We start from the raw sequence: 55460 nt of genomic DNA on the forward strand, positions 1-55460 counted from the left end.
GGCGAGCAGCGCGCCGACCAGCGTGGCGCCGAGGGAGGCCAGCGCGGTGCCGGGGGCGCCGGCGAGCAGCGCCTGGTGCGCGTCGACCGCGTAGGTGGAGAAGGTCGTGTACCCGCCGAGCACGCCCACGCCGAGGAACGGGCGGGCCAGCGGCCGGCCGCCGCCGGCGTGGCCGAGCACCGCCATCAGGATCCCGATCAGCAGGCACCCGCTCACGTTGACGCCGAAGGTGGCCCAGCCGAACGTGGCGGGGGAGTGCGGGACGGCGGCCTGCAGGCCGGCTCGGGACAGCGCGCCGAGCGCACCCCCGGCGGAGACGGCGGCGAGCACCGCCGCCGGGTGCGCGGTGAGTTCGTCGCGGTCGGCCGGGACCCGCAGGTCGACGTCCGGGTCGACGCGCGACGGCTCGGACGGGCCGGTCACGTCTCCTCCCACGGTGCCGTCGGCCGCCATCCGGCCGTCGCCGCAGCATAGCGCCGGGTCGGCCGCGGACGACCGACCCGTGCCGTGGTGCGCCGGGGTCAGCGGACCGCCGCGACGGCGGCGTCGGCACCGCCGCGCCAGACCACGCCGGCCTCGGTGAAGCCGGCGTCGGTCAGCGCCGCCAGGTGCCAGGAGGCCGGCGGGTTCCACTCCGGGCTGTGCCCGGTCGGGTAGATCTCGCGCCGCCGTTCCACCAGTGGGGCGAGCGTCGGGTCGGCAGCCGCCCGCTCCCACCAGTCCGACCAGGACAGCACGGCGCCGCTGGCGTACCGGGCCTCGCGCCGGGTCCGCGCGCTGTCCAGCAGGCGCTTGGTCAGCTCCGGCAGCGCGTCGTCGGGCATGTGGTCGGCGTTGAGCAGGATCCCGCCCGGGCGCAGCACGCCGCGCAGCTCGGCGTAGAGGCGGGCCAGCCGCTCGCCCGGCAGCCAGTGCAGCGCGGTGGCGGTGAGCACCGCGTCGTACTCCCGCACCGGCAGCGCGGCCGTCCACTCCGGCTGCCCGAGGTCGGCCTCGACCACGGTGACCCGGTCGCCGAACGTCGCCCTGGCGATGGCCAGCAGCGCGGGATCGAGGTCGACCAGGGTGATCTCGGCGTCGGGGAAGCGGCGCAGCGCCCGGGCCGAGATGGTGCCGGTGCCGCCGGCCAGGTCGAGCAGGCGGGGCCGCCCGCCGTCGAGGACCGCCTCGACCGCGTCGAGCATCGCGGTGAACCGGTGCTCCCGGTCCGGCAGGTACGCCTCCTGCTGCCGGTCCCAGCTCTCCTGCCAGGCGGCGACGTTGCTGATGTAAGGACTCATGGCGATGAGGCTAGTTACCGCCCCGGAGTGCTGTCCAGACCTTGTTGCCAATAATTTGCAACAGCGAGAAGGTCGCAGCGAGATGGTCCGGGTGGGCCGGCGGGGCCCGGTCCGGCCGGCCCCGCTGCCGCCGGTCGGTCAGGCCGAGGCGACCAGTCCCCGCTCCGCCGGTCGCGCCGTGGCCTGCCGGCGGGCCAGTCGCAGGGCGGCCAGCAGCACGCCCAGGCCGGCCAGGGTGACCGCCGCGCCCGCCCAGATCGGGGCGGTGTAGCCGAGCCCGGCCGCGATCGTCGCCCCGCCCACCCACGCACCGAGGGCGTTGCCGACGTTGAAGGCCGCGATGTTCGCCCCGGAGGCCAGCGTCGGCGCCTGGTGGGCGTACCGCATGATCCGCATCTGCAACGGGGGAACGGTGGCGAAGCCGAACCCGCCCATCAGTAGCAGCGAGGCCACGGTGAGCGGCCGGCTGCCGGCGGTCAGGGCGAAGAACGCGAGCACCACGGTCAGCGCCGCGAGCACGACGACCAGGGTGCGCGACAACGACACGTCGGCGGCGCGACCGCCGAGCAGGTTCCCCGCGAACAGGCCCACCCCGAAGAGCACCAGCAGCCACGGCACTGTCCCGGTGGCGAAGCCGCTGACCTCGGTCAGGGTGTACGCGATGTAGGTGAACGCGCCGAACATGCCGCCGAAGCCGAGAACGGTCACCGCGAGCGACAGCCACACCTGCGGGTGGGTGAAGGCGCGCAGCTCGCCGCGGAGCCCGTCGGCGGGTCGGTCGGCGTCGCCGGTCGGGCGGGCCGGGACGAGCAGGGCCAGGCCGGCGAGCGCGACCACGCCGATGCCCGTGATCGCCCAGAACGTCGACCGCCAGCCGAGATGCTGGCCGAGGAAGGTGCCGAACGGTACGCCGAGCACGTTGGCCGTGGTCAGCCCGGCGAACATCAGCGCGATGGCGCCCGCGCGCCGGGCCGGCGCGACCAGTCTGGCGGCGACCACGGCGCCGATGCCGAAGAACGCCCCGTGGCAGAGCGCGGCCACGATCCGGCCGGCCATCATCACGCCGTAGCCGTCGGCCAGGGCGGAGAGCAGGTTGCCGATGACGAAGAGCACCATCAGGCCCAGCAGCACCGGCTTGCGCGGCAGCCGGGTGACCGCCGCGGTCAGCGCCACGCCGCCGATCGCGACGCTGAGCGCGTAGCCGGAGATCAGCCACCCGGCGACCGATTCGGTCACCGCGAAGTCGGCGGCCACCTGGGGCAGCAGCCCCATGATCACGAACTCGGTGAGGCCGATGCCGAAGGCGCCGACGGCCAGCGCGAGCAGTCCACCGGGCAGGGACCGGTTCCGTCCAGACATGGTCTTCCGTTCCAGGAGAGAGGCAGATAGCTGGCGCATGCAACTACACGCGGAAGCAACGAAATAGTTGCACGCGCGGGATATCGGCGCAAGCCTGCTAGGCTGGGGGTCGACCGGGTCACACCGCGAGGAGGTCGGATGGGCATCGGTGACGACGCCGTGGAGGTCCGCGCACAGGGCTGGCGCACCCTCGCCGCGCTGCACGGCCTCATCGAGGCGTCCCTGGAACGCGCGCTCCAGGCCGGGCACCAGCTCTCCGTGGTCGAGTACACGGTGCTCGACGCGCTCTCCCGGCAGGACGGCTGGCACATGCGGATGCGGCAGCTGGCCCGGGCCGCCGCGCTCTCCGACAGCGCCACCACCCGGCTGGTCACCCGCCTGGAGGGCCGCGGCCTGCTCACCCGGGTCCTCTGCGCCGACGACCGACGCGGCATCTACACCGAGCTCACCCCCGCCGGGTGCGAGCTGCTCGCCCGGGCCCGGCCCACCCACGACCGGGTGCTGGCCGAGGCGCTGACCGAGGCCGAGGCCGCACCGGAGCTCGCCCCGCTGGTCGACGCGCTGCACCGGCTCCCGGCGTCCCGCTGACCCACCGCACGCCACGCCGCCACGCCGACCGACGCACGCCACGCCGTCCCGCCGCGCCAACCCGCCGTTTCGGCAGCGCCGAGCCGGGGCACATGCCCGACAGGGGATTGTCGAGAGGGGGTCGTGATGGCGGATACGACGACGCCGGCCCACGTGCGTCCGGCCGGTCCAGAGTCGGACGGGGGAAGTCCGCGCCGCAACGCCAGGCGGGCCGGGGGATCGCCGTTCCGGAAGCCGCGCTGGCCCCGGGCGTACGCGTTCGCGCTGGTGACCGGGGCGCTGTTCCTGTTCTCCTGGATCGGCCAGTTCGTCTTCCAGGCGGCGGTGGAGAGCAACGAGGCGAGCCAGCACGGCCAGTCCTTCGCCTGGGCGGACTTCCTGCCGCAGTTCCTCGCCTCCACCTTCGAGAACTGGCAGTCCGAGTTCCTCCAGCTCATCTGGCAGGCGGCCGGCCTGGCCCTGTTCTACTACTGGGGCTCCTCCCAGTCCCGAGAGTCCGACGAGCGGATCGAAGCCAAGCTGGACGCGCTGCTGCGCGAGCGCGACCTGGACCCGGAGAACCCCTGACGTGTGGGCGGCGCCACGGCGCCGCCCGTTGACCTCAATCCCGCTTCACCTCCGAGGCTTGACCACGTCGGCGAGCGATGTGGAGGGTGACATGCGGGTGATCGAGGTGGCGACGTTCGGCGGGCCGGAGGTGCTGGCCCTGACCGAGGCCCCGGAGCCGGTGCCCGGCCCGGACGAGGTCGTGGTCGAGGTGTCCGTCGCGGACGTGCTCTGGGTGGAGACGATGATCCGGCGCGGGCAGGGCGGCAAGTACTTCCCCATCCGGCCGCCGTACCGGCCGGGGGTCGGGGTCGCCGGCACCGTCGGTGCGGTCGGTGCGGGGATCGACCCGGGCTGGACCGGCCGGCGGGTGGTCACCAGGACCGACGAGCGGGGCGGCTACCTGGAACGCGCCGTGGTGCCCGCCGAGGGTCTGGTGCCGGTGCCCGACGGGGTCTCCCTGCCGGACGCGGCGGCGCTGCTGCACGACGGGACGACCGCGTTCGGCCTGCTCGACCTGGTGCCGGTCCGCCCCGGGGACCACGTGCTGGTCACCGCCGCCGCCGGCGGCCTCGGCGTGGTGCTCGTGCAGGAGGTCCGCGCCCGAGGCGGGTTCGTCGTCGCGGCGGCCCGGGGCGCGGCCAAGCTCGACGCGCTGCGTCGGCTGGGCGCCGACGTCCTGGTGGACTACGCCGAGCCGGACTGGACGCTGCGGGTCCGGGCCGCGACGGACGGCCCGCATGTCGTCTTCGACGGCGCCGGCGGCGACTACGGCCGGGCGGCGTTCGACCTGGTGCGCGACGGCGGGAGGTTCTCCGCGCACGGCACCCCGGCCGGGGAGTTCGCGGTGCCCGCCGCCGAGGCCGCGCGCGCCCGGGGCATCACCGTCACCGGCATCGGCGACGTCCAGTTCACTCCCGAGCAGGCGCGCCGGCACCTGCGGGCCGCGCTCGACGCGACGGCGGCGGGGCGGATCGCGCCCCTGGTCGGCCAGACCTTCCCGTTGCACCGGGCCGCCGACGCCCACCGGGCGATCGAGGAGCGTGCCGCGATCGGCAAGACGCTGCTCACCGTCTGACCGCCGGGCCCGCCGGCCGTCCCGGCCGCCGGTGGTGCCGCGCCGCCGGCCGGCGTACGGTACCAAGATCGGCGGGCGGGGCGGCCCGGTTCCGGGGCGATCCGGAGGTGTCGGTACGCGACCCCCGCCGCCGCGCCAGCGTGACGTGCAGGAGGCACCGATGCAGGACCGCACCCCGCGCCCGGAGGACCTGGAGCCGATCGAGCGGGCGAGCGTCGACGAGCTGCGGGCGGTGCAGCGGGAGCGGCTGCGCTGGTCGCTGCGGCACGCGTACGACAACGTGCCGCACTACCGCCGTGCCTTCGACGCCGCCGGGGTGCACCCCGACGACTGCCGGGACCTGGCCGACCTGGCCCGCTTCCCGTTCACCGGCAAGGCGGAGCTGCGGGAGAACTACCCGTTCGGCATGTTCGCCGTGCCGCGCGAACGCATCGCCCGGGTGCACGCCTCCTCCGGCACCACCGGCCGGCCGACGGTGGTCGGTTACACCGCCGACGACCTGCGGACCTGGGCCCGGCTGATGGCCCGGTCGATCCGGGCCGCCGGCGGCCGCCCCGGCGACCGCGTGCACGTCGCGTACGGCTACGGGCTGTTCACCGGCGGGCTCGGCGCGCACTACGGCGCGGAGGAACTGGGCTGCATCGTCATCCCCGTCTCCGGCGGGATGACCGAACGCCAGGTGACGCTGATCCGGGACTTCGAGCCGGAGGTGATCATGGTGACCCCCAGCTACATGCTCGCGATCGTGGACGAGATGGAGCGGCAGGGGATCGACCCACGCGCCACCTCGCTCCAGGTCGGGGTCTTCGGCGCGGAGCCGTGGACCGAGGACATGCGCCGGGAGATGGAACAGCGCCTCGACATGCACGCCGTGGACGTCTACGGCCTGTCCGAGGTGATGGGCCCGGGCGTGGCCAACGAGTGCGTGGAGACCAAGGACGGGCCGCACCTGTGGGAGGACCACTTCTATCCGGAGATCGTCGACCCGGTCACCGGGGAGGTGCTCCCCGACGGTGAGCGCGGCGAGTTGGTGCTCACCTCGCTCACGAAGGAGGCCATGCCGGTCGTCCGCTACCGGACCCGCGACCTGACCCGGCTGCTGCCCGGCACCGCCCGCCCGATGCGCCGGATCGAGAAGATCACCGGGCGCAGCGACGACATGATGATCGTGCGCGGGGTGAACGTCTTCCCCACCCAGATCGAGGAGCTGATCCTGCGTACGCCGCAGCTCTCGCCGCACTTCCAGTGCGTCCTCGGGCGGGAGGGGCGGATGGACACGCTGACCGTCCGGGTGGAGCGGCGGGCGGGGGTGGCCGTCGAGGCCGCCGAGCGGGCCGGCGGGGCGCTGGTCGGGCTGGTCAAGAACACGATCGGAGTGAGCGTGGCGGTCGAGGTGGTCGCCCCGGACGGGGTGGAGCGGTCGATGGGCAAGATGCGGCGGATCGTCGACCAGCGGCGGGGTGGCTGACATGGCGGGGCGCAACGCCGCGTACGACATGTTCGACGCCGACGCGGCGTCGAAGGGGCTCGGCATCGAGCTGGTGGACGCCGCCGACGGGGCGGCGGTGGCCCGGATGCGGGTGACCGGTGCGATGGTCAACGGTCACGCGATCGCCCACGGCGGCTTCGTCTTCCTGCTCGCCGACACCGCCTTCGCGCTGGCCTGCAACAGCCACGGTCCGGTCACCGTCGCCGCCGGCGGCGAGATCACCTTCGTCCGTCCCGCCCGCGAGGGCGACCTGCTGACCGCCCGCGCCACCGAGCGCACCCGGTACGGCCGCAGCGGCATCTACGACGTCACCGTCACCCGCGACGGCGGCGAGGTGGTCGCCGAGTTCCGGGGCCGCAGCCGCACCCTGCCGGCGCCCGCCGGCTGAGCCTCGCGCCGCCGCCGATGCGCCCGACCTCGCTGCCCCCACGGGCGTTACCGGCGCGGCTAACATCGGGGCGGTGCGAGTGCTGGTGGTCTCCGCGCCGTTGATCGGGCACGTCTTCCCCCTGCTGCCGCTGGCCGCCGCGCTGCGCGACGCCGGGCACGAGGTGCTCGTCGCCACCGCCGCCGACGGCCTGCGGGCGGAGCGGTCCGGGCTGCCGGTGCACGATGTCGCGCCGGCGTTCGACTTCGGCCGGATCGCCCGGCGCGTCATGCTGCGCCACCCGCTGATCGCCCGGGCCGAGCTGGCCGGCACGGCCGGCACCCGGGGCGCGGCGCTGCTCTTCGGCGCGGTCAACGACCAGATCGCCGACGGGGTGGTCGCCGTCGCCGCTCGGTGGAAGCCCGACCTGGTGGTCCACGAGCCGTTCGCGGTGGCCGGGGCGCTCGCCGCAGCGACGCGCGGCGTGCCCGCCGTACGCCAGGAGAACGCCCTCTTCGACGGCCGGGAGCTGGTCCGGGTCACCCTCGCGCGACTGGGCGGGGCCCTGCGCCGGCACGGCCTGACGGAGCTGCCGCCCCCGGCCGCCGCGATCGCCGTCGCCCCGCCCAGCGTGCGGCACCAGGACGGCTGGCCCATGCGCTACGCCGCCCACGCCGGCGGTGGCGAGTTGCCGGGCTGGCTGCGCGAGCCGGGGGAGCGCCCGCGGGTGCTGGTCAGCCGCAGCACCGTCGCCGGCCCCGGCAGCGCCGGGCCGATGCCGGCGGTCGTCGCCGCCGCCGACCGGGTCGACGCCGAGTTCGTCCTGGTCCGCCCGGACGCGCGGCTGGCCCGCCGGGCGCTGCCCGGCAACGTGCGCACCGTCGACTGGATTCCGCTCGCCGAGGCCCTGCCGGCGAGCGCGGCGCTGGTCCACCACGGCGGCGCGGGCAGCGTGTTCACCGCGCTGACCGCGGGGGTGCCGCAGCTGGCCACCGTCGGGCCCGGCGACCGGCGGCACAACGCCGAGCTGGTGGCGGCGCGCGGCGCGGGAATCGCGGTCCGGGCCCGCGACATCACCGCCGACACGCTGACCCGGCTGGTCGGCGATCCGGCGCTGCGCGACGCGGCGAGGCAGGTCAGCGCCGAGATCGCCGCGATGCCGGGGCCGGCGGAGCTGGTGCGGCGGCTGGAGTCGCTGCGCTGAGGCCGTCCCGCCCGCGCGGCGGCCCGTTCCGGTCGGGGGTGTGGGGCAGGATGCCTCCATGGGACATGTCGTGCTGTTTCACTCCGTCTACGGGTTGCGGCCGGCCGTGCTGACCGCCGCCGACCGGCTGCGCGCCGCCGGGCACACGGTCGTCACGCCCGACCTCTACGGCGCGCCGGCCGCCGCGACGGTGGAGGACGGCTTCGCCCTGCTCCGCAAGATCGGCCAGGAGGCCGTGCTGGACCGGGCACGGGAGGCCCTGCGCGAGGCGCCGGCCGACGCGGTGCTGGCCGGCTTCTCGATGGGCGCGGGGGTGGCCGGCGCGATGCTCGCCGAGCGCCCCGACGCGGCGGCGCTGTTGCTGCTCTCCGGCGTCGGCGGCGAGCCGGAGTCGGTCCGGCCGGGCCTGCCGGTGCAGCTGCACCTGGGCGACCCGGACGAGTACGACGCGGAGCCGGAGGTCGCGCAGTGGCGGCGGGCGATGACCGACGCCGGCGCGGAGCTGTCCGTCCACCGTTATCCCGGCGTCGGGCACCTCTACACCGACCCGCACCTGCCCGACCATGACGCGACGGCCGCCGCGCAGACCTGGGAGCGGGCCATCGCCTTCCTCGCCGACCGCTGACCGGACTCCCACGGGGCGGGCCGCCGGCCCGCCCACCCGAGGCGGGCCGGGCCCGACGGGGCCGCCCAGCCGAGACGAGCGGGGCCGGCCGGGCCCTCAGCCGAGGCGGGCCAGGTCGCCGGCGGAGAGCCGGATCGCGCCGGCCGCCACGTTCTGCGCCAGGTGCTCCGGGTCGCCGGTGCCGGGGATGGCCAGCACGTGCCGCCCCCGGTGCAGCGTCCACGCCAGGCGGACCTGGTGTGGGGTCACCCCGTGGGCGCGGGCCACCGCGCGCACCGCGTCGTCGTGCTCGCCGGTCGCGCCCGCCTCCCGCCCGGCGCCGGCGATCGCGAAGAACGGCACGAAGGCCACCCCGCGCTCGCCGCAGACCCGCAGCAGGTCGTCGGCCCACCGGTTCGCGTCGAGGGCGTACGCGTTCTGCACGCAGACCACCGGCGCGACGGCCTGCGCCTCGTCCAGGTGGCCACCCGCACGTTGGACAGGCCGAGGTGCCGGATCAGCCCGGCGTCGCGCAGCTCGGCGAGGGCGGCGAAACGCTCCGCCACCGAGTCCCGCCCCTCGCGCCGGACGATCCGCAGGTTGACCACGTCCAGGTGGTCCCGGCCGAGGCGGCGCAGGTTCTCCTCCACCTCCCGGCGCAGCTCGGCCGGGGTCAGCTCCCGGTGCCGGTTCGCCGCGTCGAACGACGGCCCGACCTTCGTGGTGATGACCAGGTCGTCCGGGTACGGCGCGAGCGCCTCCCGGATGAGTTCGGTGGCGTACCGGCGCGGGCCGGTGCCGACGCCGAGCGGCCCGCCCGGCGAGACGTAGAAGGCGGCGGTGTCGATGTGGTTGACGCCGAGCTCGACCGCCCGGCGCAGGACGCGGACGGCGCGCGCCCGGTCCGGGTCGACGGTCAGCCGCATCGACCCGAAACCCATCCGGTGCACGGTGCGGTCGCCGAGGGTCCAGGTGCCGGCGGCGGAGGCGGTGGTCTCTTCGACAGGCATCGGGCGAAGCTAGCCAAGCGGACCCGGCCCGCGCACTCGGTCAGCCGCCCGATACCGCCCGGGCCGGCACGGGCTTAATGTGGATCGTGGGGGAGATGAGGCCCCTCCGTCACGCCGCCGCCGGCGTCCCGCGCGGCAGCCCCCACGCCGACCTCCCTTCGCGGCGCCTCCGCCGGTCCGACCGTGCCGCCCCGGCCGACGGGGCGCGGTCGTGTTCGACGGGCGCGTCCGGGTCGGCCGTCCACCCGGAAAGGTCCACGACGCGTCCGGCCCCGGAACGTCCCGCCCGGTCCGTCCGCGCGCCTGCGGGAGCCGGGCCCGACCCGGTCGGCCAGGGGGCGCCGGAGGTGGTGGCGGGGCTGGGTAGCGGCTGCCGGCCGACGGCGTGCGCACCGACCGGGCCGACGGGCACGGCGGAGGCCGGGGCGGCCTCCGACGCGGTTGCGGCCGCCGCGGCGGGCCGGCGGGCCGGCGCCACCGCATCCGCCGGCTGCCCGGCCCACCCGGCGATCGCGGCCCGCACCGCCCTCGGCAGCCGGGCGTACGCGACCTCGCGCAGCACCGGGTCGGCGACCGCGTACCCGCCGCCGGCGCGGCAGACCAGCAGGCCCGAGGCGGCGAGGGCGCGCAGCTCCGGCACCGCCCGGGCGGGCGACCAGCCGAGCAGGCGCCCCACCGCCGACGCGGTGACCCCCGCGCCGAGGGCCGCGACGCCGAGGGCCGCCACCGCCGTCAGCGCCGCCCGCCGGACGCCGTCGAGGCGGTCCAGCCGGGCGTCCACCTCCCGGCGCACCGACTCGGGCACGGGCAGCAGCGCGGTCGGCGCCACGTCGGTCGGCGCCACGTCGGTCGGCGCCACGTCGAGCGACGCCACGTACGCGGCGGCCCGGCCGGGGCTGCCCCCGGCCAGCGGCAGCAGGCGCGCGGCCTCCGCCGCCGGCCGGTCGGCCCGGCGCAGCAGGTGACGCAGCAGCCGGCCGGTCTCCACCGGGCGCAGCGGCGGCACGTCCAGCCGGTGCCGGCGGTCCCGGGCCCCGGGCAGCACGTCCGCCCACTCGGGACGGTGCAGCGCCACGACCGCCAGCGGAAGGGACCGGGCGGTGGCCGCCGCGAAGAGCCGGTGCAGGAAGCGGTTCAGCTCCCCGGTGGCCCGGTCGAGGTCGTCCACCGCCACCACCAGCGGCTCCCGGGCGGCGAGCGACAGCAGCACCTCCCGCGCCACCTCGGCGCCCCGCGCGGCCTCGCGGGCGGCGTCCGGGCGCGCCAGGAGTCCTTCCAGCGCGGACACCGCCTCGGTCAGGCCGGCGGGCGGCACCAGGCCCGCGAGGGCGGCGGCGAGCCGACGGCGTACGACCGGAGGTGGGTCGTCCGCGCGGAGGCCGGCGGCCCCGCGCACCAGGTCGGCGACGGGCGCCAGCGCCTCCGGGCACGGCGGGCAGTGCGCGACGCACCAGCGCACCGGCACGTCGTCCACGGTCGGGACGGCGCGCCGCAGCTCGTGCAGCAGCCGGCTGCGCCCGCTGCCGGCGGGACCGACCAGCGACAGCCAGCGCGGGCTGCGGTCCCGCACGGCGCGGACGATCAGGTCCCGGGCGGTGGCCAGTTCCCGCCGTCGCCCGACCAGCGGGCCCTCGTGCGGGGCCGGGGCCGGGCGGGTGGCGCCGGTGGCGTGCCACACGTCCACCGGCAGCGCCTTGCCGGCGAGGGCCACCGGCGGCACGCGGCGCTGGTCGATCAGCCCCACGGTGGCCCGGTGGGTGGCCGCGCAGAGCGCCACGCCGCCGGGCGGGGCGTACTCCTGCAACCGGGCGGCGGTGCTGGTCACCGCGCCGCTGGCCGCGCCGTGCCCGCCGTCGTGTGTCGCGGCGAGGTCCACCAGCGCCTCGCCGGTGGCCACCCCGACCCGGACCCGCAGCCGCGGCGCGCCGGGCACGGGGCGCCGGTCGAGGGCCCGCTGGATGTCCAGCGCCGCCCGCACCGCCCGGTACGCGTCGAACCCGTCGGACTCGCGCGCCCCGAACAGCGCCATGACCGCGTCGCCGACGTACTTCTCGACCACCCCGTGCCACCGGCGCAGCACCCCGGCGACGGTGGCGAAGTAGGCGCGCTGCAGGGCCCGTACGTCCTCGGGGTCGAGCCGGTCGACGAGCGCGGTCGACCCGACGATGTCGGCGAACAGCACGGTGACCATGCGTCTCTCCTCCGGCACCGGCCAGCCTGCCGACGCGACACGTTGCGGACCGGCGACGATGGTGAGCATGGGCATCGCACCCGCCTTTCCTCCCGTTGCCTGCCGACTCCTCGGACACTGTCACCTGCGGGCCGACGGGGGATCTGCAGAACGACGTATGTCGGCCAGCCGCAACCTCCGGTCGCAATGTCGACGCGACGAGTGCCACAGGGGCAGAAGACCCGTAGAACGGTGCGCGGACGTGTGACTAGGCTGCGTGCCATGGCCAGCGATGTGGACGCCGCACCGCTCGTCGGCCGGGCCGACCTGGTGACGACGGTACGGTCCGCGCTGCTCGACGAGGTCGCGCAGGGGCACACCGCCGCCGTCTTCCTCACCGGCGAGAGCGGCGTGGGCAAGACCCGGCTGCTGCGCGAGGTGGGCGCCCGGCTGCGCGACGCGGGCGCCCTGGTGCTCACCGGCTCCTGTCTGGACATCGGCGACGCGTCGCCGCTGCACCCGCTGCTGCAGGCGTTGCGCCGCTTCGACGCCGAGCTGACCGGCTCCCACGCCCGGACGTCCTCGGCCGTCCGCGGCCTCCTGCAGATGTTCGCCGACGAGACCGCCGGCCCGGACGGCGCCGGGGCGCTGCTGGAGCGGGTCTCCCGGGGGCTGCACCTGATCGCCGAGGGGCGTCCGCTGGTGCTCGTGCTGGACGACCTCCAGTGGGTCGACCGCAGCACCCGACAGTTGCTGCTCTATCTGCTCGCCGGCCTCGGCGACCTCCAGTTGTCCGTGCTCGCCGCGGTGCGGGCCGAGTCGTTGCAGGGCGCGCACCCGCTGCGCCGGGTGCTCACCGAGCTGCGTCGGCTGCGCTCGGTGCGGGTGCTCGACCTGGTCCCGTTGGACCGGGCCGGCACCGACCAGCTCGCCGCCGCCGTGGTCGGCCGACCGCTCGCGCCTGAGGCGGCGGAGCTGGTGTGGCGGCGCAGCGGCGGCAACCCGTTCGTGGTGGAGGAGTTGGCCCGCGACCTGCGCGACGGCCGGGACGGCCTCTCCGACACGCTGCGCGAGATCTTCCTGGCCCGGGTCGACGCGCTGCCCCAGCACGCGCACGCCGTGGTGCACGCGGTCGCGGCCGGCGTCGAGCCGGTGGAGCACTGGCTGCTGGCGCGGGTGACCCGGCTGCCCGAGGACGAGCTGATCGAGGCCGTCCGCGCGGCCGTCGCGCACCGGCTGCTGGTGGGCGCGGACGACGGCTACCGGCTGCGGCACCGGCTGGTCGCCGAGGTGCTGGAGCACGAGCTGCTGCCCGCCGAGCGGGCCGCCCTGCACCGCCGCTACGCCGAGGCGCTCACGTCGGCCCCGGCGGAGCTGCACCAGGCCCGCCTGGCGCACCACTGGCGGCTGGCCGGTGAGCCGGCGCGGGCGCTGCCGGCGGCGACGGCGGCGGCCCGGGAGGCCGAGCGGCTGCACGGCTGGGCCGAGGCGCACCGGCACTGGTCGGTCGCGTTGCAGCTGGCCGGCTCGCCCGGCGGGGGGCCGCTGGACGTGGACCGGGTGACCCTGCTGGAGCGCGCCGCCGAGGCCGCCCACCACTGCGGCGAGCACGCCCGCGCGCTGACCCTGCTCGAGGAGTTGGCCGGCTCCGGCGCCGATCGGTCGACCTGTGCGCTGCACATCCGGCGGGCCCGCTACCTGGCCGCCGCCGGCCGGTCGGCGCTCGCCGAGGCGGAATACCGGCGGGCCCTGGAGGCCGCCGACTGCACTCCCCGGGAACGCGCCACCGCCGCCGCCCACCTGGCCGAGCTGCTGCTGCACCTCGGCCGGTACGCCGACGCCGGCCGGCGGGCCCGGGAGGCGCTGAAGCTGTCCGCCGCGGTCGAGGGCTCCACGTCGGAGGTCGTGCTGGCCAGCGCGGCCCTCGGGTTCTCTGAGGCGTACCTGGAGGACCCGGACGCCGGGCTGGCGGTGATGCGCCGGGCGCTGGAGACCGCCGAGCGCTCCGGCCGCCCCGAGGACGTGGCCTGCGCGTACCTGCACCTGGCCGAGCTGTTGACCGGGCCGCTGAACGTGCTGGAGGAGGGCGTCGTCGTCGCCCGCCGGGGTGCCGAGCGGGTGGCCGAGCTGGGCCTCGGCCGCACCTGGGAGACCCGGCTGCTGGCCATCGCCACCAACGGGCTGTTCCGCGTGGGCCAGTGGGCGGAGGCGGAGAAGGTCGTCGCGGCGGCGCTGCGGCACCGCCCCTCCGGCGCGGACGCGGTCGAGCTGCTGCTGGCCCGCTGCCGGCTGTCGGTGGGCTACGGCGACATCGCGGCCGCCGACCGCGACCTGGACGCCGTGGCCACGGTGCTCGCCGGCGGCGGGGCGCGGCATGTGATTCCGCTGCTCACGCTGCGGGCGGGGCTGGCCATGTGGCAGGGCCGGCACGACCTCGCCCGGCAGGCGGTGCAGCGCGGCCTGACCGAGAGCCGCTCCGACGACGTGGGCATCCTCGCCGCGCTGGTGTGGCACGGCCTGCGGGCCGAGGCGGAGGCGCACGCCAGCCGGACGATCGCGGTGGACGACACCGCGGTGCGGCGGCTGCGGGAGGTGGCCGACCGGGTGGCCCGCAAGAGCGAGCACGCGGCCCGCCCGGTGCGCGACGTGGTCGACGGGTTCCTGGCGCTGTGCGCCGCCGAGGTGAGCCGCCTCGACGGCAGCGACCCGGAGCTGTGGGCCCGGTCCGTGGCGCAGTGGGATCGGCGCCACCACCCCTACCCGGCGGCCTACTCGCGGCTGCGTCAGGCCGAGGCGCTGCTGGCCCGGCGCAGCCGCAGCGCCACGGCGGGCAAGCTGCTGCGGCAGGCGTACCAGGTGGCGCAGGGGCTCGGCGCGGTGCCGCTGACCTCGGAGATCCGGACCCTCGCGGGCCGGGCCCGGGTGGCGCTGGAGGACCGGCCTGCCGCGGGCGAGCCGACCGCCGGCCCGGACGGCGACGAGTTGGCGGTGCTGACCGCGCGGGAGCGGGAGGTGCTCGCCGCCGTCGCCGAGGGGCTGACGAACCGGGAGATCGGCCAGCGGTTGTTCATCAGCGAGCGGACCATCGGCGTGCACGTCTCGCACATCTTCGACAAGCTCCAGGTCCGCACCCGGGTGCAGGCCAGCGCCATCTTCCTGCGTAGCCGGCCCGCCTGACGCGCGTACGGATACGTCGTTCTACTGATCCGCCCGACGGTCCTCGGCTGGCAGGCTGTGCAGCGTCGCCGACGGCACGGGGTGCCGGGAACCACTGTGGAGGAGAGATGACGGAACCGGCGTGGGGACCCGTGCATCGGGACGTCGTCGACCTGCTCGCCGACCACCCCGCCGACGTGCCGGCGGTGGTCGACCACCTCACCAAGCTCCAGGACCTGCTGGTCCGGCTGCCTCCGTTGGAGGCGAGCTGCCCGCTGGCCGACTTCAACAAGCTCTATCTGACGATCACCGAGAGCGTGCTGAACGGGCTCTACGACGACCGGTTCTCCGACCCCGTGTTCCTGTCGCGGCTCGACGTGGAGTTCGCCGCGCGCTACTTCGACGCGATGCGGCTGTGGACCGACTCCAGCCCGGGTACGCCGAAGGCCTGGACGTGTCTGTTCGAACGGATGCGCGGGCCGGACGCCCGCCCGCTGCCGTCGGCGGCCGCCGGGGTGAACGCGCACATCAACTTCGACCTGCCGTTCGCGCTGGTGACCACGTTCGACAGCCTGGAGTCGGAGCCGGTCGACGGCACCGAGCAGCATCGCGACTACCTCGAGATCAACAACATCTTCGCGGACAAGATCCCCGGCCTGCGGCGCGGCTACCTGGAGCGGTGGCAGCTGCTCATCGACATGCTCAACGGCGACATCGACGACTGGTACCAGGGGGAACTGGTCGAGTACACCCGCGACGTCGCCTGGCGCAACGCGCAGAAGATCTGGCGGTGCCGGCACGACCCGGCCGCCCACGAGTGTGAGCGCGCGCGGTTGGACGACACCGCCGCGGCGCTCGGCCGGCTGCTGCTCTCGCCCCTCGGGGCGTTCCTGCAGTAGCCGGGACGGGGGGTCCCCGCGCTCCGCACCGGCACACGGCGGAGCGCGGGGACGCGTCCGTGTCCGCGCCGCCGGTGGCCCCGCCCCGCGCGCACGGCCGGTCCGTCCCTGCCCGCCCGCCCTCCACCAATGCTGGTCGCGCCGGCGACCCGGGGCGGCGTGCCGAACCGGGACGTCGAGATCGCGGTGCCCAGGCAGTGGCCCGTCCGGGCGTACGTGATCCGGCCGGCCGGCGGGACCCGCCCGGGGTACGCCCGCTGGCCGGTGGCTGACGGCCGGGCTGGCGTCGCCGGTCGGTCTGTGCGGAACGCCCTCCCGCCTGCGACGGAAGGGCGTTCCGGGTTCGCCGTTCCGGCGGGCGGCCGGCGGGGGACCGCCTACGGTCGGGTCAGGACGACCGAGGGGCGGGGACGGGGGATGGCTGACGAGCACGGGGCGGGGTCGCGGCGTACGCGCGGCCGCCGTCCGCCGCGCGGCGGAATGGACGGGGAGCTGCGCGCCGCGCGCGATCCCACCCGCCCCGGCCGCCGCGCGGGTCGCCCGGTCGCCGTCCCGGAGGTCGTGGCCAGCCCCAGCCGGCCGGTGGCGCCGCCCAGCCCGCTGCGACGGTGGCTGTTGGTGCACCGGGTGCAGCCGGTGGGCCCCGAGTCGGCGGAGGGCCAGGCCCGCTCGCACGCCTGGTGGCAGGTCATGTGCCTGACCGGGGTGGACTACTTCTCCACCCTGTCGTACCTGCCGGGGATCGCGGCGATCGCGGCTGGGGCGCTCTCCCCGCTGGCCACCCTGCTGATCGTCGCGCTGACGCTGCTCGGCATGCTGCCGATGTACCGGCGGGTGGCCCGGGAGAGCCCGCACGGGCAGGGCTCGGTGGCGATGCTGGAACGGCTGCTGCCGTTCTGGCGGGGCAAGCTCTTCGTGCTGGTCCTGCTCGGCTTCGTGGCCACCTCCTGGATCATCACGATCACCCTCTCCTCGGCCGACGCCACGGTGCACCTGCTGGAGAATCCGCTGCTGCCCGAGGGCGTCGGCGGAACGGCGGTCGCCGTCGGCGTCACCGTCGTGCTGCTGCTGGTCCTCGGCGGCGTCTTCCTGCTCGGCTTCCGGGAGGCGGTGGCGGTGGCCATCCCGCTGGTCGCCGTCTTCCTGGCGCTGAACGCGGTGGTCGTCGCGGTCTCGGTGGCCGAGATCGCGGCGGACCGGGGAACGCTGGCGGGCTGGACCTCGGCGCTGAGCGCGGGCCGGGGCCCCGGCGAGGTGGCGGCGACAGCCGTGCTGGCCTTCCCGCTGCTGGTGCTCGGGCTCTCCGGTTTCGAGACCGGGGTCAGCATGATGCCGCTGGTGGCCGGGGACGGGCCGGACCGCGCGGCCCGGTTGGCCGCGCGGATCCGCAACACCCGCAGGATGCTCGCCACCGCCGCCCTCGTCATGTCGGTCTACCTGGTCTCGACCTCGCTCGTGACCACGGTCCTGATCCCTCCCGGTGAGTTCGGGCCGGGCGGGGCCGCCAACGGCCGGGCGCTGGCGTACCTCGCCCACGAGCACGTCGGCGAGGTCTTCGGCACCGTCTACGACGTCAGCAGCGCGCTCATCCTCTGGTTCGCCGGCGCCTCCGCGATGGCCGGCCTGATCAACATCGTGCCCCGCTACCTGCCCACCTACGGCATGGCGCCGGAGTGGGCCCGCGCGGTGCGGCCGGTCGTGATCGTCTACACGTTGGTCAGCATCGCGATCACCGTGGTGTTCCGGGCCGACGTCAACGACCAGGCCGGGGCGTACGCCACCGGGATCCTCGCCATGATGGTCTCCGCCGCCGTGGCGGTCACCATCTCCGCGGCCCGCCGCCGGGAGCGCGTCGCCGCCGTGGGCTTCGCCGTGCTCACCCTGGTCCTGCTGTACGCCCTGGCCGAGAACGCCATCGCCAAGCCGGACGGCATCACCATCTCGGTCCTGTTCATCCTCGGCATCGTCGCGGTCTCGCTGGTCTCGCGGGTGAGCCGGACCACCGAGCTGCGTACGGAGCGGATCGAGTTCGACGAGCCGGCCCGCCGGTTCGTCGCCGACTCGCTGGCGCACGACGGCCGGCTGCACCTCATCGCCCACAAGCGGGCCCGGGGCGCGGTGAAGGAGTACACGATCAAGGAGCGGGCGCAGCGGGCGATGAACCCGGTCCCCGGCGAGGGCGACATCCTGTTCCTGGAGATCGACGTGGTCGACCCGTCCGAGTTCAGCCAGGTGCTGCGGGTCCACGGCGTGGAGGTCGGGGGCTTCCGGGTGCTGCGGGCCAGCAGCCCGGCGGCGCCGAACGCCATCGCGGCGATCCTCCTGGCGTTGCGCGACGCCACCGGCGTCCGCCCGCACGCCCACTTCGAGTGGTCCGAGGGGAACCCCCTCGCGCACCTGCTGCGCTACCTCATCCTCGGTCGCGGCGACACCCCGCCGGTGGTCCGGGAGATCCTCCGCAAGTCCGAGCCGGACCCGACGCGCCGGCCGGGCATCCACGTCGGCGGCTGACCCGGCACCCGTGCCGGCCTCGGGGTCGCGCGAACGTTCTCCGCCCTCACGAGATGAATCATACGTTTATTCATCTTCGACTGACTTGCCTGAATTTCGCTCGTATCGTGGCGTTCGGTGGCTGTCGGGATGTCGGTCGCCCCGCGCCCGGTTCGGGCCGGTCGTGTCATGCACGTGAGAGGCAGGAAAGCCTGATGTCGACGTATCAAGGGAACCGGCGAGCGACACCAGCCAGGCGGCGGTCCCGATGGTTCTTAGCCGGTGGGCTCGTGGCGGGCACCCTGGCGGCCGGGGTGGCGGGCGGCGCCGCGGTGGCCGCGGAACGAGCGCTGCCCACCGCGTCGGACACGCCGTCCCTGGTGCTGCGCGGCGACGACTCCGGCGCGGGGCACCGCGACGACCGCCGCGAGCAGGGCCGCGCCGCCCTCGGCGGGCAACCCTCCGGCGACCCCTCCGGGGCTGCCGCCGGGGAGCCCTCCGGCGACTGGTCGGGCGACTCCGCCGGGGAGCACCGGGGCGGGGAGGAGGGCCGGGACCGGGGGCCCGGGGGCGGGCGCCGCGGGGAGGTCGCGGTGCCGTGCGACTCGTCGAAGCTCATCGCCGCGCTGGTCCGGGCCAACGCCGAGGGCGGCGCCCACCTGCGGCTCGCGCCGAAGTGCACGTACGAGCTGACGCACGCCTTCCAGCAGCCCGACGACTACGACGGCGGGATCCGGGACGCCCGGGAGGCGGCCGACAGCGCGGAGAACCCGGGCGACGCCGAGGCGCCGCCGCGCAACCCGCAGCACGACCGGGCGGGGCTGCCGGTCATCTACCACCCGATCACGATCCGGGGCGAGGGCGCCACCATCGAGCGGGACGTGCACGCCGAGGCGTTCCGGTTCTTCACCGTCCGCGACGGCGGGGAACTGACCCTCTCCGACGTCGTGCTGCGCAACGGCCTCTCCGCCGCCGAGGGCGGCAGCATCCACGTCGTGCACGGCGCGTCGGCCGTGGTCGAGCGCACCACCGTCGTCGGCAGCACCTCCCTCTCCGCGGAGGGCGGCGGTGGCGGGATCTTCAACGACGGCAACATGGTGGTCGTCGACAGCACGTTCGTCGGCAACCACGCCGCCGGCAAGGCGGGCAAGGGCGGGGGCCTGCTCAACGGCGGCGTGCTGAGCCTGCGCACGTCGGACTTCCGGAACAACACCGCCGTCGCGTACGGCGGCGGCCTCGGCAACTACCGCGGGGCCGCCGAGGTGCAGAAGAGCACCTTCGCGCACAACAACGCGGCGCAGGGCGGCGGCATCGCCAGCTTCTCGGCCCGCACCAGGGTGGCCGACAGCAAGGTGCTCGGCAACACCGCCCAGACCGGTGGGGGCATCGCCAACTCGGACGCCCTGATCTTCCTGCGCGGCCTGGAGGTGCGCGACAACACCGCCACCGGCAACGGCGGCGGCATCTCCACCTCCCAGGGCCTGCTCCCGCTCGACGACAGCGTCGTCGCCGGCAACACCGCCCGGGGCGCCGGCGGCGGGATCTACGCCGCGAAGTCCAACCTGCTGGTCCGCCACAGCGAGGTCGACCGGAACCACGCCGTCGGCGCGGCGTCGAAGGGCGGCGGGGTGTTCGTGACCCAGGGCCAGGTCTCCCTCTACCGCAGCCAGGTGGCCGACAACACTGCCACGGTGAAGCCGGGCGGCCTCTTCGCCGACAAGGCCCGGGTCAGGGTCGACGACGAGACCGACATCATCGACAACGAGTCCACCAACTGCGAGGGCAGCCGGGTGCCGGTGGCCAACTGCTTCCGCTGACCGGCCGCCCCGAGGGGCGCAGCCGGCCCCGCTCCCGACGATCGTGAGGATCCTCGGCGGCGCGGGCCGGGTGCGCCCCTCGTCGCGTGCCCGCCGTCCTGATGGCGCCCCTCCGTTCGCCGTCCGTCCGAGCTCGCCTGCGCGAGCTCGGCTGTCGGCCGCTCCGGCCGGGCCCAGCGACCCTACCGGGAGGCGGAGCCGCTGGCGGTGTAGCCGCTGCCCGGGAGAGGGCGCGGCTATACCGGTACGGTCCACGGGACCGGGTTCACGACGTGGGCGTCGTCACGGGCAGTTCGTCGGCCTGGTCGCGACCGCCGTGCTGTGCCGTCCGCCCCGGGACCGCCCTCGGTGAGGCGGGTCCGGGTCGGTTGCGTGCGGCGCGGAGCATGGTGGCGATCAGGATGGCCCCGCCCGCCGTCAGGACGACGCTGACCATCGCGGCGATCCGCATCTCTTGGGTGAAGGCGTCGAAGGCGACGCTCCGCAGCGCCTCCGCGGTCTGGTGCGGTAAGGCCGTGGCGGTGTCGACGGCACCGCCGAGGGTTTCCTCCGCCGCGGCCAGCTCTTTGGAGGTGAGGCCCGCGGGGGCCTGGGACTCCATCCGCGAGCGGTAGACGGCGGTGCCGATGCTGCCGAGGACCGCGATGCCCAGCGCTCCGCCGAACTCGGCGGAGGTCTCCGCCAGTGCGGAGGCCGCCCCGGCTCGCTCCGGCGGCGCGGCGGACAGGATCACCTCGGTGACGACGGCGGACACACCGCCGATGCCGACGGAGACCACGGCCAGTGCGCTGACCAGGTAGACGATGCCCGAGTCGGTCCGGATCAGGGACAGCGCGACGTATCCGGCGGTCGCCACCAGAAGCCCGGCGATCATCACGTTGGGCTTGCCGATACGCGGCGCCATCGCGGTGGCCAGGGCGACACCTACGGGCAGCACGAGGAACGTGGGCAGCGACCACAGGGCCGACTCGAACGGGCTCATGCCCAGGACGAGCTGCATGAACTGCCAGTTGAACAGCGAGAAGCCGATCATCGCGAAGGTCGCCAGAGCGTCGATGAACAGCGGCACGTTGAACCGGCGGGTGCGGAACAGCGCGAGGTCGATCATCGGGTTCACGGCCGTGCGCTGGCGGCGGATGAACAGTGTTCCCACGGCGAGTCCGGCGGCCATGCAGGCAGCCGGGGTCCATCCGAAGCCGTGCTTCGCCGTCAGCTTGATGCCGTAGATCACGGCGAGGACGGCCACCAGGGACAGCAGGGCGCCGAGCAAGTCGAAGCGGCCCGGCTTGGGATCGCGGTACTCGGGCAGCAGCAGCGGCCCGAGGAGCAGCAGCAGGATCATCACGGGGACGTTGATCAGGAAGACCGAGCCCCACCAGAAGTGCTCCAGCAGCAGGCCGCCGATGATGGGGCCGACGACGGCACCGCCCGCGAAGCCGGCCGTCCAGACGCCGACGGCGGTGGCCCGCTGCCGGTCGTCGTGGAACATGTTCCGGATCAGGGAGAGGGTGGAGGGGGCCAGCGAGGCTCCGGCGATGCCCATGAGCGCGCGGGTCGCGATCAGCGTCTCAGGGCTGGACGCGTAGGCCGCGAGGACTGAGGCGAGACCGAAGGCCGCAGCACCGGTCAGCAGCACCCGCCGCCGTCCGATCCGGTCACCGAGGGTGCCCATCGTGATCAGCAGGCCGGCCAGCAGGAAGCCGTAGGCGTCCATGATCCACAGCAGTTCGGAGCTGCTCGGCTGGAGGTCGGCCGTCAGAGACGGGAGCGTGACGAACATGACGGACATGTCCATGGACGCCAGTACGCACGGCACCACCAGGACGGCGAGCCCGACCCACTGTCTGGTTCCGGCTCTCTTACGTTCTTCGGTCATGTCCCTCGCTCCTGCTCTTCCGGTTGGGACGGATTTCGTCACGCTGTGCGTACTTAATACGCGCACAGCTGTGTACAGCATACGCACGCGCATGCGGGTGGCTGCAAATGCGTTTCTGACCTGTTGTTTTCCCTGCTTTATGCGTTCGCCTCGATGGCGGGATAGAATTTCGACACACCTTCGCCGGGTGTGACGAAAAGGAGTGTGGTGATGTCGGAGCAGTCGGCCTGCGCGTCCTGCGGAAAGACGCTGGAGCATGCGGAACGAGGGCGGCCGCGGCGCTACTGCTCCCGCGCCTGCCAGGCGCGGGCCTACCGGGGACGCAGGACGGAGGCGCCGGCCGACGTCCTGGGGGACAACGACAGCGCACCCCACCTCACCGTCGAGCGCATCGTGCGGGCCGGGATCGACGTCGCGGACGCGGAGGGGCTCGACGCGCTGTCGATGCGCCGGGTCGCCACGGTCCTCGGCGCGAGCACCATGGCCCTGTATCGGCACGTGGCGTCCAAGGACGATCTGGTGGCCCTGATGGTGGAGGCCGCGATGGCCGACGTCCCTCTGCCCGACGCGCCGCCGCGGAACTGGCGGCACGGCCTCGAACGAGCCGCCTACCGCGACTGGGAGCTGTACCACCGCCACCCGTGGATCCTGTCGAGGGTCCTGGTGACGACTCGCGCGCACTTCAGCCCGGCACTCGCGGCGGACAGCGAAAGCACCTTCTCTTCCTTCGACGGACTCGGCCTCGAACCTGCCGACGCCTTCCGGTACATGTTCATGTTCGCCTCCTACGTGCAGGGTGTGGCGCTGACCTACGTCAGCGACGTGGAGGCGGAACGGCAGGCGGGAAGCAATGCGCAGCGGACGGCGCACGCCCCGGACGACGAACGCGGCCCGCTCTTCGAGCCCGGCGCGTACCCGCGGCTCGGCTCCGCGATGCGCGCGGGTGCCGCCCCCTGGGACCTCGACGCCCTGTTCGCCTCGGGCCTCGCCGGTGTCCTGGACGGCATCGCGGCCGATCTCGCGCGGCGGGGCATCGAGGCCTGAGTCGCGGCGGGCGGGTTTGTCACGCGGCCCGGATCGCTCCCGAGCGGCTCGGAGTCCATCGCCCGGCGATCACCCGCAGTGTTGCCGAGGTGCGGCCGCTGCTGGCCGAGCGTGGCTGCTGGGTGCACGACGGAGTGCGGATACGGACCCTCGCCGACGTGGTGGCCTACCTGGGCCACCACTCGCGCGCCTTGGTGGACGCCACCGAGGTGCGGGTCCGCCGCCCGCTCCGGCAGCGTGCCCCGTCTCGGGCACGGGTTCGGTCCCGTCGACCTGACAGCCCATCCTCCTAGGACGCCTTAGGGGATGTGCGGTAGGCGGGCGGCGTGGGTGACTCTCCCTTCGGCACCGCACGAGGCCGTCCACTGCTCCGGCCCGCGCCACCCGCCAGGCGCGGGCCGGGGGTCCGTCCTACTCGGAGGGCTGGGGCAGCTCGCAGTCGACCTTCGGGTTGGCGCCGATGTAGTTCAGCGGCCCGGCCACGATGGTCACCAGGATGGTGCCCGCCTCGGCGCAGTTGGTGTCGTCGCCGTTGTAGTAGCCGCGCTGGCCGGCGGCGACCGCGCCGATGATCAGCCAGATGACGACGATGACTCCGAGTATCGACGTGCCGCGCATCGCTGCCTCCAGAAGGGGGTGTGGTGGTTCGGGGTGCCGAACGTTGTACCCAGTCGCGTGGAACGGCTAACGACGCCGCCGATCGACCGTCCGGCCGGCCGCCCGGACCGGGGCGCGCCGGTGCGCTATCGGATCGGCGACCGACGGCCGCGCGCGGCAGCCCGGCGGGCGTACAACTGCGTCAGAGCACCGCGCAGGAGGACACCATGGACGCCCCGACCCCGCACCTGTACGTCGACCGCCCCGAGGACGTCGCCGTCGCGGCCCGCGCACTGGCCGGGGGCGCGGTGGTGGCGGTGGCGTTCGGGAACTTCTACGCGCTGGTGAGCCGCCCGGACGCCGCCACGGTGCGCCGGGTCAACGTCGCCAAGGGTCGGCCGGCCGACCAGGTCGGCAGCATCACCACCGCCTTCGGGCGGATCCCCGCGATGTTCGACTGGGCGCGGCTGCCGCACCGGCTGCCCGCGCGCCGGGTGCGGCAGCTGATGGGCGTCCTCTACGGCGCGGGCCCGTTCGGCTTCCGCGGTCCGGCCGTCGACCGGCTGCCCGCCCACCTCACCCGGCACGACCGGGGCGTACGCACCACGCAGGTGATCGCGCCGGGGCTGGCCTGCCCGTCGAACGTGTTCTTCGCGCGCGCGGTCGCCGAGACCGGGGTGGACCACCTCCACATCACCTCGGCGAACCGCTCCCGGCACCTGACGGGGGTCGCGGAGGAGCCGGCGCACTGGAAGGCCGAGGGCATCGCCGAGGACTTCGCCCACCTCGACGACCTGGTGGTGCTCGCGCACCGGGACGAGGCGGCGGCCCGGGCGGCGCACCCCGGGCACCTGCCGGCCTCGGTGACGCTGCTGTCGTTCCACGCCCCGGCAGGGGAGCCGGAGGAACCGCCGGTGCTCACCGTCGACCGGCACGGCTCGCTGCACGTCGACGACGTGCGCCGGGCCGCGGCGCCGCTCGGCCTCCAGGTGCGGCTCGGCCCCACCGCCGGGCGGCGTCTGCAGGTCCGGGGGTACGCGGAGGCGCTGGTCTGACCGGGCACCGGATCGGCCGGTGGTGTCCGGCTCCCCACGAGTACCGCCCGGTGGCTGGTCGGCCTCCGTCCGGAATGCCCGACGTCGCGGCGTCCGGGTGAGCGGACGTCGCGACGTCGGTGGCATCAGGTGGATCGTGGCGCCGCCCCGGCTCGCGGGGGAGCGCCGTCCGGCGCCGCGGTCGGTGCGGCGGCCCGGGGGGTCAGGCGTCGCCGCCGGTCGGCAGCGCGGCGGCCGCCTCCTGCGAGGCGCCCGCGAGCACCTTCGCCTGCTGGGGCCAGGTCGCCAGGCTCGGCGCGGCCCGCAGCCCGGCTGCCCGGATCGTCTCCCGCAGCGCGGCCTCGTCCAACTCCGCGAGCTGCCCGTACGTGCGGATGCCGGCGGCCTGCAGCGCCGCCGCCATCTTCGGGCCGACGCCCTGGATGCGGCGGAAGTCGTCGGCGGCGTCCGCGTCGGCGGCGGACCGCACCGGCGGGGTCGCCATCGCGCCGCGCGCGGCGGGCACGTCCGCCGGCTCGTCCGCCGGCTCGTCCGCCGGCTTGTCCGCCGGCTTGTCCGCCGGCTTGTCCGCCGGCTTGTCCGCCGGCTCGTCCGCCGGCTTGTTCGGCTCGGCCGGCACGTCTGCCGGCGTGGTCGCCGCCGACGTCGCGTCCGGCCCGGACGGGGCGGCGGGGGTCGGCTCCGCCGGGCCGGCGGCTGCGGGGACCGGCTCGGCCTCGGGCTGCGCCTGGGCGGGGACGGCGACGGCCCGGACGGGTTCCGGCTCGGCGGCCGGGACGGGCTCCGCCCCGCCGGTGCGCGCGGGCGCCGGATCGGCGGCCGGGGCCTCGATCGGGGCGGCGGCCAGCACCGGCTCCGGTTCGTTCGCGGCGACGGGCTCCGGCTCGGCAGCGGTGGCCGGCTCCTCGGCCGGCTCGCGGTCGACGGGGCCGGTCACCCCGGCGGCGGCCGGCAACACGACCTCGGCGTCCGGCAGGTGACCCGGGGCGGTGTCGCGCGGCGCGGCCGCCGCCACGGGGTCGGTGTCGGGCGCCGGCACCGAGTCGCCGGTGAGCGCCATGTCGGCCGGGTCGACCTCGTCGGCCCGCCCGGCGTCGGTGGCGACGACGGTGACCGGGGCGGCGCCGGCGTCGGCCGGGGCGTCGGGGGTGGGCACGGGGTCGGCGACGGCGTCCGGGGCCCGGTCGAGGGTCACCTCGGGGCGTACCTCGTCGGTGGTGGCGGCGGGCGGCGGGTCGACCACCACGGCGGTCATGCCGGCGACCGGGTCACCCTCCACCGTGGGCGAGCCGTGCCCGGCTGCCGCGCCCTGCCGGCCGCGCCAGAACCAGCCGGCCGCCAGACCCACCAGCAGGGCCACGATCAGTATCAGCCAGTGCCCGAAAGACCATGCCACGGCGGACCTCCTATTCGTTCGCGTCGAAACTCCGAGAAAAACTCGCCGCAGCTTCGCACACGCGCCGTCTGGGCGGCAGGCAGGATCGGCCGGTCATGGCACATGTGGGACGGGTTGCACCGGCGGTGTCCGGCGGGCGACGGACTGTCGTCGTCCGGCGCCGTCCGCGTACGGTGCGGGGCGGGCACGCGGGGACCCCGGCGCCGGGCGGGCGCCGGGGTCCGGGTCGGACGGTCAGTCCTCCTCTCCGCGGTAGGTGTAGAAGTCGTTGACGAACTTGCGCGCCAGTCGGGGCACCCGGCTGGTGACGCCGAAGTAGCCGCGTGCGCCGAGCAGCGCGAGCCGGCCGACGACGGGCTTGTACATCCGGTCGTCGCCGTTGGTGCCGCTGCGGTTGAGCGAGTCGGCGACCCGGGCGAAGCCGTACGGCACCATGGCGGCCTCGTAGTCGGCCACCGCCTGGAGCAGCGTCTTGTCGCCGGCCGCGGCCAGCCGGAGCTGCCGGCAGAGCAGGGCGGCGTCGCGCAGCGCGGTGTTGGCGCCCACGCCGCGCCCCGGGGTCATGGTGTGGATGGCGTCGCCGAGCAGGGTGACGGTGCTGCTCTTCCACGGCGGCACCGGCTCGCTGGTGGACACCCGGATCGGCAGGGCGCTGCCCGGGTCGCTGCGGGCGAGCAGTTCGCGCAGGTGGGGGTGCCAGTTGCGGGTGAGTTGGAGGGCGAGCAGGACGAGTTCCTCGCCGCGGCGCTGCATGACGTCGGGCGGGAACCGGCGGGCGGTGCTCCAGATGACCAGGTTGATGTTGTCGCGGGTGGTGTCGTGGCGCAGCCCGGGCCAGTCGCGCAGCAGCGCGGCGTCGGCGGGGTCGACACCGGGTTTCAGTGAGCCGTCGCCGTTCCACTTGAACTCCATCACGTGCAGCACGCCCATCATCCCGCCGGTGCCGAAGATCAGCGAGATGCCCTGCTCGATCCGTTCGGGCAGCAGTTGGCGGGTGTGCGGGATCAGGGGGATGCGGGTGGCGATGTTGACGGTTCCCGCGTCGCGGGTGACCGCGTGCGGCAGGTACTGGCGGCGTACGGCGGAGTGCGTGCCGTCCGCGGCGACGAGCAGGTCGCCGGTGGCGGTGCTGCCGTCGGCGAAGTGGGCGGTGACGGTGCCGTCGTCGCGTTGCTCGTACCGGGTGAAGGTCTTGTCGAAGTGGACCGCGTCCTCCATGCCGGTGAGCAGGACCTGGCGCAGGGTCATCCGGGCCACGGACCGTTCGGTGTCCACCGGGTCGGTGTCGGGGCGCAGGGTGAACGAGGCCGTCTGGCGCATCCGCTGGGTGATGACGTTGAAGTAGCGGGGGGATCGGGCGCAGGTGGCCAGGTAGGTGTCGAACAGCCGTGGCGGCAGGCACTCCCGCAGGGCGCGGCTGCCGGTGGGGCCGATGCCGACGCGGTAGCCGAGCAGTCCCTCGCCGCGGGTGCGGTACTTCTCGTAGACGGCGACGCTGATCCCGGCGCGGCGCAGGCCGTGGGCCAGGCACAGCCCGCCGGTGCCGGCGCCGATGACCAGGACGTGGGGTGGTCTGGGTGACATGGGGCCGCCTCCGCTCAGCCGGCCGCGTGCGGGGACGGCGCGTCGGCGGCGTCCCAGCGGTAGAAGCAGCCGGCGATCGCGTCGCGTGGCGAGCGCCAGGTCGGCAGGTACGGCGAGGTGTGCGCGGACAGGCGCTCGTTGACCTGGCGGTACAGCGGGTGGTTGCGGGCGCCGGCCAGGGCGTCCGGGTCGACGTCCGCGGTCTCCATCAGGTGGACGCACAGGTCGTGCAGGCAGTACAGGGACCGGTGCCGGACCCCGGTCAGGGCGGGCAGTTCGGTCGCGTCGGACTCGGCGAAGATCTGCGCGACCCGACCCTCCGCGCCCGGGATGATCCTGCTGACGATCAGTAGACGGCTCATGGGACCCCTCTCGCCGGTGGCGCTCCGCGAGCACGTCGGAGACCACGGACTGTTGTGCGGCCCACCCTGCCCGGGCGGCTGTCACCTGCCCGTCACGCGCGCGGCTGTGCCGGTGACGCCGGTTCAGCGGGCGCGGGGCGTGACCCGGGCGGACGGCGTGCGGCGCGGCGGCGTCGGGGTGTCCCGGGTGGCCTCCCGGATGGGCGCGAGGGTGTCGTCGAGCAGCGCGGTCATGGCTGCGGAGGGTTCGAGGCGCAGTTCCCGCAGCAGCAGGTCGCGGTAGACGTAGAAGGCGTGCACGGCCTCGAAGGCGTTGCCCTCGGCGAGGTGGATGCGTACCACCAGCCGGTGTGGGGTCTCGCGCAGCGGCTCGGCGGCCATCGCCTCGAGCGCGGCCTCCAGGGCCTGCCCGTGCTGGCCCGCTGCCAGGTGTTGGCCGGCCAGTTCCTCCAGCATGTGCAGGCGCAGCTGGCGCAGCCGCTCCCGTTCGGCGAGGACCCAGTCGTCGTACCAGCCGGGGAGCAGGTCGTGCCGGCCGGCGGCGAGGGCGGCGGCGCACGGGTCGTCGCCGTCGCGCACCCGCGCGGCCGTGCCGATGAGGGCGTCGACGTCGACCCGGACGGTGGGGCCGAGGCGTACGGTGTCGCCGACGGTGGTGAGCGGGCAGCAGGGGTCCTGGCGCAGCCGCCACAGCGCGGTCCGCAGGGACGACAGCGCGCGGTCCTCGGGGGCGTCGGGCCAGAGCAGCCCGGCGAGGTGGCTGCGGGTGGCGCCGGGGCGCAGGCCGATCAGGGCGATGACCCGTTGCAGGCCGCGCGGCACCACGACGGGGGTGTCGCCGTGCAACAGCCGGAAGCCGCCGAGCAGGTGCAGCGATATCTGCGTGCCGGGGCGGCGCCCGGTGGTCGGCATCGACGGATCAGCGGCCACGGCGGCACCCCCTGCGGAACGCTCGTCCCGACTCCTCTGCTGTCCCGGCGCGGCTGCCCTTGACCCCACTGTCGGGTCGCTCCGCCGCGGCGCGGCGGAGCGCGCTGCGGTCGCCGGGCTGACCGTGACGAAGATTATCAATCGCGGTCACTCTCGGTCAATATTTCAGGCGAGATCGGACTGTCGGCGACGTGTCCACGAAAACGGTTCTGAACTGCGGATAGTCCATTGTGGCGAGCGGTGTTGTACAGCGGATACACAGCCTGCGTCAACGCAGCGTCACGACATGGCGTTGTCGGGTGGCGGGCCGTGGTGACGCCGCCGTGACGCCCGTGGCCGCATCGTGTCGCCAGTCGTCCGGCTCGGCCGGCGCCGTCGTCACCGACGTCGGACGCCGTGGAGGGAGGTCCACTTATGGACCGTTCGCTGATCGTCGCGAAGGTGGTGCCGAGCGCCGAGGCGCGCGTCGCCGAGATCTTCGCCGAGTCCGACGCGACGGAGCTGCCGCACCTGGTCGGGGTGCGGCACCGGTCGTTGTACCGGCTGGGTGACCTCTACGTGCACCTGCTGGAGACGGACGCGCCGGCCGGGGCGGCGGTCGAGGCGGCCCGGGGGCACCCCGAGTTCGTGCGGGTGAGCGCCCGGCTGCGCCCGTACGTCTCGCCGTACCTGCCGACGTGGCGGGAGCCGCGCGACGCCATGGCCCGGTGCTTCTACCGCTTCGACGCCGCGCCCGCCGGGCGGCCGTCGTGACCGCCACCGCGCCTCGGGAGGGGCAGCTCTGGTTTCGCTGCGGCGGCTGCGCCACCCTGCTGTACCGCAAGCGGCTGCGCCGCAACCTCGACGTCTGCCCCGAGTGCGGCACGCATGCCCGCCTCGACGCGCCGGAGCGGCTGCTTCAGCTCGTCGACCCGGGGTCGTTCACCGCCCTGCCGGACCGGCCGGCGGAGGTCGACCCGATCGGCTTCGTCGATTTGCTGCCGTACCCGCACCGGCTCACCGCCGCCCGGGCCGGCACCGGGCTGGCCGAGGCGGTCGTCTGCGGCACCGCCACCATCGGCCGGCATCCGTGCGCGCTCGCGGTGATGGACTTCCGCTTCCTCGGCGGCAGCCTCGGCTGCGCCGTCGGGGAGTTGATCACCCGGGCCGCCGAGCGGGCGCTGGAGGACGGCACGCCGCTGATCCTGGTCACCGCCTCCGGCGGCGCGCGGATGCAGGAGGGCGTCCTGTCGCTGATGCAGATGGCCACGGTCAGCCAGGCGATCGCCGCGCTGCGGGAGGCGGGGCTGCTCACCGTCAGCGTGCTCACGGACCCGACGTACGGGGGAGTGGCGGCCTCGTTCGCCACCAACACCGACGTGGTGCTCGCCGAGAGCGGTGCGCGGATGGGCTTCGCCGGTCCCCGGGTGATCCGGCAGGTCACCGGCCGGCCGCTGCCGGAGGGCTTCCAGACGGCCGACTTCCTGCTGCGGCACGGGCAGGTCGACATGGTGGTGCCCCGGCACGCCCTGCGGGGCCGGCTGGCGGCGCTGCTCGCCGCGGCCCGGGCGGGACGTCGGCCGGCGGCGCGTCCCGCCGTACCCCGGCAGGAGCCGTCGCCGGTCGTGGCGCGGCCGGCCGGTGAGGCGGGTGCCGCGACGGCGCCGGGCCCGGCCGACCCGCAGGGCGGCGACGCCTGGGAGACGGTGCGGCTGGCCCGGCACCCGGGCCGGCCGACCACACTGGACTACCTGGAGTCGGCGTTCGACGGCTTCGTCGAGCTGCACGGCGACCGGCTCGGCGCGGACTGCCCGGCGGTGGTCGGCGGACTGGCCCGGCTGGACGGCCGGCCCGTCATGGTGATCGGGCACCAGAAGGGCCACACCACCGCCGAGCTGGTCGCCCGCAACTTCGGCATGGCCAGCCCGGCCGGGCACCGCAAGGCGCTGCGGCTGATGCGGCTGGCCGCCCGTCTCGGCCTGCCGGTGGTCACCCTGGTCGACACGCCCGGGGCGGATCCCGGCGTGGGCGCCGAGGAGCAGGGGCAGGCGGCGGCCATCGCGGAGAACATCCTCGTGCTCGCCGTGCTGCCCACCCCGGTCGTCGCGGTGATCACGGGGGAGGGCGGCAGCGGCGGCGCGCTGGCCCTCGCGGTGGCCGACCGGGTGCTGATGCTCCAGCACGCCGTCTACTCGGTGATCAGCCCCGAGGGCTGCGCCGCCATCCTCTGGCCGGATCGGGGGGCCGCCCCGCAGGCGGCGCGCGCGTTGCGGTTGACCGCGCCGGACCTGTGCCGCCTGGGGGTGGTCGACGACCTCGTGCCCGAGCCGGCCCCGGCCGCGCACCACGACCCGGAGGCGGCCGCGCGGGCGTTGGGCGCGGCGGTGTCGGCGGCCCTGCTGCCGCTGCTGGACGTGCCGCCCGCCACGCTGGTCCGGCGCCGCCGGCAGCGGTTCCGGCGCTTCGGCGCGGCCCGCCTCGGCGCCCGGGCGGGTGTCCGGTGAGCGCGGGCGGTGCCCCTGTCGACACCGCGCCGGCCGGCGCGGAGTCGGCGTCTGGGGCGGACGCGGTGCTGGCCGGGCTGCGGCGGCACGCCCGGGACCTGGTCGCCGAGCTGGCCGGGCCGGTCCGCCGGGTGCGGCTGCGCAGTGGCGACACGGTGCTGGAGGTGGAGTGGCACGGTGGGTCGCCCGCGGAGACGCCGGAGGCGGCGCCCGTCGCGGCCCGGTCCGCGCCGCCGCCCGGGGCCGACGGCGAGCCGGGCCGGTACGCGGTGCGCTCGCCCATCGTCGGCACGTTCTACCGGGCGCCGGACCCGGGCGCCGCGCCCTTCGTAGCCGTCGGCGACCTGGTCCGCCCCGGCCAGGTCATCGGCATCGTCGAGGCGATGAAGCTGATGAACGAGGTGACCGCCGACCGGGGCGGCCGGGTCGCCGAGGTCCTCGCCGCCGACGGCCAGCCGGTCGAGTACGACGAGCCGCTCGTCGCGCTGGACCCGGTCTGAGGCGGCGCGTGATGTTCGAGAAGGTGCTGATCGCCAACCGGGGTGAGATCGCCCTGCGGGTGCTGCGCGCCTGCCGCGAGCTGGGGGTGCGTACCGCCGTCGTCTACTCCACGGCGGACGCCGACTCCGCCGTGGTGCGCCTCGCCGACGAGGCCGTCCTGATCGGTCCGCCGGCCAGCCGGCGCAGCTACCTCAACGCCGCCGCGATCGTGGAGGCGGCCCGGCAGGTCGGCGCGCAGGCGGTGCACCCCGGCTACGGGTTCCTCTCCGAGGACGCCGACTTCGCCGAGATCTGCGCCGACAACGGGCTGACGTTCATCGGTCCGCCGCCGGAGGTGATGGCCGCGCTGGCGGACAAGTCCTCGGCGCGGGCGCTGATGCGCCGGGCCGGGCTGCCGCTGCCGCCGGGCAGCGTCGCGCCGGTGCCCACCGCAGCCGTGGCGGCGGAGGTGGCCGCCGAGGCGGGCTACCCGGTGATCGTCAAGGCGGCGGCCGGCGGCGGCGGCCGGGGCATGACCGTGGTCGCCACCCCCGCCGAGCTGCCCCGGGCGTACGCGCGGACCAGGGCCGCCGCGCAGGCCGCGTTCGGCGATGACCGGGTGTACGTGGAACGGTTCCTGACCGGCGCCCGGCACGTCGAGGTGCAGCTGCTGTGCGACTCCCACGGCAACGGGGTGCACCTGGGCACCCGGGACTGCTCGGTGCAGCGCCGGCACCAGAAGCTGGTGGAGGAGGCGCCCGCCCCGGCGCTGTCCGCCGGCACCCTGGAGGCCATCGCGGAGTGCGCCCTGCGCGGTGCCCTGTCCGCCGGCTTCACCGGGGCCGGCACGGTGGAGTTCCTCGTCGACCCCGACGAGCGGTTCCACTTCCTCGAGATCAACTGCCGGATCCAGGTCGAGCACCCCGTGACCGAGATGGTGACCGGGATCGACCTGGTGCACGAGCAGCTGCACATCGCCGCCGGGGTGCCGCTGCGCTGGCGGCAGGAGGACGTCCGCCCGCACGGGGTCGCCATCGAGTGCCGGGTCAACGTGGAGGACCCGGACCGCGGGTTCGCGCCGACCCCCGGCCGGCTGGACCGCTTCGTCCCGCCCGGCGGCCCGTTCACCCGGGTCGACACGCACGGCCACGCCGGCTACCTGTTCGGCCCGTACTACGACTCCCTGCTGGCCAAGGTGGCGGTGTGGGCGCCGGACCGGGAACTCGCGCTCAACCGGCTGGAACGCGCCCTCGACGAGTTCGACATCGCCGGGCCCGGGGTCCGCACCACCATCCCGTTCGTCCGGCGGGTGCTCGACGACGCCGGGTTCCGCAAGGGCCGCTACTCCACCGGCCTGGTCGACCAGTTGCTCGCCGCCCCGTCCGACGCACACCACAGGAGGCTTTGATGACCGTCACCCATGGCCGACCGCTGACCGCCGAGATCACCGACATCCTGGTAACCAACTGCGGGCTGGACGCCGACGCGGCCGCCCGCGCCCCGGCCGCGTCCCTGGAGGAACTCGGCATGGACTCGCTGGCGCTGCTCGAACTCTCCGCCGTGGTCGCCGACCGGTGGCAGGTGCGGATCCCCGAGCAGGCCGGGCAGCTCAGCATCGCGGGCGTCGCCGAGCTGGTGGCCCGCCGCGCCGACCCGCCCGGACACACCGAGAACAGCGCGTTCATCGCCGCGCCGCTGCCGCTGGTCTGGGACGTCACCAACGACGTCGCCGGCTGGCCCGAGCTGTTCACCGAGTACGCCCGGGCGGAGATCCTGGACCGCGACGGCGACACGGTGCGGTTCCGGCTCACCATGCACCCCGACGAGAACGGGGTGGCGTGGAGCTGGGTCAGCGAACGCACCGCCGACCCGGCCATCCGGCAGGTGCGCGCCCGGCGGGTGGAGACCGGGCCGTTCGAGTACATGCGCATCCACTGGAGCTACGCGGAGGAGCCCGGCGGCACCCGGATGACCTGGGTGCAGGACTTCGCGATGAAACCGACCGCGCCGGTGGACAACGCCGGCATGACCGACCGGATCAACACCAACAGCGCCGTGCAGCTCGCCGTCATCAAGGAGAAGATCGAGCGGCTGGCCGCCGCCGGCGGGGCGACGGGAGCCGGCGATGAGTGAGGACACCCTGCGGCTGGTCTCCGCCGCCGACGTCGCGCCGGACGGCCGCCGCGGCGGCGAGCTGCGGGTGCTGCTCGGCCCGAAGACCGTCGGCAGCACCTCCGGCTTCATGGGGGTGGCGACGCTGCGCCCGGGGGAGCGGATCGCCGAGCACTACCACCCCTACAGCGAGGAGTTCCTGTACGTCGTCCGGGGCGCGATCACCGCCGACCTGGACGACGAGGCGGTGCCGCTGGCAACCGGGGAGGCGCTGTTCGTGCCGCGCAACGTCCGGCACCGGCTGCGCAACACCGGTGACGAGCCGGCCGAGGTCGTCTTCCACCTGGGACCCCTCGCACCCCGGCCGGAACTGGGCCACGTCGACACCGAACTCGTCGAGCAGCGGGGCGGGTCGTGAGCGTGAGGAGTGAGCCGGGGTTGCGAGCCCCGCAGTCGCGAACCGAGGTGGCGTCGTGACCGGGCGCCGTACGGTCGTCACCGGCGTCGGGGTGGTCGCGCCGGGCGGCGCCACCCGGGACAGCTTCTGGAAGACCGTGACCGAGGGGCGTACGGCCACCCGACGGATCACCTTCTTCGACCCGTCGCCGTTCCGCTCCCAGATCGCCGCCGAGTGCGAGTTCGACCCGGACGCGGCCGGCATCACCCTCGCCGAGCGGCAGCGCGCCGACCGGTACGTGCAGTTCGCGCTGGCCTGCTCCATCGAGGCGCTCGCCGACAGCGGCCTGGAACCCACCGACGCCGAGCGGGAGGTCACCGGCGTGGTGCTGGGCACCGCCGTCGGCGGCACCATGGCGCTGGAGCAGGAGTACGTGCGGGTCAGCGACTCCGGCCGGCGGTGGCTGGTCGACCACGCCCTCGGCGGGCCGTACCTGTACCCGGCGCTGGTGCCGAGCAGCCTCGCCGCTGACGTGGCCGTCCGGCACGGGTTGCACGGCCCCGCCCAGGTCGTGTCCACCGGCTGCACCTCCGGCATCGACGCCATCGGCTACGCCCACCAGCTCATTGTCGACGGGGAGGCCGACATCGTGCTGGCCGGGGCGTCGGACTCGCCGATCTCCCCGGTCACCGTCGCCTCCTTCGACGCGATCAAGGCGACCAGCCCGGACAACGACGACCCGGCGCACGCCTCCCGCCCGTTCGACGCCGACCGCCACGGCTTCGTCCTCGCCGAGGGCGCGGCGGTGCTGGTGCTGGAGGAGTGGGAGCACGCCCGCCGCCGGGGTGCGCACGTCTACTGTGAGCTGGCCGGGTACGCCAGCCGCGCCAACGGCTTCCACATGACCGGGCTGCGTCCGGACGGGGTGGAGATGGGCCTGGCGATCACCGACGCGCTGCGCCAGGGCCGGCTGTCCCCGCAGGACGTCTCCTACATCAGCGCGCACGGCTCCGGCACCCGCCAGAACGACCGGCACGAGACGGCGGCGTTCAAGCGGGCGCTCGGCGAGGCCGCGTACGGGGTGCCGATCAGTTCGATCAAGTCGATGGTCGGGCACTCGCTCGGCGCGATCGGCTCGATCGAGATGGCCGCCTGCGCCCTGGCCATCGAGTACGGCGTGGTGCCGCCCACCGCCAACTGGGCCACCCGGGACCCGGAGTGCGACCTGGACTACGTGCCCAACGTGGCCCGGGAGACCCCGGTGGACGTGGCGCTGTCGGTCGGCAGCGGCTTCGGCGGCTTCCAGTCCGCGATGGTGTTTCGGCGGCTGGCGGCGGCGGCGTGAGCGCCCGGGCCGTGGTGACCGGTATCGGGGTGGTGGCCCCCAGCGGCGTCGGCGCCGACGCCCACTGGCGTACGGTCGCGGCGGGGACCCGGTGCACCGGCCCGATCACCCTGTTCGACCCGACGGACTACCCGACCCGGGTCGCCGGGGAGGTGCCCGGCTTCGAGGCGGCGGCGTACGCCGACACCCGGCAGCTCGTGCAGACCGACCGATGGACGCACCTGGGCTTCGCCGCGACCAGGCTGGCGTTGGCCGACGCCGGGCTGCCCGACCGGGCCCCCGAGCCCTACGGCTGGGCGGTGACGCTGGCCAGCTCGTCCGGGGGGAACCTGTTCGGGCAGCGGGAACTGCAACGGCTGTGGGGCGGCGCCACCCGCACGGTGGGGGCGTACCAGTCGATCGCCTGGTTCTACGCCGCCAGCGTCGGGCAGCTCTCCATCCACCACCAGTTCAAGGGGCCGTGCGGGGTGCTGGTCGCCGAGTCCGCCGGTGGGCTGGACAGCCTCGCCCACGCGGTGCGCACCGTGCGCCGGGGCACGCCGGTGGTGATCGCCGGGGCGACCGAGTGCCCGCTGAGCCCGTACGCGCTGACCTGTCAGCTCCGCTCCGGGCTGCTCAGCGACGTCGCCGACCCCGAGGTGGCGTACCGGCCGTTCGACCGGTCGGCCGGCGGCTACGTGCCGGCGGAGGGTGGGGCGGTGTTCGTGGTGGAGGAGTTGGGGCATGCGCTGGCCCGGGGCGCCCGGGTCTACGGCGAGGTGACCGGCTGGGGCGCCACCCACGACGCCGCGCACACCGGCCCGGACGCCGGCGGCGACTCCGCCCGGTACGCCCGGGCGATGCGGCTGGCCCTGGACCGCTCCGGGGTCACCGCGGACGAGGTGGACGTGGTGGTCCCCGACGCCCTCGGGGTGCCCCGCTTCGACCGTGCCGAGGCCGAGGCGCTGCGCGCGGTCTTCGGCGACCGGCCTCCGCCGGTGAGCACGCACAAGGCGCTGACCGGCCGCGCCCACCAGGGCGGCTCCGCGTTGGACGTGGCCACCGCGCTGCTCGCGTTCCGCCACGACACGCTGCCCGCCTCCGCCGGTCCCCGCGAACCGGCGCCGGGCTGCGAACTGGACTTCCTGCGGGCGCCCCGGCAGCCGCGCAGCCGGCTGGCGCTGGTCGGCGCCCGGGGTTTCGACGGTTTCAACAGCGCGTTGGTGCTGCGCGGAGCGCCACCGGCGCCGAGGGGAGCAGCGGAATGAGCGGGGCACGGGCTCGGGTCGTCTTTCTCGTGCGGGTGGCCGAGGAGCGGACGGCGGACTTCCTGCGGGCGTACGAGGCGGTGCGGCACCTGGTCGCCGACGGTGTGCCGGGGCACCTGGTCGACCAGGTGTGCCGGTCGGCGGCGGACCCGGAGCAGTGGCTGATCACCAGTGAGTGGGAGTCCCTGGCCGACTTCGAGGCGTGGGAACGCAGTCCCGGGCACCGGGATCTGGTGCGGCCGATGCGGGAGTGTTTCACCGACGCCCGCTCGCTGCGTTTCGTCGTCCACGCGCAGACCCCCGAGGTGGCGCCCGTCTGACCGCCCGGCGGTACGCCGTGCGCGGCACGGCGTGCCGTGGCGTACCAGGCTGCCTTCGGGATGCTCTCCCTCGCGGTGCGGGACATCCCGGTCGGCGTCGCGTACGCCATGTGCTCCGGGCTCGGCACGGCCGCGATCGTGGCGATCGGCGCGGTGTTCCCCGGCGAGCCGTTGAGCGTGACCAAGGTGGCCGGCGTCGGCCTGGTCGTCGCCGGGGTGGTCGTGCTCAACCTCGGCGGCACGCACCAGGGCGACGCGTGACGGAACCGGAGGGAGCGCGCCGCGCACGCCCGTCGGTCGGACGGGTCCTCGGCCGCCTGCGCGTCGGCGGGCACCCGGGCGGTCGCCGGGGTCCTGTCGCCAGGTGAGGCCCCACTCGACCGGTGGGCCGGCGGGCCGTGCGGACGGGGCCGGTGGGCCGGCACACCGATCTGCGGACGCACCTCACCCATAGTGAGCGGCGCGCTGCCGTACGCGCCCGATACTGCCTGTCCGATCGAGGGTCTGCAATCCGGCCAGCCGCTTTTTTCGATCTAGCCATTTGCATCTAGTAATGGTTCTCACGGCTGTCGTAGTGTTCCGGCAGCACCCCGAAAGATGCACCCTATGGGCGTACTCGCCCTATTTCAGGCTGGGCGGTGGACGGCGGTGAGCATGGATCGTCCGACAGAAAATCCTGCGGCGGGGACCTCGGAATGGGTCGACGACGTGTTGCTCGCAGGGCCTGCGAACGACATTTGTCTACGACTTCCGGAAGCGGTCGAGCGGGGCACGTTGCGGCGATTGGTCGGCGATGCGCAGACCCGTCTCGCCGCCGCCGGACTGCGCCCCGGCGGGGCCGCCGCGCTCCGCCTGCCGCCGTCCCTGGCGTACGTGGTGAACCTGCTGGCCACCTGGCGCACCGGGGCGCAGGCCGTCCTGCTCGACCACCGCCTCACCGACCACGAGGTGGACCGGGCGCTGGAGCGGCTCACCCCGCAGGTGGTCGTGGCCCCGGTGCGCGGCGGCGGCGGGGCGCTGCGCGTCTTCGTCGACGTCACCGAGGGCGTCACCCCGTACGCCGACCGCCCCGCGGTCAGCGGGCACGCGGTGATCCAGCTCAGCTCGGGCTCCACCGGGCCGTCCAAGGTGATCGGTCGCACCGCCGACGACCTCGTCGCCGAGGTGCACCGCTACACCCGCATCGACGGGGTGGCGCTGCCCGGCGAACGGATCATCCTGCTGCCCTCGATGGTGCACGTGCTCGGCCTGGTCGGCGGCCTGCTCTACGGCCTGCACGCCGGCGTCGAGCTGGTGCCGCCGGAGCGGCTCAGCGGCGACGCCGTGCTGGCCGCGATCGCCGCCGACGACTCACCGGCCACCGTGCTCGGGGTGCCGTTCCACATCGGACTGCTCGCCTCCACCCGGCCCGCGGGGCCGCTGCCGCAGTTCAAGCGGATGACCACCGGCGGCGAGCTGGTCCCGGCCGCTGTCGCCCGCGCCTTCACCGACCGCCACGGCGTGCCGCTGGGCAACATGTACGGGATGACCGAGGTCGGCGTCATCGGCACCGACCTGTACGGGCGGCACCGCCCGTCGATCGCCCCCGCCCCCGGCATCGAGGTCCGCGAGGTCGACGGCGAGCTCCAGGTCAGCTGCCCCGCGTCGCCGTACGTCGGGCTGAGCGACCCGACCCGCTGGGCCGACGGCTGGCTGCACACCCGCGACGCCGGCACGGTCGACCCCGACACCGGGCTGGTCACCGTGCGCGGGCGGCTCGACTCGCAGGTCTCCGTCGGCGGCCTGAAGGTCGACCTCACCGAGGTGGAGACGGCCGTCGCCGGGCTGCCCGGCGTCGCCGCCGCCGTGGTCGTCTGGGACAACGGCATCACCGCGTACGTGCAGCCGGACGGGCCGCTGTCGGAGGAGGTGCTGGACAAGCTGCTCGCCGAGCGGCTGGCCGGCTACAAGCGTCCGCGCACCCTGCACCTGCTGGATCAGCTGCCCCGCACCACGACCGGCAAGCTGGTCCGCTCGGTCGACGCGCTCCGGGCAGCGGCGACGTGACCGGTCCGCCGCGCCGCCCCGACCGTCCCGTCCCCGTCCACCTGGACCTCCAGCACCTCGACCGGCGGCGCGTCGGCGCCGACCACCGCGACCGCCACGACGAGGCCCCCGCCGACCGGCGGGTGCCCGACGCGCAGGCCCGCCACGCCGGGCACCGGCCGCAGCTCGCCGCCCACCGGCGGTGCGCTGTCCGCGTGTCGGTGCGCGCCGGCAGCGGCGGGCACCGGCATCCGCCGGCGCAGGCCGCCGTCGCGCAGCCCCACCCCGAGCGCCTTGCCCACCGCCTCCTTCGCGGTCCACAGCCGCAGGAAGTCCGCCGCCCGGCCGCCGGCGGGCCGCCCGGCCAGCCAGGCCGCCTCGGCCGGGGCGTACCACCGCCGGCCCAGCGCCAGGGCGGGCAGCGGCCGGGACCGCTCCACGTCGACCCCGACCGGACCGGCCAGGCGGGCGGCGACCACCACCACCCGGTCGGCGCGGCTCACACTGACCGACACCTGACAGTCGCCATCGGACGCGCCGACGAGCGGTCGCCCGTGCGGGCCGTGGCCCACCACGATCTGCGCCTCCGCGCGGCCGAGCAGCGTGGCACCCGCCCGCTGCAGCAGCCGCCCGGCCGGGATCGGCCGACCGCCGTCCCCTCGGCCGACCCACACGTACACGGTGTCCCGACCGGGCACCGGTAACTGGCTCACGGAAAGAGGTTAACCATGCGAGCCGAGATCCGCGCCTTCGTCGTCGAGCAGCTCGAGGACATGAACTACGACGTCGAGGGCATCGACGACGAGACCACCCTCGGGCCGTCCGGGGTGGACCTGGAGTCGTTGGCCCTCGCCGACCTGGCCGTGCGGGTGGAGGACCGCTACGGCCTGAAGTTCGCCGACGACGAGTCGGAGAAGCTGGCCCTGATGACGGTCGGCGAGTTCACCACGATGGTCGCCGACCGGGTCGCCGGGGCGACGAGCGACAACTCCTGATGGCCGGTCAGCCCGACCTGGGGCTAGCTGATCTGGTGACCATGCTCGCCGAACTCACCGAGAAGCCGGCCGCCGAGGTCGGCGACCGGATCGGCTCGATGGAACTGGCCTGGCTGGTACACCTCGTCGAGCAGCGCTACGACCGGCGGCTCGACCTCACCGACGACCAGCTCGCCGGCATCCGTACCGTCGACGACGCCCTGGCGGTCTTCCGGACCTCCCTGACCGCCCCCGCCGATGGCTGAACGGGCCGCCGTCCAGCTCACCGGCGTCCACGCGACCAGCGCGCTCGGCAGGGGCCCCGACGCGCAGCTCACCGGCGTCCTGGCCGGGGCGCCCGCGTTCCGGCCGGTGGACCGCTTCGACACGGCGTCGCGCCGGGTCGACGCCGCCGCCACCCTGCCCGACGTCGGCGACCTGGCCGACGAGTTGGCCGAGGCGGTCGACGCCGCCTGCCGGGCCGCCGGGCTCGACGCCGGCCGCCGGGCCGGCACGGCGCTGCTGCTGGCCGTGCACGGCGGCGCGGGCGTGCCGGCGCTGACCACCGGCCTGGCCGCGCGGACCGGGCTCACCGGCCCGACCCGGGCGTACACCACCGCCTGCGTCTCGGCCAGCAGCGCGGTGGCCGACGCCGCGGCCCTGATCCGGCGGGGCGACGTCGAGCGGGCGGTGGTCGCGGCCGGCTACCTGGTCGAGCCGGACCAGTACGCGCTCTTCGACGCCGGCCGTGCCCTCGCCACCGACGGCGCGGTACGCCCGTTCAGCGCCGGCCGCAGCGGGCTGCTGCTCGGCGACGGGATCGCCGCGGTGGTGCTGGAGTCGACGGCCGTCGCCCGGGCGCCGGTGGCCGACCTGCTCGGGTGGGGCCGGGCCGGGGACGCGTTCCACCCCTGCCAGCCGGAGCCGGGCGGGCGCGGCCTGGCCCGCGCGGTCGCCGCGGCGCTGCGCCGGGCCGGGCTGGCGGCGGAGGCGATCGGGTACGTCAACGCCAACGCCACCGGCACCGGCTACAGCGACGCCTCCGAGGCGGCGGCGCTGCGCACGGCGCTCGGCGCGGCGGCGGCGCGGACCCCGGTCAGCTCCACCAAGGCGCTGCACGGGCACGCCCTGGAGGCCTCCGGCCTGCTGGAACTGGTGGTCACCGTGCTCGCCCTGCGGCACGGGAAGCTGCCCGTCAACGCCGGCTGGCTCGGCCCCGACCCGGCCTGCCCGGTCGACGTCATCCGCGACGCGCCCCGGCCGGCCGCCAGCGGGTACGCGCTGAGCCTCAACGCCGCCTTCGGCGGCGCGAACACCGCCCTGCTGGTGGGCGCCGCATGAACGCCGGGAGCGGGCCCGCCGGCACCGACGGCACGCGCCCGGACGGCACGCGCCCGGACGGCACGCGCCCGGACGGCACGCGCCCGGACGGTGGCCAGGCAGTCGCCACCGGGCGCCTCACCGTGCTGGCCGAGGCGGCCTGGCCCGAGCCGGGCGACGGCGCGCCGCCGCCGGTGCCCGGGTTCGTGCACTCCAGCTTCCCGCCCCTGGTCGCGGCGGTCGCCGAGCGTTGCCTGACCCGGGCGTACGACGGGCGACCCGCGCCCGACGGGGAGCGGACCGCGGTCGTGCTGGCCAGCGCGGCGGGCGACCGGGCCAGCGCGGCGCACGTGCGCGCCACGGTCGCCGCCGGCAGCCGGCCCGGGCCGCTGTTCTTCTTCCAGTCGGTGCCCAACAGCGTGGCCGGGCACGTGGCCGCCCGCTGGGGGCTGGGCGGGCCCGTGGTCTGCCTCGCGCCGACCGGGGACCCGCGCGACGAGGGGATCGCCGAGGTCGACCTGCTGCTGCACGACGGTGACGCCGACCGGGCGTTGCTGGTCCTGATCGAACAGGCACCGGACGACGGCGGTGCGCGGGACCCGGGCACCGACGGCGCGCCCGGCGCCCGGGCCGTCGCGGTGCTGCTGGGGGGAGGAGACACACCGTGAGGACCAGGGGACTACGGGGGACGCTGGCCGCCGACGAGGGGATCGGCGCCGGCAACGTGCTGGCCCGGGTGCTGGCGCACGGCGCCGACCCGCAGGGGCCGGGGCTCACCTTCGACACCGCCGTGGACGGCCAGCCGGCCGAGCGGCCGCTCACGCTGGGCCGGCTCGACGAGCGGGTCGCCGCCCGCGCCGCGTGGCTGCACGAGCGGGGGATCACACCGCGCGACCCGGTGGCCGTCTGGGCCACCGCCGCCGCCGACATGGTGCTCAGCTACCTCGCGCTGACCCGGCTCGGCGCGATCCCGGCGCTGATGAACGGCAGGCTGCGCCCCGAGATCGCCGCCGAGTACATCCGCCGGCTGCGCGGCGTCGGGGTGCTCGCCGACGACGCGCACACCGCGCTGCTGGCCGGGCACGACCTCGGCGTGCCGGTGCTCGGCACCCCCGCCGAGGCCGGCACGGGCGACCCGGCCGCCGCACCGGCGCACTACCGGCACCACGCCGACGACCCGGTCGTCATCACCCACACCTCCGGCACCACCGGGGTGCCGAAGGCGGTCCTGCACTCGCACGCGAGCCTCTTCGCGGCCACCCGGCACCTGCTCGCCATGCCGCAGGCGCAGGGCACCAACCGCATCCTCAACGCGCTGCCCGCCCCGCACACCGCCACCGTGCTCATGGTCAACCAGGCCCTCGGCAACCGGGCGGAGATGTTCCTGCTCTCCGACCAGGGCGGCGAGCGGGTCCTGGACGCGATCCAGCGCTGGCGCCCCGACGGGGTGTTCGGCTTCTCCGTCACCTGGGCGGAACTGGCCCGCTTCGACCTGTCCGCGTACGACCTGGACTCGGTGTCGCTGTGGTTCAACACCGGCGACTGCTCGCACGAGCCGCACGTGCGCCGGCTGGTCGCGGTCGGCTCCCGCGACACGGTGACCCGCGACGGGATCACCCGGGTGCCCGGCTCGGTCTTCATCGACGGGCTCGGCTCCAGCGAGATGGGCCACTCGATGTTCCACATCACCCACCGCGCCGACACCGACCGGTACGGCCGCTGCATCGGCCGCCCCTACCGGTTCGCCCGGGTCGCCGTGCTCGACGCCGCGGGCGAGCCGGTGCCGACCGGCGAGGTGGGCTGGCTCGGCATCGACTCGCCGTCGCTGTTCCGCGGCTACTGGAACGACTCGGTCACCACCCACCGGTTCCGCCGGCGCGGCTGGTACCTCACCGGCGACCTGGTGTACGCCGACGACGACGGCCGCTACTACCACATGGACCGGGCCGTCGACTCGGTCGACGTGGGGGACGGCCGGCGGTTCTACACCGCGCTGTCGGAGGAGCGCATCCTCGCCGCCTGCCCGGACGTCACCGACTGCACGGTGGTGATCGTCGCCGAGGCCGGCCGGGTGGTCACCGACGTGCTGCTGGAACTCGCCGCCGGCGCCGACGACGCCGAGGACCGCACCGAGCGGGTCCGGGCGGCGCTCGGACCGGACGTCGGCGCGACCCTGCGCCGGGTGGTGCCGGTCCGGCCCACCGACATCCCGGTCACCGTCACCGGCAAGGTACGCAAGGTGGCCCTGCGGGAGCGCTATCTCACCGAGTCGCCGTCATGACCGCCGTCATCACCGGGATGGGGCTGTTCACCCCCGTCGGTCGGGGCGTCGCGGCGACGTTCGACGCGCTCCGAACCGGGCGGTCCGGGCTGACCCGGCCGCCGGCCGGGCACCCCGCCGCCGGGTCGCTGGACGTCGCCGGCCTGCTCCCGGAGATCGACCCGCGCACCGTCGCCTCCGGGCCGGAGACCCGGGTGCTGGACCGGATCGTCGTGCTCGCCCTGCTCGCCGCCGCCGACGCGCTCGCCGACGCCGGCATCGAGGTGGGCCGGGACGTGGACCCGGGCCGGATCGGGGTGATCGTCGGCGGGGTCGGCGGGATGTCCACCCTGGAGGCGCAGGTGCTGGCCCGGGCGGAGCGGGGCCGCGCCGCCGTCAGCCCGTACCTGCTCACCGGAATCCTGCCGAACATGCCGGCGGCGCGGATCGCCATCGCGCACGGCATCCGCGGCTACACCTCGTCGGTCGGCACCGCCTGCGCCTCCGGCGCCCAGTCGGTCGCTGACGCGGTCCGGCTGATCCGCGCCGGGGAGGCCGACGTGGTGCTGTGCGGGGCCAGCGAGGCGCCGCTGTTCCCGACGTTCGCCGACACCTTCGGCAACGCCCGGGCGCTGGCCCGGGGCTGGGCCGACCCGACGGCGGCGAGCCGGCCGTTCGACGCCCGCCGCAACGGGTTCGTCCTCGCTGAGGGCGCCGCCCTGCTGGTGCTGGAACGCGCCGAGCACGCCGCCGCCCGGGGCGTCACCGGCTACGCCGAGGTCGCCGGGTACGGGGCGACCACCGACGCGTACCACCCGACCGCCCCGCGGCCCGACGGCGCCGGCGCGGCGGAGTGCATGCGGCGCGCGCTGGCCAGCGGCGGCGTGCCCGCCGCGCGGGTCGGCTACGTCAACGCGCACGGCACCGGCACGAAGCTCGGCGACATCGCCGAGACCACCGCCCTGACCGAGGTGTTCGGCGACGGCGGCGTCCCGGTCAGCTCCACCAAGGCGCTCACCGGCCACCTGCTCGGCGCCTCCGGGGTGCTGGAGACGGCGGCCACCGCGCTGGCGCTCGGGCGGGGCCTGCTCCCGCCGACGCACAACCTCGACGACCCGGACCCGGCCTGCCCGGCGGACCACATCCGCAAGGAGCCGCGGGCGACGGACACCGGGTACGCGCTGACCAACTCCTTCGGCTTCGGCGGCCAGAACGTGAGCCTGCTGCTCGCGCGGGCCGCCCGGCCGAGGGCCTGAGACAGGCTCCACCCCCGGGCGGGGCGCGCCCGGGCGGCAGACCACGGGGGACCCGTGGAAAGGGCTGAGGACATGGACATCCGTGGGATAGACCACATCGAACTCTACGTGGGGGACGCCCGGCAGGCGGCCTTCTACTTCGGCCGGGCGGTCGGCTTCCACCTCTGCGGCCAGGGCGGTCCCGAGACCGGGCTGGCCGACCAGCGGTCGCTGCTGCTGTGCCACGCCGACATCCGGATGGTGCTGACCTCCGGGCTCACCGCCGAGCACCCGGCGTCCCGGTACGTGCAGCGGCACGGCGACGGCATCGCCGTGGTCGCGCTGGAGGTCGACGACGCCGCCGGCGCGTACGCCGAGCTGGTGGGCCGCGGGGCGGCGGGGGTGACGCCGCCGACCACCTGGACCGGGCCGGCCGCCGAGGTGGTGACCGCCGAGGTGGGCGGCTTCGGCGACGTGCTGCACCGCCTGGTGTCGCGGCGCGGCGACCGGACCGAGTTCCTGCCCGGGGCGGTCGAGTCGACGCCCCCGGCCGGCGGCAGCGACGACAAGCTGCTCGCCGAGATCGACCACCTGGCGGTCTGCGTGCCGCCGGGTCAGCTCGACGAGACCGTCCGGCACTACCGGGAGGTGTTCGGGTTTGCGGAGATCTTCGCCGAGCACATCGAGGTCGCCGGGCAGGCGATGAACTCCAAGGTGGTGCAGAGCCCGTCGGGGCGGGTCACCCTGGTGCTGTTGGAGCCGGACCGCAGCCGCCGGCCGGGGCAGATCGACGCCTTCCTCGACCAGCACGCCGGTGCGGGGGTGCAGCACCTCGGGCTGCGCACCGACGACATCGTCACCGCCGTCGGCACCCTCGCCGACCGGGGGGTGCGCTTCGCCGGCACCCCCGTCAGCTACTACGACACCCTCGAGGCGCGGGTCGGCCGGGTGGACGCGCCGCTGGACCGGCTGCGCGACCTCGGTGTGCTGGTCGACCGCGACCACGGCGGGCAGCTGCTGCAGATCTTCACCGAGTCCATGCACGTGCGCCGCACGCTCTTCCTGGAGCTGATCGAGCGGCGCGGGGCCCGGACGTTCGGCAGCGGCAACATCAAGGCGCTCTACGAGGCCAAGGAACGGGAACTGGCCGCGGCGGGGGCGACCCCTGCCGTCGCGGCCGCGACACCGCAGGAGGTGCGGGCGTGACCACGACCGAGTTCGAGCCGACACTCACCGCCGAGGAGGAGGCGCTGCTCCCGTCCGACGAGGACGTCGCCTTCTACGCCGAGCACGGCTGGTACCTGTCGAAGAAGCTGTTCACCGACGACGAGGTGGACGCCCTCGCGGCGGCCGCCGACCGCTACTACGACGGCGAGCGGGACCGCCGCCTGCCGGTGCGCCCGCCGAAGCTCGCCTACTGGGAGCCGTCGAAGGGCGCCGTGCAGCGGCACAACGACTACGTCCACCACGAGCACGACGGGCTGGGGGCGATCCTGCGCAAGCCGCTCGTCGGCGCGGTCGCCGCCCGGCTCGCGCGGACCACCGAGATCCGCGTCTTCCAGTCCACGCTGATCTACAAGCCGCCGATCTCCGGCGAGCCGTCCAACATCGTGCCCTGGCACTTCGACAAGCACTACTGGGCGTCCTCGTCGTCGGAGAGCATGCTCACCGCGTTCATCCCGTTCCACGACTGCGGGGAGGAGATGGGCACCATCACCATGGTCGACGGCTCGCACCGCTGGCAGGAGATCGGCGCGGACGACACGGTGGTGCGCCACTTCGCCGACCGCGACCGCGACCAGCTGGAGGAGATGCTCGCCGAGAACGCGGCCCACAACGGCGCCGAGATCCGCAAGGTGCCGATGGTGATCCCCAAGGGACACATGAGCTTCCACCACTGCCGCACATACCACGGCAGCGGCGCCAACGTCAGCGGCCGCCCGCGCCGGGCGATCTCGCTGCACCTGCAGGACGGCGACAACGCGTGGCGGGAGTACCCGCTCTCCGACGGCACGCTCGCCGCGTACAACCACGACGTGCTGGTCCGCCGCACCCCCGACGGGCGGCCGGACTACGCGGACCCCGAATACTGCCCGGTCATCTGGCGCCACCGCGCCCAACAGGGAGGCTGACATGTCACGTTACGACTGGGGAAAGACGCACCCGGGCATCGAGCGGCTGGAGAAGGCGGTGACCGACCGCCGCGACGTGGTGGTCCGGCACCCGCTCTACGCCAACCTCGACACCCACGAGGCGCTGGTCACCTTCATGGAGCACCACGTCTTCGCCGTGTGGGACTTCATGTCCCTGCTGAAGTCGTTGCAGCGGCAGCTCACCTGCGTCACCGTGCCATGGATCCCGACCGGGCCGACCGGCAGCCGCCGCCTGATCAACGACATCGTGATGGTGGAGGAGAGCGACGAGCTGGGCGACGGCTACATCAGCCACTTCGAGCTGTACGTGCAGGGCATGCGGGAGGCCGGCGCCGACACCACGGCCGTGGAGAAGCTGATCGACCTGCTGCGGGCGGGCCGGCCGGTGGCCGAGGCGCTGGTCGACGCCGGCGTGCCCGGGCCGTCCACGGCGTTCGCCGGCACCACCTGGCGGATCATCGAGGACACCCCCGTGCACTGCCAGGCGGCGGCGTTCGCCTTCGGCCGGGAGGACCTGATCCCCGACATGTTCGCCCAGGTCGTCGCCGTCAATGAGCGCAGCCGCAAGCTGCACAAGTTCGTCGACTACCTGGAGCGGCACATCGAGGTCGACGGCGAGCAGCACACCCCGATGGCGATGCAGATGCTCGCCGACCTGTGCGGCGACGACGACACCAAGTGGCAGGAGTGCGCCGACACCGTCAACACCGCGCTCGCCGCCCGGGCGAAGCTCTGGGACGACATCCTCGCCGCCGTCAAGGAGGGGCGCGAGCGGTGACCGACGCCGACCCGGTCCGGCTCTACCGGACGGTACGGCTGATCCGCCGGTTCGAGGAGCGGGCCGTCGAGCTGGTCCGCTCCGGGCACGTCGTCGGCGGCATCCACCCGTACCTCGGGCAGGAGGGGATCGCCGCCGGGGTGTGCGCCGCCCTGGGTGCCGACGACGTCGTCGCCGGCACCCACCGGGGGCACGGGCACGTGCTCGCCAAGGGCGCCGACCCGGCCCGGATGCTCGCCGAGCTGTGCGGCCGGGTCACCGGCCTCAACGCCGGCCGGGGCGGCTCGATGCACGCCGCCGACTTCGGCGTCGGCGTGCTCGGCGCCAACGCCATCGTCGGCGCGTCCGGGGCGATCATCACCGGCGCCGTGTGGGCGCGCCGACGGCGCGGCGACGACACCGTCGGGGTGAGCTTCTTCGGCGACGGCGCGGTCAACGAGGGGATGCTGCTGGAGGCGTTCAACCTGGCCGCGCTGTGGCGGGTGCCGGTGCTGTTCGTCTGCGAGAACAACGGCTACGCCACCACCATGCCCGTCGCGGGCGCGGTCGCCGGCAGCATCCCCGGCCGCGCCGTCGCGTTCGGCATCCCGGCCGCCGTCGTGGACGGCCAGGACCCCGAGGCGGTACGCGACGCCGCGGCGGCTGCCGTCGACCGGATGCGTGCCGGCGGCGGCCCCGAGCTGATCGAGGCCCGGACCTACCGGTTCGACGCCCACCACACCTTCGAGCACGCGGTACGCCTCGACTACCGCCCGCCCGACGAGGTGGCCCGGGGCCGGTCCCGGGACCCGGTGGACATCCAGGGCGGGCGGCTGCCCGCCGACGCGCGGGCCGAGGTCGACGCCGAGGTCGAAGCCACGCTGGACGCGGCCGTCGAGTTCGCCCTCGCCGGTCCCGAGCCGGACCCGGCCGACGCCCTGGCGCACCTGTACGCCAGCGGGCTGACCGCCCGCACCGGAGGTGGGTAGATGCCCAGACTGTCCTACCGCAAGGCGCTCACCCGGGCGCTCGCCGACGAGTTGGCCCGCGACGAGTCGGTGTTCCTGCTCGGCGAGGACATCCGGGTGGCCGCCTCGAACGTCACGGCCGGGCTGTTCAAGCGGTTCGGCCCCGAACGGGTGCTCGACACCCCGCTGTCGGAGCAGGCGTTCACCAGCTTCGCCACGGGCGCGGCGCTGGCCGGGATGCGGCCGGTGGTCGAGTTCCAGATCCCGTCGCTGCTGTTCCTGGTCTTCGAGCAGATCGTCAACCACGCGCACAAGTTCCCGCTGATGACCGGCGGGCAGTGCGCCGCACCGGTCACCTACCTGGTGCCCGGCTCCGGTTCCCGGACGGGCTGGGCGGGCCAGCACTCCGACCACCCGTACAGCCTCTTCGCCCATGTCGGGGTGACCACGGTGGTGCCGGCCACCCCGGCCGACGCGTACGGGCTGCTGGTGTCGGCGGTGCGGTGCGACGACCCGGTGGTGGTCTTCGCCCCGGCCGGGGCGCTCGACGTCCGCGACGACGTGGACCTCGCCGCGCTGGCTCCGGTGCCGCTGGGCCGGGGCCGGGTGCGCCGCTTCGGCGACGACGTGACCGTGGTCGCGGTCGGGCACCTGGTGCACGACGCGCTCGCGGTCGCCGAGGAGTTGGCCGACCAGGTGTCGGTGGAGGTGTTCGACCCCCGCACCCTGTACCCGTTCGACTGGGACTCACTCGCCGAGTCGGTGTCGCGGACCGGGCGGCTGGTGGTGGTGGACGACTCCAACCGCTCCTGCGGCATCGCCGGGGAGATCATCGCGACCATGGTCGAGCGGGTGCGCCTGGTCGCGCCGCCGCGCCGCGTCACCCGCCCCGACGGCGCGGTGCTGCCGTTCGCCCCGGGGCTGGACCGGGCCGTGCAGCCGAGCCGCGAGCAACTCGTGGCCGCCATCCAACACGTGATGAAGGACTGATGTATGACCGACGCTGACTACCGCTGGCCCTCCGCCGCGCGGGCGTGGCTCGACCTGCCCGCGCCGATCCGCGCCGAGATGGTGGCCGCCGGGGCGGAGTCCTGGCGGGAGATCTTCGACGGCCGGGCCACGTACAACAAGCAGTGGCGGCTGGCCCGGCCGCCGGTGATGGACGAGACCTCGCTCGGCGTGCTCAACGCCGTCTCCGACCGCCTCGCCCAGCTCGTCTTCGAGGCGTGCCGGCGGCGGGCCGGCACGGCGGGGGAGCTGCGCCGGCTGCTGAACGTGCCCGACGGCGAAACCCGGCTGCTCGACGACGACGAGCCGTTGACCGAGGCGCTGCTGGACGCGTTCCGGCCGGACGTGCTGCTCTCCGACGGGGTGCCCCGGTTCGTGGAGTACAACATCGACAGCAGCCTCGGCGGGGCGTTCGACGCGGACACCACGGTGCGTCGCTTCGTCGACGTCTACCGGCGGCGCGGCCTCACCGACCGCATCCGGCTGGCGGCGGCGCCCTCGGCGGTGGACCAGCGGTTCGCCGCGATCCGCGCCGGGCTCGACCTGCCCGAGGGCGCCCGGGTCGCCATGCTGATCGACTTCGACGCCGAGTACCCGGGCCTGGACGACCCGCAGCGGTTCTTCCGGCTGCTGTCGCCGGTGGTCGAGCGGGCCGCCGCGTCCGGCATGGACCTGGTCATCGCGCCGGTCTCCCAGGTGACCCTCGACGACGGGAAACGGCTGGTCGTCGGCGGCGCCCCGGTCGACGGTATGTTCCGCCTCTTCGTGCCCAACCGGGTCACCCCGAGCGCCGGGGTGGACGCCCTGGAGGCGGGGCTGGCGGCCGGGACGGTGCCGATGTGGGTGTCGGCGGCGGCCTGGCTGATCGCCAACAAGCGGGCCTTCGCCTGGCTCTGGGAGGACGCCGACGCGCTGGCGCCGGCGGACCGGGACCTGGTCCAGCGGTACGTGCCGCGGACCTGGTCGCTGACCGCCGACCTGCTCGACCGGGCGGTGGCCGACCGGCCGGGCCTGGTGGCGAAGCCGGCCGACGGCTCCGCCGGGGTGGACGTGCTGATCGGCCGGGAGACCGACGCCGACGCGTGGCGGGACGGGCTGACCCGGGCCGTCGAGCGGGGCGGCTTCATCCTCCAGGAGTACGTGAAGGCCGACGACGTCCCGCTGGACTTCGTGCACATCGAGACCGGCGAGACGGTCGGCACGGAGGTGCCGTACAGCATCGCCCCGTACCTGTTCGGTCGCCGGGCCGCCGGCGCCTGCATCCGCACCGGCTTCCCCGGCTGCGACGGCGTGCTCAACCTGGCTCGCGGCGTCCTCCTCTCCGGCCTCCTGGTGGTCGACTGACCGGGCCCGGTGACGGTGGGACGGCCGGATGCCGGCCGTCCCACCCGGAAACGCGCTTCCCAGCCGGGTGCCGCCGGGGCAGGATTGCCGAGTGGACGGGACGCGGGTGGAACTGGCAATCGACGACCTGCGTCCGGTGGCGTGGGCGGCGTGCGGACGCGGCCGGAAACTGTTCTCGGCCGAGCGGCTGACCGGCGGCACGAAGAAGGGCGTCTACCGGCTGACCCTGGACGACGGCTCCACCGTTGTCGCGTACGTGTGGCACCCGGCGGAGGACTACTGGCCCGCCCGGGTGGCCCCGGCACCCGACGACCCGTTCGGGCACGCTACCGGGGCTGGCCTGTTCGCGGCGGCGCACCGGGAGTTCATCGCCGCCGGGGTGCGGGTGCCCCGGCTGCTGCTCGCCCCCACCGAGGGCCTGCTGCCGGGCGAGGTCGCCGTGGTGGAGGACGTGCGGGGCGGCACCCTGCAGGATCTGCGCCGCCGCGACCCGCGACGTGCCCGGGCGGTGCTGGCCCGGCTCGGCGCCGCCGTGCGGGCCATGCACTGCCGGCGCCGCGACCGGTACGGCCGGCCGAGGCTCGACGGGCCGGCGCCGGGCCGGCCGGTGGAGCGGCTCGTCCTCGACCGGGCGCTGCACGACCTGGCCGAGGCCGCTGCCCGCGTCGAGCGGATCGCGGCCGTGCGGCAGCGCCTCGCCGACGCCCTCACCGAGCGGTACGCCGCCGTGCCGCCCCGGTCCCGGTACGGCCTGATCCACGGGGAACTCGGGCCGGACCACGTGCTCGTCGACGACCGGGACCGTCCGGTGCTGGTCGACATCGAGGGCGCCACGTTCCTCGACGTGGAGTGGGAGCACGCCTTCCTCGATCTGCGCTTCGGCGACGACTACCCCGCCCTGGCCGTCGACGGTCTCGACGGGCACCGGCTGCGCCTCTACCGGCTCGCGCTGCACCTGTCGCTGGTGGCGGGCCCGCTGCGGCTGCTCGACGGCGACTTCCCGGACCGGGCCGGCATGCTCGCCATCGTCGAGCACAACATCACCGAGACGCTGGCCCAGCTCCCCTGATCACATCATCCGGTTCGAATTGAGTGCTCCCTGCCAAAGCGCCGCCGCCTGCACGCTACCAAGATGCGGGCCAGTGCTCCGTCCTTTCACCAGCCGGGCGAGGGTGACCTTGGGCGGGAACTTGACCAGCAGGTGCGCATGTTCAGCCTCACCGTTGAACTCGACCAGTTCGCACTCGAAGTCGGCGCACCCCTGCCCGCATGGTCTCCTCCATGCGGGCAGGTGTCAGTCGGTGAATGCCCTGTGTCGGAACTTGGTCACGAAGACCAGGTGGGCGTGCAGGGGAAGATGCAGTGTCTGCCAGTTCGAACGCTGCCGACATCGTCGTAGGTCAACGCTAGATTGTCTGGTGTGCAGCTGCGGTACAACTATCGCGTCTATCCGACGCCCGTCCAGCAGGAAGCGTTGGCGCGGGCGTTCGGGTGCGCGCGCGTGGTGTTTAATGATGGGCTGCGCGCACGTCAGCAGGCCCGTGAGCGGGGCTTGCCGTACCTGTCGGACGGCGAGCTGTCCAAGCGGGTCATCACCGAGGCCAAGCGCACCCCGCAACGGGCGTGGCTGGGTGAGGTTTCGGCGGTGGTGTTGCAGCAGGCCCTCGCGGACTTGAACATCGCCTACCGCAATTTCTTCGCCTCGATCACGGGCAAGCGTAAGGGCCGCAGGGTTGCGTCGCCGCGGTTGCGGTCCCGCAAGGACAACCGGCAGGCGATCCGCTTCACCAGGAACGCCCGCTTTTGTGTGCTGGACAGCGGCCGGCTGCGGCTGCCGAAGATCGGTGACCTGCACGTGCGTTGGTCACGTCAGCTTCCGGCCGAACCGTCCTCGGTCACGGTGATCCGGGACGCGGCAGGCCGGTATTTCGCCTCGTTCGTCGTGCGGGTGGACGCTCCGCCGTTGCCGCCGGTCGCATCCGAGGTGGGTATCGACCTCGGGCTGACGCATTTCGCCGTGCTGTCGGATGGCACGAAGGTCGCCGCGCCGAAGTTCGGGCGCCGCGCGGCTCGCAAGCTGCGCCGGTTGCAGCAGGACCTTTCCCGCAAGGCCAAGGGCTCGGCCAACCGCAAGAAGGCCGTGGCCAGGGTCGCCCGCGCGCATGCCCGGGTGGCCGACACGCGCCGGGACTGGCAGCACAAGCTCTCGACTCGGATCGTCCGCGAGAACCAAGCGGTGTACGTCGAGGACCTGTGCGTCGTTGGTCTCGGCCGGACCCGGCTCGCGAAGTCCGTGCACGATGCGGGCTGGGCGTCCTTCGTCGGGATGCTGGAGTACAAGGCCGCCCGCGCCGGGCGCATCTTCGGCAAGATCGACCGGTTCGCGCCCACGTCGCAGACCTGCTCTGCGTGCGGACGCCTCGACGGACCGAAGCCGCTGTCCGTCCGATCGTGGACCTGCCCCTGCGGTGCGACCCACGACCGGGACGTCAACGCGGCCAAGAACGTGTTGGCCCAGGGACGCTGGGACAACTCAAACGCCTGTGGAGCGCAGGTAAGACCGGCACCCGTGCCGGCACCGCGCCGAGAAGCAGGAATCCACTCGGGCGCTGCGCGCTGTTCTGCGCACAGCGCGGAGGGAATCCCCGTCCTTAGGACGGGGAGAACGTCAAAACTCCTCTTTCTTCAGCCCGCTGAGCGCCGAGATGGCAGCGGTCTGGACGGCCGCGCATCTGCGGGGAGGGATCCCGCTGCCGTCCAGGGAGCGGATGCGGGAGCAGGTGCGTACGCGGCTGGCCTGGATGGCGGCGCGGACCCACGGGCAGCACGCCCGCGGCACGAGCATCATCCCGTTCTCGATGCACAACATCGACGAGGTGCTCGACGATCTCGGGCTCAACCTCGGCCCGCTGGCCCGCGCCCGGCAGTGGCTGCTGCCCGTCGACCCGCGCGCCTACCGGAGGGTCACGCCCCGCATGATCCGGCGCACCGCCGCGACGGCGACCCGGGAGTCAGCGAACCAGCCCGCCTGACAAGGGGGAAGGAACAGCAGCCGCCGGGACCTCCACCGAGCTGCCCGTCAGCCCGGGTGTCGGGCGGTCGTGAGGTGGGCGCCGAGGCGGCGGACGGTCTCGGCGGCGGCGATGGCGTCGCTGCGGGCGCTGCCGTGCCGGCCGTCGCTGCTGTAGATCGACGGGTCGGCGGTGAGCGGGTGGTCGGTGAGCCGCACGTGCAGGGTGCCGAGCCGCTCCGCGAGCGCGCCGGTGTGCGCGGAGAGCCGCCGCATCCGCTCGGCCAGACCGGCCCGGTGCCGCTCGGGCACCGCCGGGCTGTGCGAGACGTCGAACATGCCGACGGTGATCACGTCCGCGTCGGCGGCCTGCAACGCCTCGATCATGGCGGTCAGCTCCGCGTCGACCGCGTCGGCGTCGTACGCCGGGTGGAAGGCGTCGTTGCCACCGCACACCACCAGCGCCAGGTCGGGCCGGAACGCCAGCGCCGGGGCGAGCTGGGTGGCGCACACCTCGTGCGCCCGCAGCCCGCGCAGCCCGAGGTTCAGGTACGCCAGCTCGGGCCGCACGGCGCGCAGCTCGGCGGCGACCCGGTCCGCCCACTGCACGTCGGGGTAGCCGTCGACGGGCTCGCAGAGCCCCTCGGCCACGCTGTCGCCGAGCACGGCGAAGCGCCGCCACGGGTGGTCGCGCAGCAGGGCGACGCTCTCCCCGTCGCGGAGGCACCACGGATCCGTCGATTCGGTCAGCGTCGATGGCATGAGCGCACGCTAGTCGACCCGGTCGCCGTCGGCCAGCGGCCGACACAGTACTAGGCGCCCCGGTCGACGCCCCGGCGCACCGCGGGCGAACAACCGGCGAACAAACCTCGTGCCGCCCCCTTTACGTTGCCGTTGATCGATGTGAATATGTGCACATCGATCGGCAGCGAGCCGGTCCAGCCCTCCCCGGGAGGTACGCGTGAGACTCACTCGACGTGGCGTGATGTCCGCCGTCGCCGTCGCCTGCCTCGGCGCCACCATGGCCGTGTCGCCGGCCCACGCCGCACCCGCCGTCCTGACCGCCGACGGAGCGTCCAGCCTCGCCGCCGGCCTCGGCCCCGATCGCACCGCCGGCTCCT

At 74.9% G+C, this 55460-nt stretch carries 51 protein-coding genes and 3 pseudogenes (2 of these 54 cut by a window edge); 40 read left to right on the forward strand and 14 right to left on the reverse strand.

Translation table 11 applies throughout. The features are described 5' to 3' along the window. The 3 genes from ACGF5C_RS09385 to ACGF5C_RS09395 all read right to left on the reverse strand — a co-directional run. Positions 1-453, reverse strand: partial view of a fluoride efflux transporter FluC gene (locus ACGF5C_RS09385; protein WP_393298779.1) — the 5' portion only. Its footprint begins 54 nt before the window's first position; only the first 453 of its 507 coding nucleotides appear in the window; it begins with the start codon at positions 451-453; its stop codon lies beyond the left edge, outside the window. A 68-nt stretch (positions 454-521) separates the two neighbouring features. Then, positions 522-1280 carry a class I SAM-dependent methyltransferase gene (locus ACGF5C_RS09390; protein WP_393298782.1) on the reverse strand — a complete coding sequence of 253 codons (759 nt, stop codon included), beginning with the start codon at positions 1278-1280 and terminating at the stop codon, positions 522-524. Between the two features lie 138 nt (positions 1281-1418). Beyond that, the gene (locus tag ACGF5C_RS09395) at positions 1419-2639 is read right to left on the reverse strand and encodes an MFS transporter (protein WP_393298785.1); all 1221 of its coding nucleotides are present in this window, start codon (positions 2637-2639) and stop codon (positions 1419-1421) included. Positions 2640-2777: 138 nt separating this feature from the next. On the opposite strand from ACGF5C_RS09395, the gene ACGF5C_RS09400 reads away from it, so the two are divergent. The 7 genes from ACGF5C_RS09400 (at position 2778) to ACGF5C_RS09430 (ending at position 8536) form a co-directional block, all read left to right on the forward strand. Then, entirely contained in the window at positions 2778-3227 is a 450-nt protein-coding gene (locus ACGF5C_RS09400; protein ID WP_393298788.1) for a MarR family winged helix-turn-helix transcriptional regulator, read from the forward strand. Positions 3228-3353: 126 nt separating this feature from the next. Beyond that, positions 3354-3794 carry a DUF6766 family protein gene (locus ACGF5C_RS09405; RefSeq protein ID WP_393298791.1) on the forward strand — a complete coding sequence of 147 codons (441 nt, stop codon included), beginning with the start codon at positions 3354-3356 and terminating at the stop codon, positions 3792-3794. Between the two features lie 91 nt (positions 3795-3885). Then, on the forward strand, positions 3886-4851 hold the full coding sequence (locus ACGF5C_RS09410; RefSeq protein WP_393298794.1) for a zinc-binding dehydrogenase: 966 nt from the start codon (positions 3886-3888) through the stop codon (positions 4849-4851). 160 nt (positions 4852-5011) lie between these two features. Then, the gene (gene paaK, locus ACGF5C_RS09415; protein ID WP_393298797.1) at positions 5012-6319 is read left to right on the forward strand and encodes a phenylacetate--CoA ligase PaaK; all 1308 of its coding nucleotides are present in this window, start codon (positions 5012-5014) and stop codon (positions 6317-6319) included. Position 6320: 1 nt separating this feature from the next. After that, positions 6321-6728 (forward strand): hydroxyphenylacetyl-CoA thioesterase PaaI, encoded by a 408-nt coding sequence (gene paaI, locus ACGF5C_RS09420; RefSeq protein ID WP_393298800.1) that lies wholly within the window; start codon positions 6321-6323, stop codon positions 6726-6728. 73 nt (positions 6729-6801) lie between these two features. Then, on the forward strand, positions 6802-7911 hold the full coding sequence (locus ACGF5C_RS09425) for a nucleotide disphospho-sugar-binding domain-containing protein (RefSeq protein WP_393298803.1): 1110 nt from the start codon (positions 6802-6804) through the stop codon (positions 7909-7911). A gap of 58 nt (positions 7912-7969) precedes the next feature. After that, positions 7970-8536 carry a dienelactone hydrolase family protein gene (locus ACGF5C_RS09430; RefSeq protein ID WP_393298806.1) on the forward strand — a complete coding sequence of 189 codons (567 nt, stop codon included), beginning with the start codon at positions 7970-7972 and terminating at the stop codon, positions 8534-8536. Between the two features lie 96 nt (positions 8537-8632). Here the strand turns inward: ACGF5C_RS09430 and ACGF5C_RS09435 are convergent. Next, positions 8633-9525: pseudogene (locus ACGF5C_RS09435) on the reverse strand (aldo/keto reductase). Between the two features lie 109 nt (positions 9526-9634). Then, on the reverse strand, positions 9635-11716 hold the full coding sequence (locus ACGF5C_RS09440) for an AAA family ATPase (RefSeq protein WP_393298809.1): 2082 nt from the start codon (positions 11714-11716) through the stop codon (positions 9635-9637). Positions 11717-11977: 261 nt separating this feature from the next. Here ACGF5C_RS09440 and ACGF5C_RS09445 point away from each other — a divergent pair, with 261 nt between their 5' ends. The 4 genes from ACGF5C_RS09445 (at position 11978) to ACGF5C_RS09460 (ending at position 20057) form a co-directional block, all read left to right on the forward strand. Further along, positions 11978-14872: a helix-turn-helix transcriptional regulator gene (locus ACGF5C_RS09445; protein WP_393298812.1), complete on the forward strand. Its 2895-nt coding sequence runs from the start codon at positions 11978-11980 to the stop codon at positions 14870-14872. Positions 14873-14979: 107 nt separating this feature from the next. Continuing rightward, a complete protein-coding gene (locus ACGF5C_RS09450) occupies positions 14980-15750 on the forward strand; it encodes a DUF5995 family protein (protein WP_393298815.1) in 771 nt (256 codons plus the stop codon). Positions 15751-16230: 480 nt separating this feature from the next. Then, positions 16231-18261 carry an amino acid transporter gene (locus ACGF5C_RS09455; protein WP_393299155.1) on the forward strand — a complete coding sequence of 677 codons (2031 nt, stop codon included), beginning with the start codon at positions 16231-16233 and terminating at the stop codon, positions 18259-18261. Between the two features lie 194 nt (positions 18262-18455). Next, positions 18456-20057 carry a right-handed parallel beta-helix repeat-containing protein gene (locus ACGF5C_RS09460; RefSeq protein ID WP_393298818.1) on the forward strand — a complete coding sequence of 534 codons (1602 nt, stop codon included), beginning with the start codon at positions 18456-18458 and terminating at the stop codon, positions 20055-20057. A gap of 349 nt (positions 20058-20406) precedes the next feature. Here ACGF5C_RS09460 and ACGF5C_RS09465 read toward each other — a convergent pair. Continuing rightward, a pseudogene (locus ACGF5C_RS09465) lies at positions 20407-21933 on the reverse strand (MFS transporter); the annotation flags it as partial. A 210-nt stretch (positions 21934-22143) separates the two neighbouring features. On the opposite strand from ACGF5C_RS09465, the gene ACGF5C_RS09470 reads away from it, so the two are divergent. After that, positions 22144-22977, forward strand: a complete 834-nt coding sequence (locus tag ACGF5C_RS09470; RefSeq protein WP_393298821.1) for a TetR/AcrR family transcriptional regulator — start codon at positions 22144-22146, stop codon at positions 22975-22977. 411 nt (positions 22978-23388) lie between these two features. Here ACGF5C_RS09470 and ACGF5C_RS09475 read toward each other — a convergent pair whose 3' ends face one another. Then, on the reverse strand, positions 23389-23595 hold the full coding sequence (locus ACGF5C_RS09475) for a hypothetical protein (protein WP_350707466.1): 207 nt from the start codon (positions 23593-23595) through the stop codon (positions 23389-23391). A gap of 206 nt (positions 23596-23801) precedes the next feature. On the opposite strand from ACGF5C_RS09475, the gene ACGF5C_RS09480 reads away from it, so the two are divergent. Then, positions 23802-24629 (forward strand): hypothetical protein, encoded by an 828-nt coding sequence (locus ACGF5C_RS09480; protein WP_393298824.1) that lies wholly within the window; start codon positions 23802-23804, stop codon positions 24627-24629. A gap of 202 nt (positions 24630-24831) precedes the next feature. Here the strand turns inward: ACGF5C_RS09480 and ACGF5C_RS09485 are convergent, their stop codons facing one another. The 4 genes from ACGF5C_RS09485 to ACGF5C_RS09500 all read right to left on the reverse strand — a co-directional run bounded on the left by ACGF5C_RS09485 (position 24832) and on the right by ACGF5C_RS09500 (position 28901). After that, a complete protein-coding gene (locus ACGF5C_RS09485) occupies positions 24832-26025 on the reverse strand; it encodes a hypothetical protein (RefSeq protein ID WP_393298827.1) in 1194 nt (397 codons plus the stop codon). A gap of 234 nt (positions 26026-26259) precedes the next feature. Continuing rightward, positions 26260-27609, reverse strand: a complete 1350-nt coding sequence (locus ACGF5C_RS09490) for an FAD-dependent oxidoreductase (RefSeq protein WP_393298830.1) — start codon at positions 27607-27609, stop codon at positions 26260-26262. A 14-nt stretch (positions 27610-27623) separates the two neighbouring features. Then, positions 27624-27971, reverse strand: coding sequence for a TcmI family type II polyketide cyclase (locus tag ACGF5C_RS09495; RefSeq protein WP_357701323.1), 348 nt, complete (start codon positions 27969-27971; stop codon positions 27624-27626). Positions 27972-28094: 123 nt separating this feature from the next. Next, positions 28095-28901 carry a BTAD domain-containing putative transcriptional regulator gene (locus ACGF5C_RS09500; RefSeq protein WP_393298833.1) on the reverse strand — a complete coding sequence of 269 codons (807 nt, stop codon included), beginning with the start codon at positions 28899-28901 and terminating at the stop codon, positions 28095-28097. Between the two features lie 414 nt (positions 28902-29315). On the opposite strand from ACGF5C_RS09500, the gene ACGF5C_RS09505 reads away from it, so the two are divergent. From ACGF5C_RS09505 to ACGF5C_RS09555, 11 genes are all read left to right on the forward strand, one after another. Beyond that, complete coding sequence (locus ACGF5C_RS09505) at positions 29316-29654, forward strand: TcmI family type II polyketide cyclase (RefSeq protein ID WP_350707477.1); 339 nt, start codon at positions 29316-29318, stop codon at positions 29652-29654. Next, positions 29651-31384: an acetyl-CoA carboxylase carboxyltransferase subunit alpha gene (locus tag ACGF5C_RS09510; protein ID WP_393298837.1), complete on the forward strand. Its 1734-nt coding sequence runs from the start codon at positions 29651-29653 to the stop codon at positions 31382-31384. Before ACGF5C_RS09505 ends, ACGF5C_RS09510 begins: the two co-directional genes overlap by 4 nt. Further along, a complete protein-coding gene (gene accB, locus ACGF5C_RS09515) occupies positions 31381-31884 on the forward strand; it encodes an acetyl-CoA carboxylase biotin carboxyl carrier protein (protein ID WP_393298840.1) in 504 nt (167 codons plus the stop codon). The genes ACGF5C_RS09510 and accB overlap by 4 nt, the downstream gene beginning before the upstream one ends. Positions 31885-31895: 11 nt before the next feature. After that, positions 31896-33272, forward strand: a complete 1377-nt coding sequence (locus tag ACGF5C_RS09520) for an acetyl/propionyl/methylcrotonyl-CoA carboxylase subunit alpha (RefSeq protein WP_393298843.1) — start codon at positions 31896-31898, stop codon at positions 33270-33272. Continuing rightward, the gene (locus ACGF5C_RS09525) at positions 33272-33997 is read left to right on the forward strand and encodes an SRPBCC family protein (protein ID WP_393298846.1); all 726 of its coding nucleotides are present in this window, start codon (positions 33272-33274) and stop codon (positions 33995-33997) included. The genes ACGF5C_RS09520 and ACGF5C_RS09525 overlap by 1 nt, the downstream gene beginning before the upstream one ends. Next, the gene (locus ACGF5C_RS09530) at positions 33990-34394 is read left to right on the forward strand and encodes a cupin domain-containing protein (protein ID WP_393298849.1); all 405 of its coding nucleotides are present in this window, start codon (positions 33990-33992) and stop codon (positions 34392-34394) included. The genes ACGF5C_RS09525 and ACGF5C_RS09530 overlap by 8 nt, the downstream gene beginning before the upstream one ends. Before the next feature lie 55 nt (positions 34395-34449). After that, the gene (locus ACGF5C_RS09535) at positions 34450-35718 is read left to right on the forward strand and encodes a beta-ketoacyl-[acyl-carrier-protein] synthase family protein (protein ID WP_393298852.1); all 1269 of its coding nucleotides are present in this window, start codon (positions 34450-34452) and stop codon (positions 35716-35718) included. Continuing rightward, complete coding sequence (locus ACGF5C_RS09540) at positions 35715-36965, forward strand: beta-ketoacyl synthase N-terminal-like domain-containing protein (RefSeq protein WP_393298855.1); 1251 nt, start codon at positions 35715-35717, stop codon at positions 36963-36965. The genes ACGF5C_RS09535 and ACGF5C_RS09540 overlap by 4 nt, the downstream gene beginning before the upstream one ends. After that, positions 36962-37285 carry an antibiotic biosynthesis monooxygenase family protein gene (locus tag ACGF5C_RS09545; protein ID WP_393298858.1) on the forward strand — a complete coding sequence of 108 codons (324 nt, stop codon included), beginning with the start codon at positions 36962-36964 and terminating at the stop codon, positions 37283-37285. Before ACGF5C_RS09540 ends, ACGF5C_RS09545 begins: the two co-directional genes overlap by 4 nt. 36 nt (positions 37286-37321) lie before the next feature. Continuing rightward, positions 37322-37546: a DMT family transporter gene (locus tag ACGF5C_RS09550; protein ID WP_393298861.1), complete on the forward strand. Its 225-nt coding sequence runs from the start codon at positions 37322-37324 to the stop codon at positions 37544-37546. A gap of 393 nt (positions 37547-37939) precedes the next feature. Then, on the forward strand, positions 37940-39331 hold the full coding sequence (locus tag ACGF5C_RS09555) for a class I adenylate-forming enzyme family protein (RefSeq protein WP_393299158.1): 1392 nt from the start codon (positions 37940-37942) through the stop codon (positions 39329-39331). Here the strand turns inward: ACGF5C_RS09555 and ACGF5C_RS09560 are convergent. Continuing rightward, the gene (locus ACGF5C_RS09560) at positions 39262-40023 is read right to left on the reverse strand and encodes a 4'-phosphopantetheinyl transferase family protein (protein ID WP_393298864.1); all 762 of its coding nucleotides are present in this window, start codon (positions 40021-40023) and stop codon (positions 39262-39264) included. The genes ACGF5C_RS09555 and ACGF5C_RS09560 overlap by 70 nt on opposite strands. Before the next feature lie 15 nt (positions 40024-40038). Between ACGF5C_RS09560 and ACGF5C_RS09565 the strand changes: the two genes are divergently transcribed. From ACGF5C_RS09565 to ACGF5C_RS09625, 13 genes are all read left to right on the forward strand, one after another. Further along, a complete protein-coding gene (locus ACGF5C_RS09565) occupies positions 40039-40305 on the forward strand; it encodes an acyl carrier protein (RefSeq protein WP_350685991.1) in 267 nt (88 codons plus the stop codon). Continuing rightward, positions 40305-40550, forward strand: a complete 246-nt coding sequence (locus tag ACGF5C_RS09570) for an acyl carrier protein (protein WP_393298868.1) — start codon at positions 40305-40307, stop codon at positions 40548-40550. The genes ACGF5C_RS09565 and ACGF5C_RS09570 overlap by 1 nt, the downstream gene beginning before the upstream one ends. Beyond that, positions 40543-41625 carry a beta-ketoacyl synthase N-terminal-like domain-containing protein gene (locus tag ACGF5C_RS09575; RefSeq protein ID WP_393298871.1) on the forward strand — a complete coding sequence of 361 codons (1083 nt, stop codon included), beginning with the start codon at positions 40543-40545 and terminating at the stop codon, positions 41623-41625. The genes ACGF5C_RS09570 and ACGF5C_RS09575 overlap by 8 nt, the downstream gene beginning before the upstream one ends. Next, on the forward strand, positions 41622-42272 hold the full coding sequence (locus ACGF5C_RS09580) for a beta-ketoacyl synthase chain length factor (protein ID WP_393298874.1): 651 nt from the start codon (positions 41622-41624) through the stop codon (positions 42270-42272). Before ACGF5C_RS09575 ends, ACGF5C_RS09580 begins: the two co-directional genes overlap by 4 nt. Further along, positions 42269-43885, forward strand: a complete 1617-nt coding sequence (locus ACGF5C_RS09585) for a class I adenylate-forming enzyme family protein (protein ID WP_393298877.1) — start codon at positions 42269-42271, stop codon at positions 43883-43885. The genes ACGF5C_RS09580 and ACGF5C_RS09585 overlap by 4 nt, the downstream gene beginning before the upstream one ends. Then, entirely contained in the window at positions 43882-45120 is a 1239-nt protein-coding gene (locus ACGF5C_RS09590; protein WP_393298880.1) for a beta-ketoacyl-[acyl-carrier-protein] synthase family protein, read from the forward strand. The genes ACGF5C_RS09585 and ACGF5C_RS09590 overlap by 4 nt, the downstream gene beginning before the upstream one ends. Before the next feature lie 72 nt (positions 45121-45192). After that, complete coding sequence (gene hppD / locus ACGF5C_RS09595; protein ID WP_393298883.1) at positions 45193-46305, forward strand: 4-hydroxyphenylpyruvate dioxygenase; 1113 nt, start codon at positions 45193-45195, stop codon at positions 46303-46305. Continuing rightward, positions 46302-47231: a phytanoyl-CoA dioxygenase family protein gene (locus ACGF5C_RS09600; protein WP_393298886.1), complete on the forward strand. Its 930-nt coding sequence runs from the start codon at positions 46302-46304 to the stop codon at positions 47229-47231. The genes hppD and ACGF5C_RS09600 overlap by 4 nt, the downstream gene beginning before the upstream one ends. Before the next feature lies 1 nt (position 47232). Further along, on the forward strand, positions 47233-48030 hold the full coding sequence (locus ACGF5C_RS09605) for a DUF3050 domain-containing protein (protein WP_393298889.1): 798 nt from the start codon (positions 47233-47235) through the stop codon (positions 48028-48030). Beyond that, complete coding sequence (locus ACGF5C_RS09610; protein WP_393298892.1) at positions 48027-48998, forward strand: thiamine pyrophosphate-dependent dehydrogenase E1 component subunit alpha; 972 nt, start codon at positions 48027-48029, stop codon at positions 48996-48998. Before ACGF5C_RS09605 ends, ACGF5C_RS09610 begins: the two co-directional genes overlap by 4 nt. Then, positions 48999-49967, forward strand: coding sequence for an alpha-ketoacid dehydrogenase subunit beta (locus tag ACGF5C_RS09615; protein ID WP_393298895.1), 969 nt, complete (start codon positions 48999-49001; stop codon positions 49965-49967). Positions 49968-49970: 3 nt separating this feature from the next. Then, on the forward strand, positions 49971-51329 hold the full coding sequence (locus ACGF5C_RS09620) for a hypothetical protein (RefSeq protein ID WP_393298898.1): 1359 nt from the start codon (positions 49971-49973) through the stop codon (positions 51327-51329). Positions 51330-51420: 91 nt separating this feature from the next. Continuing rightward, positions 51421-52398 carry a phosphotransferase family protein gene (locus ACGF5C_RS09625; RefSeq protein WP_393298901.1) on the forward strand — a complete coding sequence of 326 codons (978 nt, stop codon included), beginning with the start codon at positions 51421-51423 and terminating at the stop codon, positions 52396-52398. On the opposite strand, the gene ACGF5C_RS09630 is transcribed toward ACGF5C_RS09625, so the two are convergent. Further along, positions 52399-52620, reverse strand: a complete 222-nt coding sequence (locus ACGF5C_RS09630) for a transposase (RefSeq protein ID WP_393299161.1) — start codon at positions 52618-52620, stop codon at positions 52399-52401. A 129-nt stretch (positions 52621-52749) separates the two neighbouring features. Between ACGF5C_RS09630 and ACGF5C_RS09635 the strand changes: the two are divergent. Further along, positions 52750-53784: pseudogene (locus tag ACGF5C_RS09635) on the forward strand (RNA-guided endonuclease InsQ/TnpB family protein); the annotation flags it as partial. Positions 53785-54034: 250 nt separating this feature from the next. Beyond that, positions 54035-54361 (forward strand): hypothetical protein, encoded by a 327-nt coding sequence (locus ACGF5C_RS09640; RefSeq protein WP_393298904.1) that lies wholly within the window; start codon positions 54035-54037, stop codon positions 54359-54361. 47 nt (positions 54362-54408) lie between these two features. Here ACGF5C_RS09640 and ACGF5C_RS09645 read toward each other — a convergent pair whose 3' ends face one another. Continuing rightward, positions 54409-55101 (reverse strand): SGNH/GDSL hydrolase family protein, encoded by a 693-nt coding sequence (locus tag ACGF5C_RS09645; RefSeq protein ID WP_393298907.1) that lies wholly within the window; start codon positions 55099-55101, stop codon positions 54409-54411. Between the two features lie 199 nt (positions 55102-55300). Between ACGF5C_RS09645 and ACGF5C_RS09650 the strand changes: the two genes are divergently transcribed. After that, a protein-coding gene (locus tag ACGF5C_RS09650; protein WP_393298910.1) for a S1 family peptidase crosses the window boundary here: on the forward strand, positions 55301-55460 show its 5' portion. The gene runs 863 nt beyond the window's last position; the window shows 160 of its 1023 coding nt (coding positions 1-160); it begins with the start codon at positions 55301-55303; its stop codon lies off the right edge, out of view.

It is taken from the genome of Micromonospora sp. NPDC047620 (assembly GCF_043205005.1).
Taxonomy (GTDB): domain Bacteria; phylum Actinomycetota; class Actinomycetes; order Mycobacteriales; family Micromonosporaceae; genus Micromonospora.

What these genes read in the sequence shown, in the direction of transcription:
- ACGF5C_RS09455 (WP_393299155.1), top strand. Translation starts at nt 16,231, where the DNA reads ATGGACGGGGAGCTGCGCGCCGCGCGCGATCCCACCCGCCCCGGCCGC.
- ACGF5C_RS09570 (WP_393298868.1), top strand. Translation starts at nt 40,305, where the DNA reads ATGGCCGGTCAGCCCGACCTGGGGCTAGCTGATCTGGTGACCATGCTC.
- ACGF5C_RS09605 (WP_393298889.1), top strand. Translation starts at nt 47,233, where the DNA reads ATGTCACGTTACGACTGGGGAAAGACGCACCCGGGCATCGAGCGGCTG.
- ACGF5C_RS09645 (WP_393298907.1), bottom strand. Translation starts at nt 55,101, where the DNA reads ATGCCATCGACGCTGACCGAATCGACGGATCCGTGGTGCCTCCGCGAC.
- ACGF5C_RS09410 (WP_393298794.1), top strand. Translation starts at nt 3,886, where the DNA reads ATGCGGGTGATCGAGGTGGCGACGTTCGGCGGGCCGGAGGTGCTGGCC.
- ACGF5C_RS09495 (WP_357701323.1), bottom strand. Translation starts at nt 27,971, where the DNA reads ATGAGCCGTCTACTGATCGTCAGCAGGATCATCCCGGGCGCGGAGGGT.
- ACGF5C_RS09615 (WP_393298895.1), top strand. Translation starts at nt 48,999, where the DNA reads ATGCCCAGACTGTCCTACCGCAAGGCGCTCACCCGGGCGCTCGCCGAC.
- hppD (WP_393298883.1), top strand. Translation starts at nt 45,193, where the DNA reads ATGGACATCCGTGGGATAGACCACATCGAACTCTACGTGGGGGACGCC.
- ACGF5C_RS09530 (WP_393298849.1), top strand. Translation starts at nt 33,990, where the DNA reads ATGAGTGAGGACACCCTGCGGCTGGTCTCCGCCGCCGACGTCGCGCCG.
- ACGF5C_RS09450 (WP_393298815.1), top strand. Translation starts at nt 14,980, where the DNA reads ATGACGGAACCGGCGTGGGGACCCGTGCATCGGGACGTCGTCGACCTG.
- paaI (WP_393298800.1), top strand. Translation starts at nt 6,321, where the DNA reads ATGGCGGGGCGCAACGCCGCGTACGACATGTTCGACGCCGACGCGGCG.
- paaK (WP_393298797.1), top strand. Translation starts at nt 5,012, where the DNA reads ATGCAGGACCGCACCCCGCGCCCGGAGGACCTGGAGCCGATCGAGCGG.
- ACGF5C_RS09545 (WP_393298858.1), top strand. Translation starts at nt 36,962, where the DNA reads ATGAGCGGGGCACGGGCTCGGGTCGTCTTTCTCGTGCGGGTGGCCGAG.
- ACGF5C_RS09395 (WP_393298785.1), bottom strand. Translation starts at nt 2,639, where the DNA reads ATGTCTGGACGGAACCGGTCCCTGCCCGGTGGACTGCTCGCGCTGGCC.
- ACGF5C_RS09555 (WP_393299158.1), top strand. Translation starts at nt 37,940, where the DNA reads ATGGATCGTCCGACAGAAAATCCTGCGGCGGGGACCTCGGAATGGGTC.
- ACGF5C_RS09475 (WP_350707466.1), bottom strand. Translation starts at nt 23,595, where the DNA reads ATGCGCGGCACGTCGATACTCGGAGTCATCGTCGTCATCTGGCTGATC.
- ACGF5C_RS09490 (WP_393298830.1), bottom strand. Translation starts at nt 27,609, where the DNA reads ATGTCACCCAGACCACCCCACGTCCTGGTCATCGGCGCCGGCACCGGC.
- ACGF5C_RS09520 (WP_393298843.1), top strand. Translation starts at nt 31,896, where the DNA reads ATGTTCGAGAAGGTGCTGATCGCCAACCGGGGTGAGATCGCCCTGCGG.
- ACGF5C_RS09445 (WP_393298812.1), top strand. Translation starts at nt 11,978, where the DNA reads ATGGCCAGCGATGTGGACGCCGCACCGCTCGTCGGCCGGGCCGACCTG.
- ACGF5C_RS09580 (WP_393298874.1), top strand. Translation starts at nt 41,622, where the DNA reads ATGAACGCCGGGAGCGGGCCCGCCGGCACCGACGGCACGCGCCCGGAC.
- ACGF5C_RS09525 (WP_393298846.1), top strand. Translation starts at nt 33,272, where the DNA reads ATGACCGTCACCCATGGCCGACCGCTGACCGCCGAGATCACCGACATC.
- ACGF5C_RS09430 (WP_393298806.1), top strand. Translation starts at nt 7,970, where the DNA reads ATGGGACATGTCGTGCTGTTTCACTCCGTCTACGGGTTGCGGCCGGCC.
- ACGF5C_RS09575 (WP_393298871.1), top strand. Translation starts at nt 40,543, where the DNA reads ATGGCTGAACGGGCCGCCGTCCAGCTCACCGGCGTCCACGCGACCAGC.
- ACGF5C_RS09470 (WP_393298821.1), top strand. Translation starts at nt 22,144, where the DNA reads ATGTCGGAGCAGTCGGCCTGCGCGTCCTGCGGAAAGACGCTGGAGCAT.
- ACGF5C_RS09480 (WP_393298824.1), top strand. Translation starts at nt 23,802, where the DNA reads ATGGACGCCCCGACCCCGCACCTGTACGTCGACCGCCCCGAGGACGTC.
- ACGF5C_RS09390 (WP_393298782.1), bottom strand. Translation starts at nt 1,280, where the DNA reads ATGAGTCCTTACATCAGCAACGTCGCCGCCTGGCAGGAGAGCTGGGAC.
- ACGF5C_RS09440 (WP_393298809.1), bottom strand. Translation starts at nt 11,716, where the DNA reads ATGGTCACCGTGCTGTTCGCCGACATCGTCGGGTCGACCGCGCTCGTC.
- ACGF5C_RS09400 (WP_393298788.1), top strand. Translation starts at nt 2,778, where the DNA reads ATGGGCATCGGTGACGACGCCGTGGAGGTCCGCGCACAGGGCTGGCGC.
- ACGF5C_RS09565 (WP_350685991.1), top strand. Translation starts at nt 40,039, where the DNA reads ATGCGAGCCGAGATCCGCGCCTTCGTCGTCGAGCAGCTCGAGGACATG.
- ACGF5C_RS09640 (WP_393298904.1), top strand. Translation starts at nt 54,035, where the DNA reads ATGGCAGCGGTCTGGACGGCCGCGCATCTGCGGGGAGGGATCCCGCTG.
- ACGF5C_RS09405 (WP_393298791.1), top strand. Translation starts at nt 3,354, where the DNA reads ATGGCGGATACGACGACGCCGGCCCACGTGCGTCCGGCCGGTCCAGAG.
- ACGF5C_RS09620 (WP_393298898.1), top strand. Translation starts at nt 49,971, where the DNA reads ATGACCGACGCTGACTACCGCTGGCCCTCCGCCGCGCGGGCGTGGCTC.
- ACGF5C_RS09505 (WP_350707477.1), top strand. Translation starts at nt 29,316, where the DNA reads ATGGACCGTTCGCTGATCGTCGCGAAGGTGGTGCCGAGCGCCGAGGCG.
- ACGF5C_RS09590 (WP_393298880.1), top strand. Translation starts at nt 43,882, where the DNA reads ATGACCGCCGTCATCACCGGGATGGGGCTGTTCACCCCCGTCGGTCGG.
- ACGF5C_RS09460 (WP_393298818.1), top strand. Translation starts at nt 18,456, where the DNA reads ATGTCGACGTATCAAGGGAACCGGCGAGCGACACCAGCCAGGCGGCGG.